The 57,415-nt window shown below is 73.8% G+C and carries 47 protein-coding genes; 27 read left to right on the top strand and 20 right to left on the bottom strand.

Translation table 11 applies throughout. The annotated features are described in order from the left end of the window. Positions 1–239 precede the first annotated feature (239 nt). On the top strand, positions 240–800 hold the full coding sequence (locus ACWCSU_RS49645) for a GNAT family N-acetyltransferase (RefSeq protein ID WP_357708615.1): 561 nt from the start codon (positions 240–242) through the stop codon (positions 798–800). Positions 801–824: 24 nt separating this feature from the next. Here the strand turns inward: ACWCSU_RS49645 and ACWCSU_RS49640 are convergent, their stop codons facing one another. The 4 genes from ACWCSU_RS49640 to ACWCSU_RS49625 form a co-directional block, all read right to left on the bottom strand. Next, positions 825–1,892 carry an MBL fold metallo-hydrolase gene (locus ACWCSU_RS49640; RefSeq protein WP_449943946.1) on the bottom strand — a complete coding sequence of 356 codons (1,068 nt, stop codon included), beginning with the start codon at positions 1,890–1,892 and terminating at the stop codon, positions 825–827. Between the two features lie 94 nt (positions 1,893–1,986). Beyond that, positions 1,987–2,814, bottom strand: coding sequence for an alpha/beta fold hydrolase (locus ACWCSU_RS49635; protein ID WP_449943943.1), 828 nt, complete (start codon positions 2,812–2,814; stop codon positions 1,987–1,989). 81 nt (positions 2,815–2,895) lie between these two features. Next, on the bottom strand, positions 2,896–3,369 hold the full coding sequence (locus tag ACWCSU_RS49630) for a cupin domain-containing protein (protein ID WP_449943940.1): 474 nt from the start codon (positions 3,367–3,369) through the stop codon (positions 2,896–2,898). Between the two features lie 25 nt (positions 3,370–3,394). Then, positions 3,395–4,435, bottom strand: coding sequence for an alpha/beta fold hydrolase (locus tag ACWCSU_RS49625; protein WP_357708606.1), 1,041 nt, complete (start codon positions 4,433–4,435; stop codon positions 3,395–3,397). Between the two features lie 182 nt (positions 4,436–4,617). Between ACWCSU_RS49625 and ACWCSU_RS49620 the strand changes: the two genes are divergently transcribed. The 7 genes from ACWCSU_RS49620 to ACWCSU_RS49590 all read left to right on the top strand — a co-directional run bounded on the left by ACWCSU_RS49620 (position 4,618) and on the right by ACWCSU_RS49590 (position 13,978). After that, positions 4,618–6,849, top strand: a complete 2,232-nt coding sequence (locus tag ACWCSU_RS49620) for an ATP-binding protein (protein ID WP_449943937.1) — start codon at positions 4,618–4,620, stop codon at positions 6,847–6,849. A 113-nt stretch (positions 6,850–6,962) separates the two neighbouring features. After that, complete coding sequence (locus ACWCSU_RS49615; RefSeq protein WP_449943934.1) at positions 6,963–7,643, top strand: alpha/beta fold hydrolase; 681 nt, start codon at positions 6,963–6,965, stop codon at positions 7,641–7,643. A 43-nt stretch (positions 7,644–7,686) separates the two neighbouring features. Then, the gene (locus tag ACWCSU_RS49610) at positions 7,687–10,578 is read left to right on the top strand and encodes an ATP-binding protein (protein WP_449943931.1); all 2,892 of its coding nucleotides are present in this window, start codon (positions 7,687–7,689) and stop codon (positions 10,576–10,578) included. Positions 10,579–10,683: 105 nt separating this feature from the next. Then, positions 10,684–11,463: an alpha/beta fold hydrolase gene (locus ACWCSU_RS49605; RefSeq protein ID WP_357708597.1), complete on the top strand. Its 780-nt coding sequence runs from the start codon at positions 10,684–10,686 to the stop codon at positions 11,461–11,463. Beyond that, on the top strand, positions 11,460–12,269 hold the full coding sequence (locus tag ACWCSU_RS49600) for an alpha/beta hydrolase (RefSeq protein WP_449943928.1): 810 nt from the start codon (positions 11,460–11,462) through the stop codon (positions 12,267–12,269). The genes ACWCSU_RS49605 and ACWCSU_RS49600 overlap by 4 nt, the downstream gene beginning before the upstream one ends. 94 nt (positions 12,270–12,363) lie before the next feature. Next, positions 12,364–13,173 carry an alpha/beta fold hydrolase gene (locus ACWCSU_RS49595; protein WP_449943925.1) on the top strand — a complete coding sequence of 270 codons (810 nt, stop codon included), beginning with the start codon at positions 12,364–12,366 and terminating at the stop codon, positions 13,171–13,173. A 22-nt stretch (positions 13,174–13,195) separates the two neighbouring features. Then, positions 13,196–13,978, top strand: coding sequence for a MerR family transcriptional regulator (locus tag ACWCSU_RS49590; protein WP_357708591.1), 783 nt, complete (start codon positions 13,196–13,198; stop codon positions 13,976–13,978). A gap of 15 nt (positions 13,979–13,993) precedes the next feature. On the opposite strand, the gene ACWCSU_RS49585 is transcribed toward ACWCSU_RS49590, so the two are convergent. From ACWCSU_RS49585 to ACWCSU_RS49575, 3 genes are read right to left on the bottom strand one after another with little or no spacing between them, the layout of a single operon-like run. Continuing rightward, the gene (locus tag ACWCSU_RS49585) at positions 13,994–15,013 is read right to left on the bottom strand and encodes an alpha/beta fold hydrolase (RefSeq protein WP_449943921.1); all 1,020 of its coding nucleotides are present in this window, start codon (positions 15,011–15,013) and stop codon (positions 13,994–13,996) included. Between the two features lie 26 nt (positions 15,014–15,039). Next, positions 15,040–15,519, bottom strand: coding sequence for a DinB family protein (locus tag ACWCSU_RS49580; protein WP_449943919.1), 480 nt, complete (start codon positions 15,517–15,519; stop codon positions 15,040–15,042). A 50-nt stretch (positions 15,520–15,569) separates the two neighbouring features. Beyond that, entirely contained in the window at positions 15,570–16,181 is a 612-nt protein-coding gene (locus tag ACWCSU_RS49575) for an SAM-dependent methyltransferase (protein ID WP_449943916.1), read from the bottom strand. An 87-nt stretch (positions 16,182–16,268) separates the two neighbouring features. Here ACWCSU_RS49575 and ACWCSU_RS49570 point away from each other — a divergent pair, with 87 nt between their 5' ends. From ACWCSU_RS49570 to ACWCSU_RS49550, 5 genes are all read left to right on the top strand, one after another. Further along, entirely contained in the window at positions 16,269–16,859 is a 591-nt protein-coding gene (locus ACWCSU_RS49570) for a helix-turn-helix domain-containing protein (protein ID WP_357708583.1), read from the top strand. Positions 16,860–17,010: 151 nt separating this feature from the next. Continuing rightward, the gene (locus ACWCSU_RS49565) at positions 17,011–18,129 is read left to right on the top strand and encodes a carboxylate-amine ligase (RefSeq protein WP_449943913.1); all 1,119 of its coding nucleotides are present in this window, start codon (positions 17,011–17,013) and stop codon (positions 18,127–18,129) included. Positions 18,130–18,162: 33 nt separating this feature from the next. Then, positions 18,163–19,950 (top strand): N-acetylglutaminylglutamine amidotransferase, encoded by a 1,788-nt coding sequence (locus tag ACWCSU_RS49560; protein ID WP_449943910.1) that lies wholly within the window; start codon positions 18,163–18,165, stop codon positions 19,948–19,950. Next, positions 19,950–21,770, top strand: coding sequence for a S9 family peptidase (locus ACWCSU_RS49555; protein ID WP_449943908.1), 1,821 nt, complete (start codon positions 19,950–19,952; stop codon positions 21,768–21,770). The genes ACWCSU_RS49560 and ACWCSU_RS49555 overlap by 1 nt, the downstream gene beginning before the upstream one ends. Positions 21,771–21,874: 104 nt before the next feature. Continuing rightward, a complete protein-coding gene (locus tag ACWCSU_RS49550; protein ID WP_449943905.1) occupies positions 21,875–23,053 on the top strand; it encodes an amidohydrolase in 1,179 nt (392 codons plus the stop codon). A gap of 70 nt (positions 23,054–23,123) precedes the next feature. Here the strand turns inward: ACWCSU_RS49550 and ACWCSU_RS49545 are convergent, their stop codons facing one another. From ACWCSU_RS49545 to ACWCSU_RS49535, 3 genes are read right to left on the bottom strand one after another with little or no spacing between them, the layout of a single operon-like run. Continuing rightward, positions 23,124–23,615, bottom strand: coding sequence for a hypothetical protein (locus tag ACWCSU_RS49545; RefSeq protein ID WP_449943902.1), 492 nt, complete (start codon positions 23,613–23,615; stop codon positions 23,124–23,126). Positions 23,616–23,673: 58 nt separating this feature from the next. Beyond that, positions 23,674–24,552 (bottom strand): alpha/beta fold hydrolase, encoded by an 879-nt coding sequence (locus ACWCSU_RS49540; protein ID WP_449943899.1) that lies wholly within the window; start codon positions 24,550–24,552, stop codon positions 23,674–23,676. A gap of 3 nt (positions 24,553–24,555) precedes the next feature. Beyond that, positions 24,556–27,252, bottom strand: coding sequence for an AAA family ATPase (locus ACWCSU_RS49535; protein ID WP_449943896.1), 2,697 nt, complete (start codon positions 27,250–27,252; stop codon positions 24,556–24,558). A gap of 84 nt (positions 27,253–27,336) precedes the next feature. Here ACWCSU_RS49535 and ACWCSU_RS49530 point away from each other — a divergent pair, with 84 nt between their 5' ends. The 7 genes from ACWCSU_RS49530 (at position 27,337) to ACWCSU_RS49500 (ending at position 34,681) form a co-directional block, all read left to right on the top strand. Beyond that, the gene (locus ACWCSU_RS49530; protein WP_449943893.1) at positions 27,337–28,179 is read left to right on the top strand and encodes a DUF6597 domain-containing transcriptional factor; all 843 of its coding nucleotides are present in this window, start codon (positions 27,337–27,339) and stop codon (positions 28,177–28,179) included. Positions 28,180–28,253: 74 nt separating this feature from the next. Next, positions 28,254–28,865, top strand: a complete 612-nt coding sequence (locus ACWCSU_RS49525) for a dihydrofolate reductase family protein (protein WP_357708564.1) — start codon at positions 28,254–28,256, stop codon at positions 28,863–28,865. A gap of 142 nt (positions 28,866–29,007) precedes the next feature. After that, a complete protein-coding gene (locus ACWCSU_RS49520; RefSeq protein WP_449943890.1) occupies positions 29,008–30,918 on the top strand; it encodes a sensor histidine kinase in 1,911 nt (636 codons plus the stop codon). Continuing rightward, positions 30,915–31,568: a response regulator transcription factor gene (locus ACWCSU_RS49515; RefSeq protein ID WP_357708560.1), complete on the top strand. Its 654-nt coding sequence runs from the start codon at positions 30,915–30,917 to the stop codon at positions 31,566–31,568. The genes ACWCSU_RS49520 and ACWCSU_RS49515 overlap by 4 nt, the downstream gene beginning before the upstream one ends. A 78-nt stretch (positions 31,569–31,646) precedes the next feature. Further along, positions 31,647–32,906, top strand: a complete 1,260-nt coding sequence (locus tag ACWCSU_RS49510; protein WP_449943886.1) for an alpha/beta hydrolase — start codon at positions 31,647–31,649, stop codon at positions 32,904–32,906. Between the two features lie 109 nt (positions 32,907–33,015). Then, positions 33,016–33,843: a class I SAM-dependent methyltransferase gene (locus ACWCSU_RS49505; protein WP_449943884.1), complete on the top strand. Its 828-nt coding sequence runs from the start codon at positions 33,016–33,018 to the stop codon at positions 33,841–33,843. 91 nt (positions 33,844–33,934) lie between these two features. Next, positions 33,935–34,681, top strand: coding sequence for a class I SAM-dependent methyltransferase (locus ACWCSU_RS49500; RefSeq protein ID WP_357708554.1), 747 nt, complete (start codon positions 33,935–33,937; stop codon positions 34,679–34,681). Positions 34,682–34,734: 53 nt separating this feature from the next. On the opposite strand, the gene ACWCSU_RS49495 is transcribed toward ACWCSU_RS49500, so the two are convergent. Beyond that, positions 34,735–35,676: a quinone oxidoreductase family protein gene (locus tag ACWCSU_RS49495; RefSeq protein WP_449943881.1), complete on the bottom strand. Its 942-nt coding sequence runs from the start codon at positions 35,674–35,676 to the stop codon at positions 34,735–34,737. 95 nt (positions 35,677–35,771) lie between these two features. On the opposite strand from ACWCSU_RS49495, the gene ACWCSU_RS49490 reads away from it, so the two are divergent. The 4 genes from ACWCSU_RS49490 to ACWCSU_RS49475 all read left to right on the top strand — a co-directional run bounded on the left by ACWCSU_RS49490 (position 35,772) and on the right by ACWCSU_RS49475 (position 40,503). Continuing rightward, entirely contained in the window at positions 35,772–36,662 is an 891-nt protein-coding gene (locus tag ACWCSU_RS49490) for a LysR family transcriptional regulator (RefSeq protein ID WP_449943878.1), read from the top strand. 57 nt (positions 36,663–36,719) lie between these two features. After that, positions 36,720–37,193 carry an ester cyclase gene (locus ACWCSU_RS49485; RefSeq protein ID WP_449943875.1) on the top strand — a complete coding sequence of 158 codons (474 nt, stop codon included), beginning with the start codon at positions 36,720–36,722 and terminating at the stop codon, positions 37,191–37,193. A gap of 89 nt (positions 37,194–37,282) precedes the next feature. Then, positions 37,283–39,550: a catalase gene (locus ACWCSU_RS49480; protein ID WP_449943873.1), complete on the top strand. Its 2,268-nt coding sequence runs from the start codon at positions 37,283–37,285 to the stop codon at positions 39,548–39,550. An 83-nt stretch (positions 39,551–39,633) separates the two neighbouring features. Further along, entirely contained in the window at positions 39,634–40,503 is an 870-nt protein-coding gene (locus ACWCSU_RS49475) for a GNAT family N-acetyltransferase (protein WP_449943870.1), read from the top strand. Positions 40,504–40,532: 29 nt separating this feature from the next. On the opposite strand, the gene ACWCSU_RS49470 is transcribed toward ACWCSU_RS49475, so the two are convergent. Then, positions 40,533–41,645 carry an ABC transporter substrate-binding protein gene (locus ACWCSU_RS49470; RefSeq protein WP_449943867.1) on the bottom strand — a complete coding sequence of 371 codons (1,113 nt, stop codon included), beginning with the start codon at positions 41,643–41,645 and terminating at the stop codon, positions 40,533–40,535. 168 nt (positions 41,646–41,813) lie between these two features. Between ACWCSU_RS49470 and ACWCSU_RS49465 the strand changes: the two genes are divergently transcribed. After that, complete coding sequence (locus ACWCSU_RS49465; protein WP_357708536.1) at positions 41,814–43,259, top strand: multicopper oxidase family protein; 1,446 nt, start codon at positions 41,814–41,816, stop codon at positions 43,257–43,259. On the opposite strand, the gene ACWCSU_RS49460 is transcribed toward ACWCSU_RS49465, so the two are convergent. From ACWCSU_RS49460 to ACWCSU_RS49425, 8 genes are all read right to left on the bottom strand, one after another. Beyond that, positions 43,246–44,007, bottom strand: coding sequence for a hypothetical protein (locus ACWCSU_RS49460; protein ID WP_449943864.1), 762 nt, complete (start codon positions 44,005–44,007; stop codon positions 43,246–43,248). The genes ACWCSU_RS49465 and ACWCSU_RS49460 overlap by 14 nt on opposite strands. Positions 44,008–44,159: 152 nt before the next feature. Further along, on the bottom strand, positions 44,160–45,566 hold the full coding sequence (locus ACWCSU_RS49455) for a beta-N-acetylhexosaminidase (protein WP_449943861.1): 1,407 nt from the start codon (positions 45,564–45,566) through the stop codon (positions 44,160–44,162). Further along, positions 45,559–47,259, bottom strand: a complete 1,701-nt coding sequence (locus tag ACWCSU_RS49450; protein WP_449943858.1) for a glycoside hydrolase family 35 protein — start codon at positions 47,257–47,259, stop codon at positions 45,559–45,561. The genes ACWCSU_RS49455 and ACWCSU_RS49450 overlap by 8 nt, the downstream gene beginning before the upstream one ends. A gap of 24 nt (positions 47,260–47,283) precedes the next feature. Beyond that, positions 47,284–49,629 (bottom strand): discoidin domain-containing protein, encoded by a 2,346-nt coding sequence (locus tag ACWCSU_RS49445; RefSeq protein ID WP_449943856.1) that lies wholly within the window; start codon positions 49,627–49,629, stop codon positions 47,284–47,286. Positions 49,630–49,649: 20 nt separating this feature from the next. Then, positions 49,650–50,546, bottom strand: a complete 897-nt coding sequence (locus tag ACWCSU_RS49440) for a carbohydrate ABC transporter permease (protein WP_364103922.1) — start codon at positions 50,544–50,546, stop codon at positions 49,650–49,652. Further along, the gene (locus ACWCSU_RS49435) at positions 50,543–51,493 is read right to left on the bottom strand and encodes a carbohydrate ABC transporter permease (RefSeq protein WP_357708524.1); all 951 of its coding nucleotides are present in this window, start codon (positions 51,491–51,493) and stop codon (positions 50,543–50,545) included. Before ACWCSU_RS49435 ends, ACWCSU_RS49440 begins: the two co-directional genes overlap by 4 nt. A gap of 1 nt (position 51,494) precedes the next feature. Continuing rightward, positions 51,495–52,793, bottom strand: coding sequence for an ABC transporter substrate-binding protein (locus tag ACWCSU_RS49430; protein WP_449943852.1), 1,299 nt, complete (start codon positions 52,791–52,793; stop codon positions 51,495–51,497). 5 nt (positions 52,794–52,798) lie between these two features. Further along, positions 52,799–54,076 (bottom strand): Gfo/Idh/MocA family protein, encoded by a 1,278-nt coding sequence (locus ACWCSU_RS49425; RefSeq protein ID WP_449943849.1) that lies wholly within the window; start codon positions 54,074–54,076, stop codon positions 52,799–52,801. A 93-nt stretch (positions 54,077–54,169) separates the two neighbouring features. Between ACWCSU_RS49425 and ACWCSU_RS49420 the strand changes: the two genes are divergently transcribed. Together ACWCSU_RS49420 and ACWCSU_RS49415 are read left to right on the top strand one after the other, a co-directional pair. Then, on the top strand, positions 54,170–55,339 hold the full coding sequence (locus tag ACWCSU_RS49420; RefSeq protein WP_357708517.1) for an ROK family transcriptional regulator: 1,170 nt from the start codon (positions 54,170–54,172) through the stop codon (positions 55,337–55,339). Positions 55,340–55,386: 47 nt separating this feature from the next. Then, on the top strand, positions 55,387–57,372 hold the full coding sequence (locus tag ACWCSU_RS49415; protein ID WP_449943847.1) for a right-handed parallel beta-helix repeat-containing protein: 1,986 nt from the start codon (positions 55,387–55,389) through the stop codon (positions 57,370–57,372). The last annotated feature ends 43 nt before the right edge of the window (positions 57,373–57,415 follow it).

Genomic DNA, 57,415 nt, shown 5'->3' with positions numbered 1-57,415 from the left:
ACCGACGTGCTGTGATCCGCGCCTTCAGTGAAGGCGGAAGCCTGTTGCCGTGGCGTATGCGTTTTTCGATACACCGGCGAGATGTCGCGCCGCCAGGACGATCTCTCGGTCGTTGCTCGTTCCCGCACCTCACCAAGGGTGTCGAGGAGCTGCCGCATCCCGTCGACCAGGCCGCTCCACTCGGCTCACCCCCGTGAGAAGATCTCGCAGAACGGGTGAAGCATGGACGGAAGGCAGCGATGTTCGCGATTTCCCTGGGTGACGACGGCGCCGAGCTGCGTCCGCTGGAGCCCTGGCGGGCCGAGGAGTTCCTGAGCCACGTGGACCGGGGACGCGAGTTCATCGGACGGTTCATCTCCCTGCCCGACCTCGTCACCGACCTGGAATCGGCCAGGGCGGTGCTCCAGGAGTACGCGGACAAGGCGGCGGCCGACATCGGGCGCATCTACGGCATCTGGGCCGACGGCGAACTGGCCGGCGGCGTGCTGTTCCGGACGATGGACGTCCGGCACGGCACCGCCGAGGCGGGCTGCTGGCTGGAACCGTCGGCGGCGGGCAAGGGCCTGGTGACCCGGGCCCTCCGCGTGATCATCGACTGGGCCGTCGAGGAACGCGGCATCCACCGCGTGGAGTGGCAGGCCGCGGCGGGGAACACGGCCAGCATCGCCGTGGCCCGGCGGCTCGGGATGACCAGGGACGGCGTACTGCGCGAAAGCCACCTGCACCGGGGCGAACGGCACGATGCCGAGCTCTGGTCGGTGCTCGCCCCGGAATGGCGGGCCAGCCGCCGACGGCCCTGAACCACCGGACGCCGGGCCCGCCGGTCAGGGGTGGATGCCGAAGGGGCCGAGCAGGCCGGTGTCGATCCGCATGGACTCCAGCAGGCCGTACGCGTTGTCCTCGGTGAACACGTCGGCGGCGGCCAGCCTGCCGAGGTAGCCGGCGACGACCGGGGCGGCGGCCTGCCGGGCGACCGCGTCCAGGTAGCCGGCGAAGATCGCCCACGCGTTGCCCGCCTGGCCGTACTTGTCGAAGAACGGCGCCGGGTCGAGCCTGGCGACCGTGTCCCGGACGCTGGTCCGCAGGTCGGCCAGGTACCGCTGTTGCAGGTGCCCGTCGGCGCGGGTGCCGAGACGGCCGAGATGGCCGCCGACGAGCGTGCGCCACGGATATCTCATGGCGATGTCGTGGGCCCGCAGCCAGCCTGGGACGTCCTGGGAGACGGCGAGGTTCTTGAACGGCACCCAGCCGGGATAGAGCACGTCGACCACCATCAGGGTCTCCTGCTCGGGGGCGTGGACGAAGATGTTGTCCGGTGAGTGGTTGGGGCCGTGGTGGGCCAGTTCGAGACGCTCGCCGCCGACCCGCAGCACGTGGTGGTCGTCGAAGGTGACCGTGGGCGCCGGCCGGTTCGGGTCCGCGTCCCGGCGCAGGAACCTCGCGGTCTCGGTGTGGGCGATGCGGACGACGTCCTTGCCGAAGATCGAGGCGGCTCCGATGTGGTCGGCGTGCGAGTGGGAGTAGACGAGGTGGGTCACCTGCCGGGGGCGGCCGTTGGCCCGGGTCACCTCCTCGACGGCGCGCAGCAGGTTGTGCCCGATGGTGGGCGGCGCGTCGACGAGGACGACGCCCTCCCGGGTGGTCAGGAACATGGCCTGGTAGGAGGAGTCGGTGACCCAGTACAGGTCGCCGTTGATCTGGCCGACGAAGTAGCCCTTGTCGTTGAGCGCCGGGCCCTTCGACGCCTCGGGGATGGGTGCGTAGTCGGGCAGGGTTCCGGAGGCCGCCGCTTCGCCGGTGCCGAGCAGGCCGGCGGCCAGGGACAGCGCCGACGCGGCGGTCGCCCGGCCGAGGAAGGTTCGCCTGCTGGAGCGGGCGGTGGTGTGGATCATGGGGATCGTCTCCGTTCGGAAGGTGTGCGCGGGACGGGCGTCCGGGCCGGGGCCGCGCCTGCCGCGGCTCCGGCCCGGTGGATCTCGCGCGGGATCAGCGGACGGTGCGGGCCGCCGCGGTGATGACGGCGGCGGTGGCGTCGGGGCGGGAGATCATGATCACGTGTGAGGCGTCCTTGACCTCGCTGGTGTGCGCGCCGGCGCGCTTGGCCATGAACCGCTGGGCCGCGGGCGGGATGGCCTGGTCGGCGCCGGCGACCAGGTACCAGGAGGGGATGGCCTGCCAGGCGGGCGGCCCGCTCGGGGAGCCGAGCGCGGCCAGGGAGGCCGGGCGCTGGGTGGCGGCCATCAGGGCGGTGTCGCGAGCGGGCAGGTCGGCGGCGAAGGCGGCGCGGAACGCCTCGCCGTCGATGTAGGCGTCGGTGCCGGTGCCGCCGCCGGGCAGCGGGTACTGGCGGGTGACCAGGCTGGTGGGCAACCGGCTGCCGGGGAACCGGCCGGTCAGGTCGAGCGCCGACTCGGCCTGCTCGGGGGCGAACGCGGCGACGAAGACCAGCGCCTTGACGTTGGGGTGGCCGGTGGCGGCGTTGGAGATGACCGCCCCGCCGTAGGAGTGGCCGACCAGGACGACCGGCCCGTCGACGGAGGAGACGACGCTCGACAGGTAGGCCGAGTCGCCCGCCAGGTCGCGCAGGGGATTGGCGGGGGCGATCACCGGGTAGCCGGCCCCCTGGAGCCGGGCCACCACCTTGTTCCAGCTCGACGCGTCCGCGAACGCGCCGTGGACCAGCACCACGGTGGGCTTGGCCGTACGCCGGGCCGCCGCGGTGGCCGGCGATGAGAAGGCCGTGACCAGGACGGCCAGGACGGCCAGCGCCAGCGGCAGCAGGATCCGGATTCCCGGCCGGGTGTGTGGGGACATTGCGGAGCTCCTTGGTAGCGGGGAAGTCGTCGGGTGGGGCGGGAACGTCGGGTGGGGCGGGAACGTCGGGTGGGGCGGGAACTAGGCCACCGGGGGAGGACCGGCCACGCGCAGCCGGTACGCCATGGCCGAGGCGACGACGGCGTCGAGGTCGAAGGCGGCCGGCACGTCGTTCATGCCGGAGCCGGGCGAGCCGTTGGCGGCGAACCAGTCCTCGATGCCGGCGGGGCCGAAGGCGACGACCATGCGGGCGTCCGGTGAGCGGACCAGGTAACTGTGCGGGACGCCGCGCGGGCCGTGCGCGACGGAACCGGCGTGCAGGTCGTGGCGGTCGTCCCCGACGAAGAAGGTGATCTCGCCGTCGAGCACGATCCAGATCTCGTCCTCCGCCTCGTGGACGTGCAGGGGTGGCGCGTGGCCCTCGGGGTCGGTGAACTCCATCACGCTGAGGGCGCCGCCGGTCGCCGCGCCCGGCACCAGGACGCGGGCCCGGCCGCCGAGGAACCAGAAGGGGTCGCGCGGGTCGCCGGTGCGGGACGGACGTGGTCTGTGCATGGGGGCTCCTGTTCCGGGCGCCGGGTCAGCTCTTGGCGAGGAAGCGCAGGAGGGTGCGGGTGAGCTGCCGGGGCTGTTCCTCGAAGATCCAGTGACCGGAGTTCTCGACGACGATCCCGGTCACGTCCTTGGCGTACCGGCGGACCTGGGCCGGGACGAAGTCGCCGAGGCTGCCGCGGGCGCCGATGGCGAGCACGGGCATGGTGAGCTTCTTCGCGCCGTACACGCGGTTGTCGGCGACGTCCTCGGGGAGGGCGCGGAACCAGTCGAAACTCGCCCGCAGGTGGGCGTCGTCGCGCAGGTAGCGGGCGTACTCGCGGACCTGTTCGTCGCCGACGCCGTTCTTCTTCACCTCGAGGGAGTCGGCGAAGCTCTCCACCCACTGCTCCTCCCTGCCCTTCACCATGCGCTCGGGCAGGCCGTTGGTGAGGCTGAAGTAGCCGAAGTTCCAGAAGCCCGGCCCCTTGGCGGTCAGGGACGGGAAGGTGAACAGGCTCTTGTCGGGGATGGGCGCCTCGCTGAGGACCAGCCTGGTGACGTCGCGGGGGTGGGCGGCGGCGTAGGCGTAGGCGACCATCGTGCCGATGTCGTGCCCGACGAGCCTGATCTTCCGGTTGAGGCCGAGCTCGGTCAGCAGCCCGTGCACGTCGGCGGCGAGGGTCTTCTTGTCATAGCCTCCGGCGGGTGCGTCGCTCCTGCCCGCGCCGCGCAGGTCCGGCGCGATGACCGTGTAGTGCTCGGCGAGTTCGGGCAGGACCTCGCGCCAGGTGTACCAGGTCTGCGGGTAGCCGTGCAGCAGCACCAGTGTCGGGCCGCGTCCGCCGCGCACGTAGTTGATCGCGACGTCGCCGACGCGGACCTTCTTCTCCTGGAAACCCGCGGGGAGGCGCGGCTCCCGGCCGGTCTCCGACGGCGTCCCGGAGACGACGGCCGTGACGGGCGCCCGCGCGGCCTGGGCGGAGGCGGCGGGTGCGAGGGAGGCGAGCAGGCCGATCACCGCGATCGGGACGACGACGCCGGGGCGTCGCAGGCGGTTCGCCGGGGGCTTGGGCAGTGCTGTGGTCATGGCCAAACCGTAGGAACCGGCCCGGCCGCCGGGCGAGCGTCACCTGACTGCGTCACCCAGCGCGACGTGGCCGCGGCACCGGGAGGCGGCCCGAGGTGGCCGCCGAGCTCGCCGTAAGCTTTGGGTGATCTCCACCGGACGCGGCGAAGGAGCACTCGATCACCACACCCGGCTTCGCGGAGGTGCTGCGCCGCCACCGGCACGCGGCACGTCTGACACTGGAGCAACTCGCCGCGGCCTCAGGGGTCAGCGACCGGACGCTGTCCGACATGGAACGCGGACGCAGCAAGGGCCCCCAGCACCGGACCGTCACCGCCCTGGCCGACGCCCTCGGCCTCGGCGACGCCGACCGCAGGCACCTGGTCGAGCTGGCGCGGGAGGGCCGCCTGCGCGATCACTGGGCCCGCCCGACCGGGCTGTGCGAGCTGCCGCGCTCCGTCGACGACTTCACCGGCCGCGTCGCGGGACTGGCCTGGACCAGCGAGCTCCTGCGCGCCGGGGACGCGCCGGGCGCCGCGGGCGTCGGGCTCATCACCGGCTCCGCCGGGCTGGGCAAGACCACCTTGACCATCCGCGCCGCCCACACCCTGCGGCCCGACTTCCCCGACGGGGTGTTCTTCCTCGACCTGTTCGGCATGTCCCCGCAGCCCCTGCCCGTCGAGGAGGCCCTGGGCCTGCTGCTTCGCGCCCTCGGCGTCGCCGACCAGCAGATCCCGGCCGACGTCACCGGGCGGGCGTCCATGTACCGGTCCCTGCTGCGCGACCGGCGCGTGCTGATCGTGCTCGACAACGCCGCCTCCGAGGAGCAGGTCCGGCCGCTGCTGCCGGGCGGCGGCGCGGGGAGGGCCCTGGTGACCAGCCGCCGCCTGCTGGCCGGTCTGGAAGGGGTGCGCAGGCTCGCCCTCGGGCCCCTGCCCCCGCAGGAGGCCACCGAGCTGCTGACCGGGATACTCAAGGACCGCGGCGCCGCCGACGACGGATCGGCCGTCGGGCGGCTCGCGCAGCTGTGCGGCGGTCTGCCCCTCGCGCTGCGGATCGCCGGAAATCGGCTGGTCAGCCGGCCCGGCTGGAACGCCGCCGACCTAGCCGCCCGGCTGACGAACGAGGAGCGCCGCCTGGACCAGCTCAGCGCCGGCGATCTCAAGATCGCCACCGCGTTCGGGCTGTCCTACGAGCAGCTGGCCAACGCGACGCGACGGCTCTTCCGCCGGCTCGCCCTGGTGCCGGGCCGCGACTTCGACGCCGCTCTGGCCGCCGTGGTGGGCGGCACGTCGATCGAGGAGGCATGGGACGCCCTCGACGAACTCGTCGACCTCGGTCTGCTGCAGGACAACGCGTCGGGACGCTACCGCTTCCACGACCTGGTCCGGCTGTTCGCCCGCGACCGGCTCCAGCAGGAGGAATCCACGGCCGAGCGCGACGCGTTCACCGCGGCGATGATGTCGTGGCTGCTGCGGACGGCCACGATCGCCGGGCGGTGGTTCGATCCCGGGTACGGCGATCCCGGCCGAGCCGACCCCGATGCCGCTGAGCTGTCCTCCTTGGAGGAGGCCGACCATTGGCTGCGCGTGAATGCGGACAACTGGCTGGGCGCGTTACGTCACGGGGCCGGCATCGGCCGGTTCGCCGCCGTCCTCGACTGCGCCGAGGCGATGGACTGGTTCTCCGACCGGTGGATGCACGCGCCGCACTGGCACGAGGTCTTCACCCTCGGCGCCGAGGCCGCCGCCGCCCTGGGCGATCAGGCCCGGCAGGCCACGCAGCTGAACATGCTGGCCTGGGTCCATCTGCTGCCGCGAGACGATCCGGAGACCACGCTGCGGTACACGGCCCAGGCGACGGACCTGGCCACCCGCAGTGGTGCCACGATCCAGGTCGCCCTGGCCCACCACCATGCGGGGGGCGCGCTCCGACGGCTCGGGCGGCTCGACGAGGCCATCGCGTCGGAAACCCGGGCGGCGGAGATCTACCAGGCCAACGGCGACATCGATCGGTACTGCCACTCTCTCGGCGGCCTCGGCACCTGCCTTCGCGATGCCGGACACTACGCCGAGGCACTGGAGCAGTACCTCGGCTTGCTGGACCTGCTGAACGACGACCGCTCGGGGACGACTCCGAGCGTCGCGGCGCTCCTCCGGCCGATCGTGCTGGCCCGTGTCGGCGAATGTCTGGCACTGCTCGGCCATCGGGCTGAGGCGATCAGCAAGCTCACCGAGGCGATCAGCCTCATGGAGCAGGGCCGGTTGGCCTTCCCGCAGGCCCGCACTCTGGAGACGCTGGCGGCCCTGCTGGCCGAGGAGGACCGGACCGGCGAGAGCCACCAGGCCTATGCGCGGGCGGCCGAGGTGTACCAGGCCATCGGCGATGCCGAGGCGAGCAGCCGCTGCCGTGATCTGGCGATCGCCGCATCCTGACCGTTCCGCGCTACTTCTGCGTCCTGTTCTGCGTGGCCGGACGACGAGCGCGCGACTTGGATGGAGGGCACCAGGACAGGCGCCGGGCCTGTCCGTCCGGCTCAGGAGCGACCATGACCGCCATCAGGAACGTCGTGCTCGTGCACGGCGGTTTCGTGGGCGGATCCGGCTGGCAGGGCGTCTATGACGAGCTGACCAGGGACGGCTTCCGTGTCCACGTCGTGCAGCATCCGGCGCTGTCGCCGGCGGACGACGCCGCGCTGACCCGCCGGGTCCTGGACTCCCTCGACGGCCCGGCCGTCCTGGCCGGCCACTCCTACGGCGGGGTCGTCATCGGCGAGGCCGGCGCCCACCCCAACGTCACGTCGCTGGTCTACGTCGCCGCGTTCGTCGCCGACGAGGGGGAATCGGTCGGCGCCCTCAGCGCCGCGTCGCCTCCGGGCGCTCCGGCGCCGCCCCTCCTCCCGCCGCGGGAGGGCCTGCTCTTCCTCGACCGTGACAGGTTCGCCGCCTCCTTCGCCGCCGACCTGCCCGGCCAGGTGGCCGCTTTCATGGCCGACTCCCAGGTCCCGTGGGGCGTGGACGCCCTGGACGGGCCGGTCGGCGAACCGGCCTGGCGGCACAGGCCCAGCTGGTACCTCGTCGCGACCGAGGACCGGATGATCCCGCCGCCGGCTCAGCGCTGGATGGCCGGGCGCGCCGGGGCGAAGGTCGTCGAGGTCATCGGCGGCCACGCCGTGCACGTCTCCCAGCCCGTCGTCGTCGCCGACCTCATCCGCGAGGCCACGGCCTGACGGCTTAGGAACTGAACCCATCAGTGAAAGGCCGGAACCCCTCATGACCCGCGTTCCCGAAGAAGGCGCGACCTCCGACCGCTGGGACGCCACCCCGGCGGACGCCGTCACCGTGATGGTGCGATCCGCCGGCCGCAGTGACGGCGGGTTCGATGGACGGGAGCCCTGGGGCAAGCGATCATGGCTGTATATGCCAGTAAATCAGCCAGTAAGGGCACTTTTCGGGCGAGAGTGCGAACAGCGGCGGCTCGGCGAGTTCGTGGACGGCGTCCGCCAGGGCGGCGGGGCGATGCTGGTGCGAGGCGAGGCGGGGATCGGGAAGTCCGCCCTGCTGCTGGACACCGCGAAGGTCGCCGCCGCGCGGGGCATGCGGATCCTGCGGACGGCGGGGGTGGAGTCGGAGACGCACATGCCCTTCGCCGGCCTCCACCAGGTGCTGCTTCCGCTGCGCACCGAGATCGGGCACCTGCCCGCCCCGCAGCGAGACGCGCTGGGAGCGGCGTTCGGGCTGACGGACGCCCGGGTGCCGGACCCGTTCCTCATCGCCCTGGCGGCGCTGAACCTCCTGGGCGAGGCCGCCGCGCGCTCGCCCGTCCTGCTCCTCGTCGAGGACGCCCACTGGCTGGACCGCGCCAGCGCGGACGTGCTCGCGTTCGTCGCGCGCCGGCTGGACTCCGAACCCATCGTGCTGCTGGCCGCGATCCGCGACGGCTTCCCGAGTTCCCTCGACGGGGCAGGGCTGCCGGAACTGCTCCTCGACCGGCTCGACGACACCGCCGCGACCGCCCTGCTGGACGTCCACAGCCCCGCCCTGACGCCGACCGTGCGCACCCGATTGCTGCGCGAGGCGGCGGGAAACCCGCTGGCCCTGGTCGAGCTGCCGATCGCCGCGGAGACGCAGGACGGGAAGGGCCCCCTGCCGCCGGGCTGGCTCCCGCTGACCACCCGGCTGGAACAGACCTTCACCGCCCGCATGTCGGGACTGCCGCCGGTCCTGCGGACCATGCTGCTGGTGGCCGCGCTCAACGACAGCCCCGCACTCCCGGAGATCCTCGACGCCACCGCGCTGATCACCGGCGCGCCGGTCACGGCCGACGACCTGAATCCCGCCGTGGCTGTACGGCTGGTGGACGTGCACGAGGCCGGACTGTCGTTCCGGCACCCGCTCATGCGCTCGGCGATCTACCAGGGCGCGAGCATCTCCCAGAGGCGCGCCGCGCACGCCGCCCTGGCCGAGGTCCTGCACGACCGGCCGGACCGTCGCCTCTGGCACCGGGCGGCCTCCACCCCCAGGCCGGACGAGAGCATCGCCGCCGAGCTGGAGACCGCGGCCGCGAGCGTGCGGCGCCGGGGCGACCTGCTGTCGGCCGTCGCGGCGCTGGAGCACGCGGTCAGGCTCAGCGAGGACCCCGCCCACCGGTGCGAACGCCTGGTGCGGGCCGCCGAGTACGCGGCCGAGATGGGACGCCGCGACGTCGTCACGCGCCTGCTCGGCGAAGGCGAGCTGCTGCGGCTGTCGGCCCGGCAGCGGGCCCGCATCACGTGGATCCGCGAGACCTTCGAGGACGGCATCCGTGACGACAGCGCGGCCGCCCATTCGCTGGCCGACCTCGCCGAGAGCATGGCGGCCCAGGGAGACGTCGATCTCGCGCTGAAACTCCTGTCCAGCGCGTCCTTGCGGTGCTTCTGGGCCCATGCCGACGAGCGGTCGCGGCAACGCGTCGTCACCGTGGCCGAGAGCATGCCCGTCGACGAACTGGACGGGCGGTTGCTGACGGTCCTGGCGTTCGCGGCCCCCGTCGAGCGCGGCGAGGTCGTCATCGAGCGGCTTCGCCACCTGGCCGCCCACCCGGCCGGCGGCCCGGCTGCTCGGCTGCTCGGCAGTTCGGCGTTGATGGTGGGGGCGTTCGACCTGTCGGAGGAGTTCTGCGCCGCGTCGCTGCCCGTCCTGCGCTCGCAGGGCCGGCTCAGCCTCCTGGCGCGGGACCTCGGGGCGCAGGCGTGGAGCGCGGCCCGGCTGGCCGACCTGAGCGTGGCCATCCCCGCCGCCGAGGAGGCGGCCCGCCTGGCGTACGAGACGTCCCAGCCGCTGATGCACGCCATCGCCCAGGCGTCGGGCGCGATGCTCGCCGCGCTGCGCGGCGAGCAGGATCGCGTGGAGAGCCTCGCGGTGGCGGCCGAGCAGGTGGCGCTGCCCGTCGGAGCCCGTCCGGTGCTGGCCACGGTGCAGCTCGCGCGCGGCCTGGCCGCGCTGGGCGAGGGACGGTACGGCGACGCCTTCGACCACCTGCGACGGATGCACGACCCCGCCGACCCGGCCTTCCACCTGGCGCTGCGCTGCTTCTCCCTGGCCGAGCTCGCGGACGCCGCGGTGCACAGCGGTCAAGGTCACGCGGTGGCGGGCATCGTCGAGGAACTGGAGGCGGTCGCGCTCACCACGCCGTCGTCGTCCTTGCACGCCGACCTGCGCTACGCCCGGGCCGTCCTGGCCGACGAGGCGGCGGCGGAACCCTACTTCGACGCCGCGCTCGCCGCCGACCTGCGACGATGGCCCTTCGTCCGGGCCCGGGTGCAGCTGGCGTACGGGGAGTGGCTGCGGCGCCAGCGGCGGACGGCCGAGTCGCGGGCGCCCCTGCGCATGGCCCGCGAGACGTTCGACGCCTTGGGGGTGATCCCCTGGAGCGAGCGGGCACGTCAGGAGCTGCGGGCCTCCGGCGAGAGCAGCCGCACCCGCACCAGTGAGCCGCGCGACGTCCTGACCGCGCAGGAGCTCCAGATCGCCCAGATGGCGGCCGACGGTCTGACGAACCGGGAGATCGGCGAGAAGCTGTATCTGTCCCGCCGGACCGTCAGCTCCCACCTCTACCGGATCTTCCCCAAACTGGGCGTCACCTCGCGGTCGGCGCTGAACTCGGCCCTGCGCGCGTCCCTCTGACCTCACCGCCGCGCTGCGGTTGACGCCGAGTGACGCTGGGTGGCGCTGGGTGACGCAGTCATGTGACGCTCGCCGGGCCCGCGGAGGGCTTCCTACGGTGAGGCCATGACCACAGGCACATCGTTCAAGAACGGCAGCACGCCGACCGTCGTCCTGGTCCACGGCGCCTTCACGGACGCGTCGAGCTGGGCGGGCGTGATCGCCGAGCTCCAGGAGTCCGGCATCCCCGTCACCGCGGTGGCCAACCCGCTGCGCGGAGCGGCCACCGACGCCGCCTACCTGGCCGGCGTCGTGGCCGCGATCGACGGTCCGGTCCTGCTGGTGGGGCACTCCTACGGCGGTGTGGTCATCACCGTGGCCGCGGCCGAGCTGGACAACGTCGTCGGGCTGGTCTACGTGGCCGCCTTCGCCCTGGAGGAGGGGGAGAGCGTGCTGGACGTCACGGGCCGTTTCCCCGACAGCCTGCTGGGCCCGGCGCTGCGGCCGGCCGTCCTCCGCACGCCCGACCGGGCGGAGGCCGTGGAGCTGTACCTCAGGGAGGACCGGTTCCCCGTCGTGTTCGCCGCCGACCTGCCCGAGCGCCTCACCTCGGTGGCGGCCGCCGCGCAACGCCCGATCGCGGCCGTGGCGTTCGAGGAGAGCTCTCCGGACGCGAGCTGGAAGACCCTGCCGTCCTGGTACGTCGTGGCCACCGCCGACCAGGCGATCCACCCCGACGCACAACGTTTCATGGCCCGGCGCGCCGGGGCCGACACCGTCGAGGTCGAGGCGTCGCACGCGATCGCGCTGTCACGACCGGCAGCCGTGGCCGGCCACATCCGCACCGCCGCGACCGCGCCCCACGCGGTCGGGCACACCCGTCCGGCACAGAGGAGCAACCGATGAGCGCATCGACCATCCCCGTCATCTTCATCCACGGCCTGTGGCTGCACGCCACCTCCTGGTCCTCCTGGATCGAGCTGTTCACGGCCGCCGGGTACGACGCCACGGCCCCCGGCTGGCCGGGCGACGGCGACAGCGTCGAACTGTCCAGGAAGGACCCCGACAGCATCGCCGACCACGGCATCGACGACGTCGTCGCCCACTACACGGAGATCATCAACGCCCTGGACGTCAAGCCGATCCTCATCGGCCACTCCTTCGGCGGCATGATTGCCGAGAAGCTGCTCGGGCAGGACCTGGCCAGGGCCGCGATCGCGATCGACGCCGCCCAGATCAAGGGCGTGCTGCCGCTGCCGCTGTCGGCGCTGCGCTCGACGCTGCCGGTGTTCCGGAACCCGGCCAACAAGCACCGGGCCGTCTCCCTCACCCTCGACCAGTTCACCTACGCGTTCGGCAACGCCGTCCCGCCGCAGGAGGCCGCCGAGCTGTACGAACGCTGGACCATCCCCGCGCCGGGCAAGCCGCTGTTCGAGGCCGCCGCCGCCAACTTCTCCCCCCACTCGCCCGCCAAGGTCGACACCGGCAACAACGTCCGGGGGCCGCTGCTTCTGATCGCCGGCGGCAGGGACCACACCGTCCCGGAGACCGTCACCAAGGCGACACTCAAGCAGTACCGGGACTCCACCGCGATCACCGACTTCCAGGAGTTCCCCGATCGCGGCCACTCGCTGACCATCGACCACGGCTGGCGCGAGGTCGCCGACGCCTGCCTGACCTGGCTCGTCAGAAACGGCCTGCGGACGAGCTGAGCACGCCCCGCGGCGTTGACCACCTTCCCCGGCCAACGCCGCGGTCGCGCGGCCGCTTGACCCTGACGCAGGGTCAATGTCCCAGCATGGCGGCATGACCACGACAACCCGTACGAACCGCACCCCGTCCGGCGACCTGACGGTCCACCACGACGGCGTCACGATCCCGCTGTCCCGCGGCGGACGGGGACGCCCGCTGGTGTTGTGCCCCGGACTGAACTCCACCCAGGACGGCCTGCGCGAGCTGATCGAGCTGCTGCGGCGCGACCACGAGGTGGTGACCTTCGACCTGCGGGGCCACGGCCTCACCTCGGCCGCCGACCGGTACTCCTTCGAGTCGTTCCTCGGTGACCTGGACGCCGTGATGGCGCGGGTGGGACGGCTCGGCCTCGACCAGGCCCCCGTGCTCGTGGGCTACTCGCTGGGGGCGGACCTGGCCGTGCACCACGCCGCCGCCCATCCCGGGAGCGTCGCCGGGCTCGTCCTGATCGACGGGGCGAACCCGGTGCCCGAGCCGTTCCTCACCGAGGACGCCCTGCCGGAGTTCCGCGCGATGTGGACGGAGCTGGCCGCCCGGCAGCGGGCCGAGCACGGCACCCCGCGCCAGGTGCTGCTCACCGCCGAGCAGATCCTCGACCTGAACGTCGAGATCGACGCGGTCCGCTCCGGCATCCTGTCCCGGTACGAGAGCATCGACCGGCCGATCACCATGATCATGTCGACCTCGATGGCGGGCGGCGGCGACGAGCGGGCGGCGCGGTTCGACCGGAACTGGCGGGCCGGGGTCGAACGGCTGGTCCGGCGGCGGCCGCACATCGCCACGTCCTGGGTCGACGCCGGGCACGGGCTGGTCTTCACGCACGCCGCGCAGGTCGCCCGGATCGTCGGCCGGGCGGCCTCCTGACCACTTCTGGGAGGCTGGTGCGGTGCTGACCATCGGGGAGCTGGCGTCGTACGCGGGGGTGACCGTGCGGGCGGTGCGGCACTACCACGCCAAGGGGCTGCTGCCCGAGCCGGAGCGGGACCGCTCCGGCTACCGCAGGTACGACGCCGCCGCCGTGGTCGAGCTGATCAGGATCCGCACCCTGGCCGAGGCCGGGGTGCCGCTCGCGCGGGTGCGGGAGCTGCTGGGGGCCGGGGAGGAGGAGTTCGCCGCCGCGCTCGCCGACATCGACCGGCGGCTGCTCGCCGAGATCCGGCAGCGGCGGCGTCACCGGGAGCGGATCGCCCGGCTGGCCGCCGGGGACAGCCTGGCGCTGCCGCCGGAGGTGGTCGGGTACCTCGACCGGCTGCGGGCCCTCGGCGTGGACGAACGGATCGTCCGGGCCGAACGCGACGGCTGGATCCTGCTGGCCGCGCACTCGCCCGGCCGCGTGCCGGAATGGATGGCCCGCAAGCGGGAGCAGCTCGCCGACCCGGACTTCACCGGCTTCTTCCGCATCCTGAGCCGGGCCCTCTCGCGCTCCGCCGACGACCCGCGGCTGGCCGGGATGGCCGACGAACTGGCCGCCTACCTCACCCGGCTGGCCGCGGAGCGGGGCGCGGGCTACGTGGACGACCTCGACGTCGAGCCGTCGTTCGTCCAGCTGATGGACGGCCTGGCGTTCGACGCCGTCCCACCCGCGCGCCGGCTGATCGAACTGCTGCGGCGGCGCGGCTGGACCGGCTGGACCAGGCTGGAACGCGTGGACCCGCCGCCCGGCTCGTGAGGCCCGGCGGCCGGCTCAGCCGTCGAGGAAGCGTTCCAGCTCCGCGGTGACGAAGCGGGGGTTCTCCTCGACCAGCCAGTGCCCGGCGCGCGGCACGTCCACCGCGCGGACGATCTTCGTCAGCCGCGCGGACACCGTGGCCCGGATCGCGTCGAGCTGCCCTTGGGCGGTCATGAGCAGGGCCGGGACGCCCACCGGCGCCGCCGCCTTCGTGTCGCGGACGTCCTGGTCGAGAGCGCGGTAGAGCTCGAAGCCGCCCGACAGGGCCGCCGGTCGGCTGTAGGTCCTGGCGTACTCGGTGATCTCGGCCTCGGTGAACGGCGACCTGTCGGAGGTGCCGCCGAACGCCGTCCCGCCGTAGGAGACCTGGGGGTAGAACAGCGCCAGGTACTCGCGGACGTCGTCGCCCACCACCGCCTCGGGCACCCGCCGCTGGGAGTGGAAGGCGATGTGCCAGCTCAGCGACCGGTACGTGGCCGCGTCGACGGCCGGGCCGGGCAGCGGCAGGTCCAGGTAGCCGAGGCGGGCGGTGTCGCCGGGGAACTGCGCGGCGTACTGGAACGCCACCGCGGCGCCGAAGTCGTGGCCGACGACGGCGGCGTCCCGGACGCCGAGCCGGTCGGCGATCAGTTTGTGCACGTACCGGGCCAGGGTGGCCTTGTCGTAGCCGGTCGGCGCGCCGGTGCTGTCGCCCAGCCCCGGCAGGTCCACGGCGTAGACGGTGTGGTGCCTGGCGAGCTCCGGCATGATCGGCCACCAGCCGTACCAGGTCTGGGGCCAGCCGTGCAGCAGCACCACCGGCGAGCCGCCGCCGCCCTTCACGTAGTGCATGCGCACGCCGTCGACGTCGGCGAACCCGTGCCGGAACGTGCTCCCGAACCGCGGATCGTCCTGGGTGGCGGCGGCGTACGAAGGCGCGCCGGCGGCGGTCGGCGTCGAGCAGGCGGCGGTGATCGAGAGCAGGAGGGCGAGCGCGACGGCCGCCACCCTGGAACGGGCCGGGCGGCCCGGCGCCCGCCGCAATACGGTGATCATGTGGTCCTGTCCTGAGAGTGGCGGCGTCAACGGCCGGTCGTGCCGTCGATCAGTTCGCGGAGGATGTCGGCGTGCCCCGCGTGGCGGCCGGTCTCCTCGATCATGTGGGCGAGCGCCCACCGCACGCTGGGCGCGGGACGGCCCGGCCGTGGGCGGGGGAGCGGCGCGCCGAGGTCGGCGCACGTGTCGAGCACGGCGTTCGCCTGTTCGACCGCCTCCCGGTAGCGGGCGACGACGTCGGCCGCACTGTCGTCCGGCGCGGCCCGGAACGTCGCGGGCCAGGAGGTGACCTCCGCGCCGAGGAAGATGGCGCGTTCGACGTGGGTCAGGTGGTGCAGCAGGCCGAGCAGGTTCGTGCCCGAGGGCACGGCGGCGGTCCTCGCCCGCGGTTCCGGGGCGCCCTCGACCTTCGCGGCGATCGAGGCGCGCAGGTAGTCGAGGAAGCCGCGCAGGGTCTCCGTCTCGCTGCTCCCGGTGCGGGGCGGCGGGGTGTCGCGACGGCGCACGGGTCTCTCCCTTCCTGGTTCTGTACGAGGGTCCTGGTTCTGTACGAGGGTCAGCCGGTCCGGCGGACGAGCAGGACGTGGTCGGTCACCTCGGCAGTGCGCCCGTCCGGTCCGGTGGCCAGGCGGCGGGGCGCGTCGGCCCGCTCGGTCGTCCAGGTCGCCGCGTCCAGGGCGAGGCCGGCGGCGACCTCCTGGGGGCTCGGGTGGCGTACGCCGGGGTCCTGGTTCCACGACCAGGGCGCGGTCGAGCCGTGGTCGACGACCAGCAGGCGCCCGCCGGGACGCAGGGCGCGCGCGGCCGAGCGCAGGACGGCGGTGCGGTCCAGGTCGTCCGGCGTGTGCAGGTAGTGGGCGCAGATCAGGTCGAACGCGCCGGAGGGGAAGGAAGTGCCCAGGTCATGACGTACGGGGGTGAGCCGGTCGTCCAGGCCGTGCCCGCGCGCCAGGGCGGCCAGCCGATCGACCGCCACGGCCGAGACGTCGGCGGCGGTGACCCGCCAGCCCCGGCCGGCCAGCCACAGGGCGTCGCCGCCCTCCCCGCATCCCAGGTCCAGCGCGTCGCCGGGCGGCAGGCCCGCGACCAGTTCGGTGAGGCGGGCGTTCGGCCGCGGATCGGTCGCGGCGGGACGTGCCGCGTACACGTCGTCCCAGAACTCGCTCATCGAGACTCCTTCCGTCGGTGTGTGCTCCATCCGACCAGGGGGCCGCCGATCTGGCACGAAAACTTGCGGTTATGGCAAGATGCCTGCATGCAGGACGACATGGACGAGGTGCTGGGCGCGGTCGGGCCGCGCCTTCGCGCGCTGCGCCGTCATCGGGGCATCACCCTCGCCGACCTGGCGACGACGACCGGGGTCTCGGAGAGCACGCTGTCCCGGCTGGAGAGCGGGCAGCGCCGGGCGACGCTGGAGCTGCTGCTCCCGCTGGCCCGCGTCTACGACGTCCCGCTGGACGACCTGGTCGGCGCCCCGCGCACCGGCGACCCCCGGATCCACCTCAAGCCGATCACCCGGTTCGGCATGACGTTCGTGCCCCTGTCCCGGCGGCCGGGCGGGATCCACGCGTTCAAGATGATCATTCCGCCGCGGGCCGAGCCGCTCGAACCGACCCCGCAGACCCACGACGGTTTCGAGTGGCTCTACGTCCTCACCGGCAGCCTGCGGCTCGTCCTCGGCGACCGCGACCTGACGCTGCCGGCCGGCGAGGCGGCCGAGTTCGACACGTCCATGCCCCACTGGCTGGGCAGCGCCGACGGCGGCCCGGTGGAGCTGCTCATCCTGTTCGACCCGCAGGGGATGCGCACGCACATCCACGCCGACCCGCACCGGCCCGCCCACTGACGCGTCCGGCGGCCCATCCACGGCCTGACCTTCACTTTGTTGCGGACAACAGGTGCCGAAGCCCGTTTTCGGGGGAGAAGGGAGTGGCTTCGAGTGCCTAGTGATGGGAGTGGTGACCGTGAAGGGGTCCGGGGGAGCGATTCGGGTCGGTGTGGAGGAGGAGTTCCACATCATCGACGCGAACACACGCCGGGTGACCGCGCGGGCGGGGGTGCTGCTGAGCGCGCTGCCAGAGGAGAGCTTCACGCACGAGCTGCAGCGGTCGATGGTCGAGGCCAACAGCGCGCCTTTCCTGGACCTGGACGACCTGGCCCGCGACCTGTGCCGGCTGCGGCGCAGGCTGATCGGCACCGCCGACGAGCTGGGGCTGGGGATCGCGGCGGTCGGCACGCCGCAGCTCGCCGACCCGGACGAGGTGAAGGTCTCCCCTGACCAGCGTTACGAGAAGATGCTCAGCGACTTCCAGGTGCTGACCCGTGAGCAGCTCATCTGCGGCACGCACGTGCACGCCGAGGTGCCCGACCCCGATCTGGCGGTCGTGGTGGCGCACCGGCTGACGCCCTGGCTGCCGCCGCTGCTCGCGCTCAGCGCCAGCTCGCCGTTCTGGGACGGGGCCGACACCGGCTACGCCAGCTATCGCACGCTGGTGTGGCAGCGGTGGCCGACGGCGGGGCCCATGGGCAGGTTCGACTCGGCGGCCGACTACCAGGAGATGGTGCGAGGACTGATCCGGTCAGGGGTGATCACCGATCCGGGGATGATCTACTTCGACGTCCGGCCCTCGCAGCACGTGCCGACCGTGGAGCTGCGGATCTGCGACGCGTGTCCCCGGGTGGAGGACGTCGTGCTGATCGCCGGGCTGTTCCGGGCGCTGGTGGCCAGGGAGCTGGCGGCCGCGCGCCGCGGTCACGGGCCGGAGGTGCAGCTGGAGGCGGCGCGCGCGGCGACCTGGCAGGCCGCCCGGTGGGGGCTGGAGGGTGAGCTGGTCGATCCGGTGCACGGGGTGCCGCGCCCGGCGGGGGAGGTGGTCGAGGGCCTGGTGGCGGGCCTGCGTCCGCAGCTGGAGGCGGCCGGGGACTGGGAGCTGGTGACGGGGCTGACCCGGCAGATCCTGGGGACGGGCACGTCCGCGGCCCGGCAGCGGTCGGCGTTCGCGAGGCGGGGCAGCCTGGTGGACGTGGTCGACCTGGTGCTCAGCGAGACCCGCGTGTGCGAGTGGGACCGGCCGACGGGGGACCACGACCTCCCTTCGTGCCGGCCGGCGGCTTGATGACGGACGTTCGGCGAGGCGGGGGGCTGAGGCATGTGCGGGTTGAGCGGCGAGTTCAGGTTCGACGGCGAGGAGGCCGACGTCGGCGCGGTGGGCCGGATGACCGACGCGATGCACGATCGCGGGCCGGACGGCTCCGGCCTGTGGGCGCAGGGGCCCGTCGCGATGGGCCACCGGCGGCTCAAGATCATCGACCTGTCGGAGAAGGCCGCCCAGCCGATGGTGGACGCCGGGCTCGGCCTGGCGGTGGTGTTCAACGGCTGCCTGTACAACTACCGTGAGCTGCGCGAGGAGCTGCGCGGCGCGGGCTACCGGTTCTACTCCACCTCCGACACCGAGGTGCTGCTGAAGGCGTACCACCGGTGGGGGGTCGCCTGCGTCGACCGGTTCAAGGGCATGTTCGCCTTCGCCGTCCACGAACGCGACAGCGGCCGGCTGGTCCTCGGCCGCGACCGGCTCGGGATCAAACCCATGTACGTGACCCGCGACGCCCGCCGCCTGCGCTTCGCCTCGACCCTGCCCGCGCTGGTCGCCGGCGGCGGCACGGACACCGGGATCGACCGGGTGGCGCTGCACCACTACATGACCTTCCACTCGCTCGTGCCCGGCGAGCGCACGATCCTCGCCGGGGTGCGCAGGCTGCCGGCGGCCACCGTCCGGGTCGTCGAGGCGGACGGCACGAGCGCCGATCACCGCTACTGGAACCCGTCCTACACCCGCTCGGCCCTGCCCGAGCAGGCCGGGCTGAGCGACGAGGAGTGGCGGCGGGCCACCCTGGAGGCCCTGCGCACGGCGGTGCGCCGGCGGATGGTCGCCGACGTGCCGGTGGGCGTGCTGCTCTCCGGTGGCCTGGACTCCAGCCTCATCGTGGCGCTGCTGGCCGAGGAGGGGCAGAGCGGCCTGACCACCTTCAGCATCGGCTTCGAGCCGGCCGGCGGCGAGCAGGGCGACGAGTTCGCCTACTCCGACCTGGTGGCCGACCGGTTCGGCACCGACCATCACCGCATCAGGATCCCCGACGCCCGCCTGCCGGCGGGGCTGGAACGGGCGGTGGGCGCCATGAGCGAGCCGATGGCCAGCCACGACTGCGTCGCCTTCTACCTGCTGTCGGAGGAGGTCGCCCGGCACGTGAAGGTCGTCCAGTCGGGCCAGGGCGCCGACGAGGTGTTCGCGGGCTACAGCTGGTTCCCGCCGCTGGCGGACGTGCCGCGCGAGCAGGCGGCCGACGTCTACCACCGGGAGTTCGCCGACCGTCCGCACCACGAGCTGTCCGGCGTCCTGACGCCCGGCTACCTGGTGGAGCAGGACGTCAGCGGCGACTTCATCAGGGACCACGTGGCGCGTCCGGGCGCCGACACCGCGCTCGACGCCGTCCTCCGCCTGGAGACCACGGCCATGCTCATCGACGATCCGGTCAAACGGGTCGACAACATGACCATGGCCCACGGACTGGAGGCCCGCACGCCGTTCCTCGACCACGAGCTGGTCGAGCTGGCCGCCGCCTGCCCCGACGGGCTCAAGCTGGCCCACGGCGGCAAGGGCGTGCTCAAGGACGCCGCCCGCCGGCTGCTGCCCGCGCAGATCATCGACCGGCCCAAGGGCTACTTCCCGGTGCCCGCCGTCCGGCACGTCGAAGGGGACCTCCTGGAGCTCGTCCGGGAGGCGCTCACCAGTCAGGCCGCCCGCTCGCGCGGCCTGTTCCGGCCGGAGTTCGTCCGGCGGCTGCTGGCCGACCCCGAGGCCGACAGGGCGACGACGGGCGTCAGCACGCTCTGGCAGCTCGGCCTGCTCGAACTGTGGCTCCAGGCCCACCACGTGTGATGCCGGACATCCTCGGCGGCCTGTCGCACCTGCCGTCACCCGCCGCACTGGACGCCTGGAGCTGCCGACGGCCGACCCTGGCGCCGGACAACAGCGCCGTGGCCTTCGTCAGCGACCGGGACGGCACACCCCGGCTGTGGGTCCAGCCGCTCGGCAAGGGGCTGGACGCCTGGGAGATCGACACCGGCCCCCAGCCGGTCGTGGACGTGAGCTGGGGGCCGACGGGCGAGCGGCTGGCCGTCCTGCTGGCCCCCGGCGGCGGCGAGCACACGCAGGTGTGGACCGTGCGGCCGCACGGCGGCGAGCTGCGGCCGCTCGCCCTCCCGCACGGGTCCGCCGCGCTCGTCCGATGGACCGGCCGGGGCGAGTCGGTCCTGCTGGCCGAGACGTCCGCCACCGGCCTGACCCGGGCCGAGCTGGCCGACGCCGCCACCGGCGCGCGCCAGGTCATCGCCGTGGGCGAGCTGCTGTGGCCGGCCGCCGTCAGCCGCGACCACGCGCGCATGCTGCTGCGGCGCGGGCCGCGCGGCCTGCGCCGGATGCACGCCGCCGACGCCCTGCCCGGCCATCCGCCGGGCGGCGAGCGCGACCTGCTGCCCGGCCTGCGCGGCTCGACCGACCAGGGGGCCCTGTCGCCCGACGGCGAGATCGCCTACCTGGTGTCGGACGCCGGCCGCGACCGGGCCGCGCTGCTGGCGGTGCGGCGCAACGCCTACCCCGTCGTGCTGGCCGAGCGGCCGGACGCCGAGCTGGACCAATTCGCGCTCAGCGCCGACGGCCGCCGCGCCGTCCTGGTGTGGAACGAGCACGGCCGCTCGGCGCTGGACGTCGTCGAGCTGCCCGCCGCGCACGTCCGGCCGCTCCCGCCGCCGCCCGCCGACGTGGTCACCTCGGTCCGCGTCGCCTGGGACGGCGGCACGGCGGTGCTCGCCGCCGAGAGCCCCGAGGAGCCCTCGCACGTGCTGCTGTGCGACCTGTCCGCCGGGACGTACCGGTACGCCGCCGGGGCCGGCCGGCTTCACGAGGCGACCGGCGCCGAGCTGCTGCGCTTCCCGGCCCGCGACGGGCTGGAGCTGGCCGCCTGGCTCTACCGTCCCGTGCACGCGCAGGGGCCCGCGCCGTTCGTCGTGTCGCTGCACGGAGGGCCGGAGGACCAGGAACGTCCCACCTTCAACCCGCTCTACCAGAACCTCCTGGCGGCCGGGATCGGCGTGCTGGCGCCCAACGTACGCGGTTCGGGCGGGTACGGGCGGGCCTTCCGCCAGGCCGACGACCTGGCGCTGCGCTTCCGCGCCGTCGAGGACGTCGCCGACTGCGCCGCGGCGCTGGTGCGGACGGGCGCGGCCGACCCGTCCAGGCTGGCCTGCATGGGCTGGTCGTACGGCGGCTACCTGACCCTGGCCGCCCTCGTCACCCATCCCCGGCTCTTCCGCGCGGGTGTGGACATGAGCGGCATCGCCGACTTCGAGACCTTCTACGCCCGTACGGAACCGTGGATCGCCGCCGCGGCGGTGTCGGAGTACGGGCACCCGGAGACCGACCGGGACCTGCTGCGCGCCCTGTCCCCGCTGCGCGCCTTCGACCGGCTGACCGCCCCCCTCCTGGTCGTGCACGGGGCGCAGGACACCAACGTGCCGGTCCACGAGGCCCGGCAGGCGTTCGAGGCGGCCCGCGCCCGCGGGGTGCCGAGCGACCTGCTGATCTTCGAGGACGAGGGCCACGACATCCGCAACCGGTCCAACCGGATCAGCCTCGTCTCCAAGGTCCTGGACTGGCTCGACCACTACCTGTGGGCCTCCCCGTCCGCGCCTCGACCTTGATCGGGCGTCCGGAGGCGGCCATCATGGTGGCGGTCCCGTCGTGGTGGAGGCACGGCGCGACTCCGCGGCCCCGTCCTCCGCCCACCGGCCCGGAAGGACCGCGCGTGACCGACCTCGACACCCGCCTGCGCGCCTGGCGGCACGACCTGCACCAGTGCCCCGAACCGGCCTTCGCGGAGCACGCGACGAGCGCCTACGTCGCCGGGACGCTGGAGGCGGCGGGCCTCGACGTCGTCCGGGGCGTCGGCGGCACCGGGGTCGTGGCCTCCCTGACCAGGGGTGGCGGCGACCGCGCCATCGGGCTGCGGGCCGACATGGACTGCCTGCCGCTCGACGAGCCGGGCACCCGCGCCCACGCCTCCCGCAACCCCGGTTTCATGCACGCCTGCGGCCACGACGGGCACATGGCGATGCTCCTCGGCGCCGCCGCCGTCCTCGCCGCCGAGGGCGGCTTCGACGGGACCGTACGGTTCGTCTTCCAGCCCGCGGAGGAGCCCGGCCGCGGCGCGCGGGCCATGCTCGACGACGACCTGCTCGTACGCTTCCCCGTCCAGGCCATGTACGGCCTGCACAACCTGCCCGGCGTCCCCGCGGGCCACCTCCTGACCCGCGCCGGGGCCATCATGGCCGGGGAGGACAACTTCGAGATCCGTATCCGGGGACGCGGCGGCCACGCCGCCCGTCCGCACATGGTCGTCGACCCCATCGTCGTGGGCGCCGAGATCGTCCTGGCCCTGCAGACCGTCGTCGCCCGCAACGTCGACCCCGCGCTGCCCGCCGTCGTCTCCTGCACCGACTTCAGCACGGACGGCGTGCGCAACGCCATCCCCGGCGAGGTCGTCATCACGGGCGACACGCGCAGCTTCGACCCCGCCGTCGGCGAGCTCATCGAGGACCGGATCCGCCGGCTCTGCGAAGGCATCGGCGCGGCCCACGGCGCGACGTGCGCCGTCACCTACACCCGCGAGTTCGCCACCACCGTCAACGATCCCGCCTGCGTCGCCGAGGCGGTCGGGGCGGCCGTCGCGGTCGCCGGCGAGGAACGCGTAGACCCGGACTGCGCGCCCGTCATGCCCAGCGAGGACTTCGGCGTCTTCGCCGAGGCCGTGCCGGCCTGCTTCGCCTTCCTCGGCAACGGCACCGAACCCGGCCGGGGCGGCGACCCGCTGCACAGCAGGCAGTACGACTTCAACGACGCCGTCCTGCGGACCGGGACGGACTTCTACGTGACGCTGGCCCGCCGCGTCCTGAGGGGCGACGCCGCCCCGATGACCCCGGGCTGACCGCCCGGTTCCTCCGGCGTCCGCAGGTCGACGGGGCCGACGGGGCCGACGGGGTCGATGGGGCCGGTCGTCAGCCGGCGTCCCGGCGCGGGCCGGTCCACGTCTGCGTGACCGGGCCGTCCGGGAGCGTGACGTCCAGCTCGCGGCACCACGGTCCCGGCGGCGTCCAGCCCTCGGCCGGCCTGAAGGTCACGCGCAGCCGGCGGGCCGAGGGCGGGACCACCCCGCCCAGGTGGCGGCTTCCGTGCGCGGCCCGCCCGCCCCTCGAGTCGTAGGCGCCGTTGTTGTCGCCGCTGTAGTCGGTGCCGAGGTCGTCCTCGGTGGACAACATCCAGTACCAGAAGAACGGCCCCTTGCTGTCCGTCTCGTCCTCCCGCACCCCTGGGACGAACTCGTAGTGCAGCAGCCCGCCGCCGTCCGACAGCTCCAGCCCGCGGGCGACCACGTGGTGGCCTTCCAGCAGCTCCCCGAGGTCGAGGTCGAAGGCGAGGTCGAGACGCCTCGACCCGTCCCACCTGGCGAAGTAGGCGTCGGTGGCCGTACGCGGCGGAATGCTGATCATGACCCCCATCTTGGGACATGAGGGAGAACCCGGCCAACCGGTATTCCGCGGCGCGCGCTCACCCGGCCGTGTGCGCGAGGACGGCGGCGGCCAGCTCCTCGTGCACCTCCGGCGGCAGCGTGTGCCCCATGCCCGCCACGATCATCAACCGCGCCCCCGGCACCTGCTCGGCGATCAGCGCGCCATGGCCCGGCTTGGCCGGCTCGTGGCTGCCCTCGATCACCAGCGTCGGCGCCTTGACCTGGCCCAGCACGCCCACCGGCTCGAAATCGGGCTTGGCGCCCGCCGCCAGCCGATGGTTGACCGTCGCCGACAGGTCCCGGGCCCGGTCGTAGATCCGCTCCTGCGCCCGGCGCGCCGCGTCCTCGTCGAACGGCAGCCCGGTGCCGTGCAGCAGCCGCTGCTCGGCGATCATGCCGTCGATCGCCGCCCGCCGGTCCGCCGGCGGCGGGGACGCGATCAGCGCCTGGTAGAAGGCCACGAACTCCGGCGCCGGCTCCGGCAGGCTCCCCTCCGGCTGCGGCTGCCCGAGCAGCGCCCGCATGATCACCTGGCCCTCGCCGCCGCCCAGCGGCGAGGACCCGATCACCGTCAGCGAACGCACCCGCTCCGGCCGCTCCACCGCCACGAACTGCGCCAGCAGCCCACCGGCCGAATGACCGACCAGGTGCGCGCTGTCCAGGCCGTGCGCGTCCATCACCCGGTAGACGTCGTCCTTGATGGCCTCCCACGTGTACGGATCGGCCTCGAAGTCGACGGTGTCCGACATGCCGGTGTCGCGGTGGTCGTACCGGATGACCCGGCGGCCGCCGGCGGTCAGGCGGCCGACGAACTCGTCCGGCCACAGGACGCCCTGCGACATCGAACCCATGATCAGCAGAATCGGCTCGTCGTTCTCGGCGCCGAACTCTTCGCTCCAGATGTTCACGTTTTGCATGACTCAGATCCTGCCGTCGCCGGTTACCGGCGCCTTCTGTAGAACTACCAGTCGCGCCAGATCAGTACGGGAGCCGATGCCCAGCTTCGGATAGATCTTGTACAGGTGGTACTCGACCGTACGCGGGCTCAGGAAGAGCTGGGCGGCGATCTGCTTGCTGGACAACCCGTCGGCGACCAGGCCCGCGATGCGCAACTCCTGCGGGGTCAGCGCGTCGAGCACGGCCACCGGCGGCGCCTGCCCGCTCTCGCCCGCCGCCCGCAGCTCCTCCTGCGCGCGCCGCGCCCACGGCCGCGCGCCCGCCCGCTCGAACGTCTCCCACGCCATCCGCAGATGCGCCCGCGCCTCGCCGGGACGCTGCCCCCGGCGCAGCCGCTCACCCAGCAGCAGAGCCGTCCTGGCCGCCTCGAAGGGGTTGGTGTGCAGGCGCAGCGCCTCCTCGAAGGCGTCCTCGCGGCCGTCGGCCAGACCCCGGCAGCGCGCCAGCAAGGCCCGCGACTCCGGCGTCGCCGCGTGCCGCGACCACCGCTCGTACGCCTCCAGCGCCGCCCGCGCGGCCGCCTCGTCACCCGCCCCGACGGCGGCCTCGACCCGGTCGGGGGTCGTCCGCCAGACCACGGCCGGATGCCCGGCGCCCGGTCCGGCCGCGGCGATGGCCGCGAACCGGTCGCGCGCCGCCGCGTGCCGGCCCAGGCACAGGTCGAGCAGCGCCGGCGCGTACGCCGCCACCCCCACCCGCAGCCCCACCCGATGCGGGACGGCGATGGCCAGCGCCTCGCGGGCCTGCCGCTCGCAGGCCTCCTCCTCGCCGCGCAGCGCCGCCACCACCGCCAGGTTGGCCAGGTGCGCGGCCACCGTGTTCTCGTAGCCGGCCTCGCGGGCCAGCTCCAGCCCCTCCTCCGAGAGAGCCTGGCTGCGCGCCAGCCGTCCGGCCAGGCGTTCGGCGGTCGCCACGAACTCCAGCACGACCGGCAACTGCCCCGCCATGCCCGACACCCTGGCCACCTGCCCGGCCCGGCCGGTCAGCTCGGCGGCCAGGTCCGTCTCGCCGAGCTGGCTGGCCGCGGCCGCCGCCCACAGGTGCGCGGCCGCGTCCTCCAGCTCGCCGGCCCGCGCCAGCGCCCGCCGCAGCAGGCCGGGGCCGGTGGCGTCGCCGTCGAGGGTGAGGCCGATCCCGGCCACCGCGTCCCGCAGGAAACCCTCGGGGTGCGCCGCCGCCCGCCGGCCGAGCTCGACGATCATCGGGGTGTCGCCGACGTACGCGGCCGCCTCGGAGGCGTCGGCCAGCATGTCCAGGCTCTCGCCCGCCGCCAGGATGCGTACGGCCTCGGCGGCGTTGCCCGAGTTCAGCTCGAACCGGCCGCGGAGCTGGGCGATCTCCATGGTGACGGCGGCGTTCCCGGCGGCCCGTTCGCGCGCCTCGGCCAGCAGCGACTGCGCCTGGCCAGGACGGCCGCCGAGCCAGGCCGCGACCGCGGCGTCCTTCAGGCGGACGGCACGGGTGTCCGACTCCGGGGTCAGCTCGGCGGCTCTGGCCAGGGCGGTGGCGGCGGCGCCGTACCCGCCGCGGTCGCGCGCCCGCCCGGCGGCGGCCACCAGCGCGGCCGCGACCTCCTCGTCCTGGCCCAGGGCGGCCCCGGCCAGGTGCCAGGCGCGGCGGTCGTCGGCGGTCAGCTCCGCCAGGACGGCGTGCACCCGGCGCACCTCGGCCGGGGCGGCCGCCTCGTGCACCGCGGACCGGATCAGCGGATGGCAGAAGCGCACACTCGTGCCCGACACCTCCGCCAGCTCCCCCTCCTCCAACTCGGCCAACGCCGCCCGCCCGGCCCCGGCCTTCCCGGGAACCGGCGCCGCCCGCTCGGCGAGCAGCCGGTCGGCGGCGCGCAGGACCACGTCGAGGTCGCCCTCGACGGCGGCGACCAGGGCGGTCAGCCGGGCGGGGGCCGACAACGCGGCCACCCGGTCGCCGAACAGCCGGGCGCCGCCGGGCAGCGGGTCGGGCAGCGGTTCGCGTCCGGCGAGCTGCGCGGGCGTCAGGCGGGCGGCGATCTCGCCCAGGGCCAGCGGGTTGGCGCCGGTCAGCGTGACTAGCTCGCGCCGCACCTGGACGGGCAGCACGCCATGGCGGGACTCCAGCAGCTCGTCCGCGGCGGCCTCGGCCAGCCCGCGCACCTCCACCGTCAGCGGCACGCCCTTGACCGGCGCGTCCCCGCGCACGGCGAGCAGCAGCGCGATGCGTTCGGTGGCCAGCCGCCTGGCGGCGAACAGCAGCGCGTCGGCCGAGGCCCGGTCGACCCACTGGAAGTCGTCCACCACGCAGACCAGCCCGTCCGGCGCGGCCGCCTCGACCAGCAGCGAGAGCACGCCGGCCGCCAGCAGGAACCGGTCACCGTCCCCTCCGGCGGCCAGCCCCAGGGCCGCGCGGACGGCCACCCGCTGCGGCTCGGGCAACGCGTCGAGCGAGCCGGTCACCGGCCACAGAAGCTGGTGCAGCGAGGCGAACGCCAGGTCGGACTCGGACTCCACACCGGTGATCCGCAACACCCGCATCGCGCCGCCGCGCGCGGCCGCCGCGTCGAGCAGGGCCGTCTTGCCCGCCCCCGCCTCCCCGCGCAACACCACCGCGCCGCCGGAGCCCTCGCCGGCCCGCGCGATCACCTCGTCAAGGGCGCTGATTTCCGCAGATCTGCCGTAAAGCACAACCCCTTACTGTAAACGCGCCGCTCAGGCCGCCGAGACAGGGCGAGGCACGCGGCCCGGAACCCCGTCCGCCACACTGGACCCATGCGATACGTCGGACGGGCGCCCGCGCCGCCGCTCGACCGGTTCATCGACGACATCTACTGCCTGACCGGAGTGCCGCGGCACCGCCGGATGAGCGTCCCGCCGATGCCGTCGGGACACCTGTTCATCAACCTGGGCGGCCCCACGCGCCTGTGGGACTCCGACCCTTCCGTGCCGCCGGCGGTGCTCGCCGACGGATGGTTCATGGGGATGTGGACCAGGCGGTTCCAATACGAGTACCCCGCGCGGGTGCGGCTCGTCGGGGTGCACTTCAAGCCCTGGGGGCTGTCGCCGTTCGTCGGGGTGCCGGCGTCCGAGCTACGCGACCGGTGGGTGCCGGTGGACGCCGTCTGGCAGCGGTTCGTGGACCGGATCCGCGAGCGGGCGGGCGACGTCGTCCCGGCGGCCGAGATCCTGCGGGTGGTGGAGGAGGAGCTGCGGTCGCGGTTCGCCGGGGCGGGGTCGCGCAACCTCGACCTCGTCCGGCACGCGGGCGACCGGCTGGAGACCTCGCACGGCGTCGTCCCGGTCGGCGCGCTGGCCGACGCCGCCGGGGTGAGCGGCAACCACCTGGCCGCGCAGTTCAGGTCCCATGTCGGCGTCACCCCGAAGCGGGTGGCGCGGATCTACCGATTCGCCCGGCTGATCCTGTCCGTGGACGCGCCGCGTCCGGTGGACTGGCCGGGGCTCGCCCACGCGGCGGGCTACTTCGACCAGGCCCACTTCGGCAGGGAGTTCAAGGACTTCACCGGACACACCCCGACGGAGTACCTGGCGCTGCGCCGCCGGTTCCCCGCCGAGCCGGGGTTCCCGCCGGACAACGGCCCGATGCCCGCCGATTGATTTTCTACAAGCCCGGCCGCCCCCGGGGGCGACAGGATCGGAGGCGAACGCGCGACGAGCACCGAGGAGACCCCGTGGGCACAGTGATCATGCACAACGTGATGTCGGTGGACGGCTTCATCGCCGACGACCACGACGCCGTCGGGCCCCTCCACGACTGGTACTGGAACGGCGACACCCCGATCACCCCGGACGACGACCAGGACTACGACCACTCCGGCACCGGCGGCCGCTTCCGGATGTCCAAGGCGTCGGCGGAGTACGTCGGGCCGATCTGGGCCTCGATCGGCGTGATCGTCATGGGCCGCACCCTGTTCGACCTGGTGAACGGCTGGGAAGGGCGGCCGCCCGCGGGTGACCACGTGGTCGTGGTGTCCCACCGGCCCAAGCCCGAGGGCTGGCACCCCGAGGCGTCGTACCACTTCGCCGGCGACGTGACGGCCGCGGTCGCCAAGGCCCAGGAGCTCGCCGGCGACCGGGTCGTCAGCGTGAACGCCGGCGACGTCGGCGGCCAGATCCTCGCGGCCGGCCTGGTGGACGAGGTGGCGATGGACGTGGTGCCGGTGGTGTTCGGGTCGGGCAAGCGCTACTTCGGCCGCCTCGACGGGCGGCACCTGCTGGCCGGCCCGCACGTCGTCGTCCAGGGCGAGGGCGTGCTGCACCTGCGGTACAAGGTGCGCCGCTGACCCTGGTCGATGATCCGCGCCAGGTCCCTGCGGAACGCCGACCCGTCCAGCGAGGGGGGCTAATCCTCCTGCCGGCCAGGATCTGCCCGATGTGGTCGAAGCGGAGGGGGCGCTGTCGATCCGCGGAAGCTAGCCTGACGCCGTGACCTCCGTTCTGCTGTGGTGCGTGCTCCTCGGCGTCGCCCTTCTGTACGGCGCCGCCGTCCGGAGCACGGCCGGGATCACGGTCGCGGTCGCGGCGGGCCTGGTGGCGGCGGCGACGGTCGTCGCGGCGGTCCGCGGATGGCCGCCGGAGGCGTCGGCGGGCGTGGCGTTGTCGGCGGGCGGGGTGGGCGCGGTCGTCTGGGCGCTCGGGCGGGCGCACCGGCGGCGCCGGACCCGGCGGGAGGCGCTGGCCGCGCACCGGGCGGCGCGGGCGCGGGCCGGCGAGGCGGTGGCGGACGCCGTACGCCTCAGGATGGCCGCCGAGCTGCACGACACCGCCGCGCACCGGCTCACCGGCATCGCGGTGGCGGCGGCGTCCGCGCTGCACGTGGCCGATCCGGCGCTGCGGGAGTCCGCCCTGCGCCACGCCGGGGAGGCCGCCGGCCTGGCCCGCGCGGAACTGGCCGGTTCGCGGGCCGCCGCCCCCGGCCTGGCGGCGATCGACACCCTGGTCGAGGACTGGGCCGTGCCCGGCGGAGTGCGCTACCGCAGGACGGCCGCCGCCGCGTCCCCCGAGATCGCGGCGGCCGCCTACCGGGTGGTGCGCGAGGCGCTCACCAACGCCGCCCGGTACGCGACCGGCGCCCGGCTGGAGATCGCCGTCCTGGCCGGACCCGGCCGCCTGACCGTCGAGGTGAGCGACACCGGAGGCGAGGGGAAGCACGGCGACCTCGGCACCGGCCACGGCCTGTCAGGGCTGGCCACCACCGTGGCGGCCTGCGGCGGCACGCTCACCGCCGGCCCGGACACCGGCGGCTGGACGGTCCGAGCGGCCTTCCCGGCCCCCACCGGACCGGCCCCCACCGGACCGGCCCCGCTCCGCGGGGCGTGGTGGCGCGGGCGGCGGGCGTGGGACGCGGCGCTGGCCGGGCTGGCCGTCGCGTTGACGATGGGGGCGAGCCTGCTGCCGGGAGGCACTCCGGCGCCGCGGGACTTCCTCGTGCTCGGCCCGCTCTTCGTCCTGCACGCCCTGCCCCTGTGGTGGCGGGTGCGGCGGCCCGGGTGGAGCCTGGCCGCGATGTTGTCGATCTATCCGGTGGCGATGGCGGGCTGGACCCCGACCCCCGCGGGCGACCTGTTCCTCTGGGCGTGGTGGGTGGAACTGGCCCAGCTCTACGCCTTCGGCGCCCACCACCCCAGGCGCAAGGGCGTGCTCGCGATCGTCGCCGTCGGTCTGGTGGGCGGCCTCGCGCTGGCGCTGGGCCCGGGCATCTCCGGGAACCGGACGGCCGTGTGGGCGGTGCTCGCGGCGGCCGTGGCGCTGCTGTCGGCCCCGGCGTGGGCGGCCGGCGTCCTGGTCGGCGGGGCGAGGGCGCGGCGGCGGGCGGCGGAGACGGCCGAGCGCGACCTGCTCCGAGGCCGGCTGGCGGACGTGGCCCGCGGCGAACGCGAGCGGATCGCCGAGGGCCTGCGCGGCACGGCGGTCCGGCACGCGGACGCCGTCGTCGCGGCGGCCGGGAAGGGCGACCTCCAGGCGGTCCTCGACGCCGCCCGCGCCGGGATCGACACCCTCCGGCGGCTGCTGGACGAGCTGCGCCGCCCCGCCGGGGCCGACGGCCCGCCGCCGACGCTCGCCGGGCTGGAGGTGCTGGCCGCGCGGCGGCAGGCGGGCGTGCGCCACGTCGGCGACTTCGGCGGGCTGGCCCCCGAGCTGGAGGTTGGCGTCTTCAGGGCCGTCGAGGAACTGGCCGGGGAGCGGATCACCGTGTCCTACCTCCCCGAGGGCGTCCTGGTCGAGGGGACGGCGGCCCGCCGCGCCCGGCGGCGGCTGCACGCCCTGGCCGACGGGTACGGCGGCGCGCTGGCCACCGGCGGCCGCGACGACGTGCGGGTATGGTTGCCCAGATGATCAGGGTGATCGTCGTGGACGACCAGGCGGTGGTCCGGGCCGGGATCGCCGCCGTGCTGGCCGCCGAACCCGACCTCGACGTGGTCGGGCAGGCCGCCGACGGGGAGTCCGCCGTGGCGCTCGCCGCCGAGCTGCGGCCGGACGTGGTGCTCATGGACGTCCGGATGCCCGGCCTCGACGGGCTCGCCGCCACCGCCCGCATCACCGCCGGCACCCCCGGCGCCAGGATCGTCGTGCTGACGACGTTCGGGCTGGAGGAGTACGTGTTCGGGGCGCTGCGCGCGGGCGCGTCCGGGTTCCTGCTCAAGGACGCCGAGCCCGCCCGGGTCGTCGACGCGGTGCGGGTGATCGCGCGCGGCGACGCGCTGCTCGACCCGGTGATCACCCGGCGGCTGCTCGAACGTTTCGCCGCGGCGGCCGACCCCGGCCCGCCCGCGCGGGCCGACGGGCTCACCTCCCGCGAGCGCGAGGTGCTGGGGCACGTCGCGCGCGGGCTGTCCAACGCCGAGATCGCCGCCGTCCTGGCGCTCAGCCCGGCCACGGTCAAGGATCACGTGGCGGCGATCCTGGCCAAGCTCGGGGTGCGCGACCGGCTGCACGCGACCATCCACGCCTACGAGTCGGGCCTGATCCGTCCCGGGGCCGGCTGACCCCCGCCGCCGGGCGGGGGTCAGGTTCGATCGCGGGCAGGAGGAGAGGCGGCGCCCGCCTTCCTAACGTTGTGCCGTATGAAACGTGTGTCAGGCGCGATCCTGCTGGTGGGCGCCGAGATCGCCGCGGTCGCCGCCGGGGCTCTGGCCTTCCTGCTCGTGGCGGCCGTGACGGCCGCCGTGCCGCTGTTCGCGGGGGCGGGGGTGCTCGCCGTCGCCGCCGTCAGCGGGCTGCTCGGACGTCCCGCGCTGCGGATGCTCGGGCTGCCCCGGCTGGTCCTTCCCTACGTGGTGGTCAACACCGTGGCCCTCGCCGCCCTCGCCGGGCTGGCGGCCTTCCGTCCCTTTCCCGTCCCGCCGCCCGCCGCGACGCCTCCCGGGGTCGCGTTCTGGCAGCTCCCGACGGGCTCCCGCCTCGCCTACGTCAAGCTCGCCGGGTCCGGTACGGCGGGCCGCCCACCCGTGATCTTCCTGCACGGCGGGCCGGGAACGCCCGGCGAGGGGCTGCCGGAGGGCAGCGAGGACCTGGCCGCCGCCGGGTTCGACGTCTACGCCTACGACCAGCTCGGCGCGGGCCGCTCGACCCGGCTGGCCGACCCGGCCGGTTACACGGTCGCCCGGCACGTCGCCGACCTGGAGGCCGTCCGCCAGGCGCTCGGCGTCCCGAAACTCATCCTGGTCGGCAGGTCGTGGGGCGGTACCCTGTCGGCCGCCTACCTCGCCGCCCACCCCGACCGGGTCGCCAAGGCCGTGCTCACCTCGCCGGGCGCCATCTGGGAGCCCGCCTTCCCCGGCGGCGTCGGCAGCCCGTGGGACGGCCTGCCCGCCCCCCTCCAGGCCAGGGCCGACGCGCTGACGAGCTCCCCGCGGATGCTGGTCCAGTCGCTGCTCCTGGGGGTGAACCCGGCCGCGGCGCGGGCGCTGGTCCCCGACGCCGAGGCCGACGCCCGGATGCGCGCGCTGCTGCTCGTGGCCAAGGACGCCACCGGCTGCGCGGGCGCCGAACCCGCCCCCGTGCACGGGAACCCGCCCGGCTTCTACAGCAACCAGGTCACCGCCGAGGACGCCGCCGCCCTCCCCGACCCGCGGCCCCGGTTGCGCCGGGTACGGGTGCCGGTGCTCATCATGCGCGGGCAGTGCGACTACCTGAAGTGGGAGGTCACCTACGACTACCGGCGCACCCTGCCGGACTCGACCCTGGTGTACGTCCCCGGCGCCGGCCACTCGATCGCCAACGGCCGTCCCGACCTCTACGGCGGCCTGATCGGCGCCTTCCTCCTCGACCGCCCGCTGCCCGTCCCGGCCTACACCGGCACCACCGACCCCGCGGGGTCCTAGATCTGTCCTGGATCCGCCGCCGCGCACGCGCTCGCGGAGACGGCGGCGATCTTAGGATGCGGGTGACCCACGGCCCGGTCCGGCCGGGCGGGGCGGGAGGAGAGATCGCGTGCAGCAGGACGAACGGCTACGTCACAGCTCGTCATTCGGAGCCGCGGCGGCCGCGTACGCCGAGCACCGCCCCGACTACGCGCACGCCGCGGCGGCCTGGGCGCTGGAGGGCGCGCCGGGGCGGCGGGTGCTCGACCTCGGCGCCGGCACCGGCAAGCTGACGGCGACACTGACCGGGATGCTGACCGGGCCCCTGACCGGGCCCCTGACCGGGACACCGGCCGGGACGGGCGTCGAGGTCGTCGCGGTCGAGCCCGACCCGGAGATGCTGGCCGAGCTGCGCCGCGCGCTGCCGGACGTCCGCGCCCTGCCGGGCAGCGCCGAGGCGATACCGCTGCCGGACGCCTCCGTCGACGTGGTGCTGGCCGGCAACGCGATGCACTGGTTCGACATGGCCGTCGCGGGCCCCGAGATCGCCCGGGTCCTCGCGCCGGGCGGCGTCCTGGCCGGCCTGTGGAACGTCCTCGACGACGGGATCGACTGGGTCGCCGGGCTCGCCCGGGTCAGCGGGGACGAGGCCGTCGGCCCGCGGGACACGCCCGCCCGCTGGCGCGCCGAGACGGCCGGGATGCATTTGCCCAGGACGGGGGCGCCCGCCCGGTTCGGGTCGCCGGAGCAGGCGGAGTTCCCGCACGGGCAGCGCCGCACCGCCGACTCCCTCGTCGAGACGCTCGCCACCAGGGCGGGGATGCTGGTCATGCCCGAACAGGAACGAACGGCGCGCCTCGCTCGCATCCGCGCCTACCTCGCGAGCCGTCCCGAGACCGCCGAGGGCGAGTTCACCCTTCCCATGCTGACCGCCGTGCTGCGCGTCCGGCGGTTGTGACCGTCACGGCCACGAAGGGGCCTTCACACGCCGCTCGATCCGGGCAACAGTGATCACAAGGCCGGGGACGACGGCCAGAAGGGAAGTGCCGATGTCCGGCGCGCCGCTGTACGACACCATCGGAACCGCCTACACCGCGACGCGGCGCACCGATCCGCGCATCGCCGAACGGATCTGGGCCGCGCTCGGCGACGCCCGGACCGTGCTGAACGTCGGCGCGGGCACCGGCTCCTACGAGCCGCCCGGCCGGTACGTCCTCGCGGTGGAGCCGTCGGCGCTCATGCGTTCGCAGCGCCCTCCCGGGGCGGCGCCGTGCCTGGCGGGGGCCGCCGAGCGCCTGCCGTTCGACGACCTGGCCTTCGACGCGGCGATGGCCGTCTCGTCCGTCCACCACTGGCCGGACGTGATCGCGGGGCTGCGCGAGATGCGGCGGGTCGCCCGCCGCGTGGTGGTGTTCACGCACGACACCAGTGCCGCCGGCTGGCGCGACCGGTTCTGGCTCTCGCGCGACTACCTGCCCGAGGTCATGGACCTCGTGGCCGGCCGGCCGCTGGTGACCGAGCTGGCCGACGCCGTCGGAGCCCGCCTGGAACCGGTGCCCATACCGTGGGACTGCGCCGACGGCTTCTTCGAGGCCTTCTGGCGGCGGCCGGAGGCGTACCTGGAGGAGAACGTCCGGCGCGGGATGTCGGTCTGGTCCAGGCTCGGCGCGGACACCGAGCGGCGCGTGGTGCGCGACCTGGGTGACGACCTCGCCTCCGGCCGGTGGGCCGAACGCAACCGGGACCTGGCCGGCCTCGACGAGGCCGAGCTCGGCCTGCGCCTGCTGATCGCCTAGGTGAAACCGACCTGCCCGGCCCCGGCCCCGGCCCCCGCCGGGGCCGGGCCGTCTCAGCGGTTGCGCAGGATGACCTTCCCGACGGTACGGCGGGCCGCGAGGTCCGCCAGGGCCTGGCCGGCCTGCGCGAGGTCGTACTCGCCGCCGGTCATGGGACGCAGGCGTCCGGCGGCGGTGAGCTCGATCAGGTCGGTCAAGGGCGCGGCGGCGGTGCTGCCGGGCAGGCGCAGGTGCGCGCCCAGCCAGTAGCCGCCCACCGCGATGTTGCGCTCGCCGAGCAGCCCCGGGTCGATCGGCCGGGGATCGAGGCCGCCCGAGGCCCCGTACGTGATCAGGCGTCCGAAGGGGGCCAGGGCGTGCAGCGCCGCCTCCAGCAGCGGCTCGCCCACCGCGTCGAGCACCACGTCCACCGGGGCGCCGCGGTTGGCCTCGACCAGGCGGCCGGTGTAGCCGTCCGGGGCGCTGTCGACGACGGCGTCCGCGCCGAGGCTCAGCACCAGCTCCCGCTTGTCCGCCGTGGACGCCGCGCCGATCACCCGCCCGGCCCCGGCCTCCTTCGCCAGCTGCACCGCCAGGTGACCCACCCCGCCCGCGGCGGCGTTGACCACCACGCTCTCCCCGGGCGCGACCCGCGCCGCCGTACGGACGAGATGCCACGCGGTCAGGCCCTGCACCAGCAGCGCCAGCGCGGCGCCGGCGGGCAGCTCCTCGGGGATCTCCACCGCCTCCGTCACCAGCGCCTTCGTGGCGTAGGCCCGCTCGGCGAAGGCGAGCACCCGGCGGCCCTCCGCCGTCCGGCCCACCACCTCGCCGCCCGGCACGAACGGCAGCTCCGGCGGCAGGTACGACCCGCGCAGCCGCTCGATGTCGGCGAAGTTGAGCCCGGCGGCCTCGACCTCCACCAGGGTCTGGCCGGGGCCCGGCACCGGATCGGGCACCTCGGCCAGGGTCAGCACGTCGGGTCCGCCAAGTCGTTCCGCACGCATCACTCTCATGCCCCAGACGCTAGGGGGATCGCGAAAGCCCAGCCAGGAGGTGCCGTTTCTGGTTGACGCGGAATGCATGAAGACCCTTCATACGTTGCCGTGCCGTGGACGATCTCACCGCGGCGGAGCTCCGCGTCCTGGTCGCCGTCGACGGCGAAGGCAGTGTGTCGGCGGCCGGCGTACGGCTGGGGCTGACCCAGTCGGCGGTCTCGCACGCCCTGCGCGCCGCCGAACGGAAGATGGGAGCCGTCCTGTTCCAGCGGGGACGGGCCGGCGCCCGGGCCACCGCGGCGGGGGAGGCCGCGGTCGGGCACGCGCGGCACATCCTGCGGCTCATGGAGGTCATGCGGGCCGACACGCGCACCGCCGGCCTCGGCGAGGCCACCGGGACGATCCGGCTGGCCGCCTTCCGCAGCGCCGCCTTCCACCTGCTGCCGCGCGTGCTGGTCCGCTTCGGGCAACGGCACCCCAAGGTCACCGTCGACGTGCGCATCGTGCCGGACCTGGGCCGGGGCATCGCGGGCGAGGTTGCCGACGGCCGGGCCGACGTGGGCGTCGTCTCCCTGCCGGTGTACGTGGACGGCCTGGTCTGCGAGGAGCTGTACGAGGAGCCGTACGTGCTGGCCCACCCGCTGGGGCATCCGGACCCGCGGTCGCTTCCCATGATCGACTGGCACGAGAACTGCTCCGGCGAGACCCGGCGCTGGCTGGCCGCGCAGGAGTGGATCCCGCCCGGCGACATCACGGTCGAGGACGACGGGGTCGTCATGTCGATGGTCGGCCACGGGCTCGGCGCCGCGATCGTGCCCCGGCTGTCCACGGTGGACGCCCCGGCCAGGGTCGCCATGGCCGAACTCGGCGAGGGCGCCCCGAGCCGCCGGGTGGGCTACGTGACCACCCGCGAGCTGACCGGCTCCGCGCTCATCCGCGACCTTCTCAGCGAACTGGGCGCCCTCCGGCCGCCCGCGGCCGTGCGAGCGGCCACCCATCCATGAGCCGCCGCTGACGACCGTTTGGCCGTGCGCTGGCTCGCCATGGGTACGGTCCCTGTCATGGAAGAGGTGCCGCCGGCGACGAATGACATCGTGGACCGGCTGCTCGGCGCCGCCAACGTCCACGACGTCGAGGCGGTGCTGCGGTGTTACGCGCCGGACGCGGTCGTGGTGAGCCCCGAGATGGAGGCGGGCAATCCCGAGGAGATCGCCTCCTACTTCACCCAGATCTGGGACGGCTTCCCCGACCTGCGCTTCACCCTGTGGGACACCGTCGCCATGGGGGACACGATCGCCACCGAGCTGACGGCCACCGGGACGCACACCGGCCCGTACCTGACGGTCGGGGGAGAGGTGCTCGCCGCCACCGGCCGCCAGATCACCGTACGGGCCTGCTGGTTCTGGGACCTGCGCGACGGGCTCGTCTCCAGCCAGCGCCTCTACTACGACCAGCTGGAGATCTACGCACAGGTCGGCCTGCGCCTGCCGCTGCCCTTCGAGGGCCCCGGGAACGGCAGTCCTGAATCGTCCTGAAGTGCGGTTATTCGCGTGATACGTCCGAGCATGGGTAGGGAGGCGCCACACCAGGTCAATTTGTCGTGGCCCTTTCTAAGGAATCAAGCATGAACGACTCGCACCCTTTCAGGTCCGCCGTGGACAAGGTCGTCGACGCCGTCACCGACCGTGACGTCCCGAAGCCGGCCGAGATCCCGGGGGTGCCCGGCAGCGTGCCGCCCACGCTTGAGGAGCCGACCGAACCACGTGGCCCGCTGCCGCCCAAGCCCGACCAGCGCGGGCCCGACACCGTCTCGCCCACCGGGCAGCCCACCGGCGCGTCGCCGGACCAGGTGGCGCAGGGCGGCGAGTACCTGACCACCGCCCAGGGGGTGCGGCTGCGCGACACCGACCACTCGCTGAAGGCGGGGCCGCGCGGCCCGGTGCTGCTGCAGGACCACCACCTGCGCGAGAAGGTCATGCACTTCGACCACGAGCGCATCCCCGAGCGGGTGGTGCACGCCCGCGGCGCCGCCGCCCACGGTGTCTTCCAGGCGTACGGCACCGCCTCGAACATCACCAAGGCGGCCTTCCTCGCCGAGGACGCCAGGACCGACGTCTTCGTACGCTTCTCCACCGTGCTCGGCTCGCGCGGCTCGGCCGACACCGTACGCGACACCCGCGGCTTCGCCACCAAGTTCTACACCGCCGAGGGCGTGTTCGACCTGGTCGGCAACAACATCCCGGTCTTCTTCATCCAGGACGGCATCAAGTTCCCCGACGTCATCCACGCCGGCAAGCCGCACCCGGACCGGGAGATCCCGCAGGCGCAGAGCGCGCACGACACGTTCTGGGACTTCGTCTCCCTGCACACCGAGGCCACCTTCCACACGATGTGGAACATGTCCGACCGGGGCATCCCGCGCTCGTTCCGGATGATGGAAGGCTTCGGCGTGCACACCTTCCGCCTGGTCAACGCGGCGGGGGAGACGACGCTGGCCAAGTTCCACTGGAAGCCCAAGCTCGGCGTGCACTCCCTGACCTGGGAGGAGGCCCAGATCGCGGGCGGCGTCGATCCCGACTTCCACCGGCGCGACCTCGCCGACGCGATCGAGGCCGGCGCGCACCCGCAGTGGGAGCTGGGCATCCAGGTCTTCCCGGACACGCCGGAGCAGATGTTCGAGGGCATCGACCTGCTGGACCCGACCAAGATCGTGCCCGAGGAGCTGGCCCCCGTCCACCCGGTCGGCCTGATGACGCTCAACGCCAACCCGTCGAACTTCTTCGCCGAGACCGAGCAGGTCGCCTTCCACGTCGGGCACCTCGTGCCGGGCGTCGACATCACCGACGACCCGCTGCTGGCGGCGCGGCTGTTCTCCTACCTCGACACGCAGATCACCCGGCTGGGCGGGCCCAACTTCGCGCAGATCCCCATCAACCGGCCGCACGCGCCGGTCAACGACATGCTGCGCGACGGGTTCCACCAGACGGCGGTCCACCGGGGGGTGGCGCCGTACCGGCCCAACTCCCTGGACGGCGGCTGCCCGTTCCAGGCCGGGGCCGGGCAGGGCGCCTTCGTCGAGGTGCCGCTGGAGGTGGCCGGACGCAAGGTGCGCGAGGCGCCCGCGACGTTCTCCGACCACTACAGCCAGCCGCGGCTGTTCTGGCTGAGCCTGTCGCCGATCGAGCGCGAGCACCTCATCAGCGCCTACACCTTCGAGCTGGGCAAGTGTTACGAGCAGGCGGTCAAGGAGCGCCAGCTGCGGGTGCTGGCCAACATCGACCCGGTCCTGTGCCGGCAGGTCGCCGACGGCCTCGGACTGCCCGCGCCCGAGCCCACCGTGGCGCTCGCCGACCCGCCGCCGAGCCCGGCGCTGTCGCAGGTCGGCCGCCAGTGGCCGCTGGACGGCCGGGTCATCGGCATCGTGGCGGACGAGACCAGCGACCTGGGCGTGGTGGACGCCGTCCGCCAGGCCGTGCTCGACGGCGGCATGACCCCGCTCGTCATCGCGCCCAAGGGCGGCATGCTGGGCGGCACGCTGGCCGTCCAGCGCACCTTCGCCACGGCCCGTTCCGTCGAGTTCGACGCGGTGCTGCTGGCCGGGGCGCCGGCGCCGGGCGACGACGCGTACGGAGCCCGCGACGCCAAGGCCGGCGACGGCGGGACCCCGGTGGACCCGCGCGTGCTGCTCCTGGTCGGCGAGGCGTACCGGCACGCCAAGGCGCTGGGCGGCTGGGGCACGGCCGAGCAGGCGCTGCAGGCGGCGGGCGTCCACGCGCAGGCGCCGGGCGTCGTCACCGGGCAGGACGGCGAGGGGGTGCTGCGCGACGTGCTGGCCCTGCTCGCCCTGCACCGGGTCTGGGACCGCTTCCGCATCCACCCCGACGTCGCCTGACGCGTCACCGCCGCTCGCGCCCCGCCGCCCGGGCGGCGGAAATTCGGATGCGGCGGACCGGCGGGGTGGTGTGTGATCGGGGGATGACGATCGAGATGGGCCGGCCCGGGATCGACGGCCTCGGTGACGTGGCGCGGACGCTGGGGGAGTGGCAGCACGACGCGGAGCCCATGCAGCTGCATCCGGGCGACCTGGGGTGGTTCTGGCGGTTCGGCGCGGACCGGACGGCGGCGGCCACCCGCACCTGGAGCCGCGCAGGGAAGGTCGTGGCGGTCGGGCTGCTGGACGGCGCGGACCTGCTGCGGCTGGCGTTCGCCCCGCACGCGTCACGGGACGAGGAGCTGGCCCGGCGGATGGCCGGGGACGTGTCGGCGCCCGATCGCGGCGTGCTGCCCGAGGGCCGGGTGTACATCGAGGCCCCGGAGGGCGCGCTGGTCCAGGACCTGTTGCTCAAGGACGGCTGGGCGATCGGCGAGCCGTGGACGCTGCTCCGGCGCGACCTCGGCGCCCCCGTGCCGGATCCGGGCGTCCATGTCGAGGCGGCCGGGCCGGAGCAGGCGCACGAGTGGGCCGAGGTGCTGCGGGCGTCGTTCGACGGCTCGACCTTCACCGAGGAGCGCTGGCACGCGATGGCGGCGGGTGCGCCGTACGCGGGCGCGCGATGCCTGCTCGTCCGCGACGAGCGGGGCACGGCGGTGGCGGCCGTGGCGGTGTGGCAGGCGGGCGAGGGCAGGCCGGGGCTGATCGAGCCGATGGGCGTGCACCGGGCGCACCGCGGGCACGGATACGGCCGGGCCGTCACGGTCGCCGCGGCCCGCGCGCTCCAGGAGTCGGGGGCCTCCAGCGTGATCGTGGGCTGCCCGAGCTCCAACACCGGCGGCGTCGCCACCTACCGGTCGGCCGGTTTCGAGCGGCTGTCGGAGAGACGGGACGTGTTCCGCGACGCCTCCTGAGCTCTCGGGCGAACGCCGGACCCGCGGATTCAGCCGGTGTGCAGGGTACGGAAGCGGCCGGGGTCGGCCGGGTCCCGGTCGGCGACCTGGATCGGCGGCCAGGCCCACTGCCGGACGCCGATGCCCGGCACACGGGAGAACCGGATCGGCCCCCGCGTGCCCTCGACGGCGACGTCCGGCCACGCCCCGGCGACGCGCGCCCGCTCCACGCCGTGGGACCGCAGCACCTCGGCCAGGACGGCGACCGTGTCGTAGCCCTCGAAGGCCACGAAGGACGGCTCCCCGGCCAGCCGCTCGCGAAGCGCCGTCCCGACCCGCACGCCGAGGGGGCCCAGACGCTCGGGCAGGTAGCGCAGGAACGGGATCCCGGCGCCGTCGCCGCCCAGCGAGCCGGCCCACCCGGCGAACTCCGGTTGCCCGGCCGGCGCGCCGATCAGCATCCCGGCCAGCCGCCGGTCGCGGCGGACGGCCCTGACGATCGGCACCGCCGGCTCGGGCTGTCCGACCAGGAGAAGCAGGGCCGTCGCGCCGCTGCCGGCGAGTTCGTCGCAGAGGGCCGCGGGGGTGAGCGCGGTCATGTCGAGCTCGACGACCGTGCCGCCGCGGGCGGCGAGGCGGTCGCGCAGGATGCCGGTCCCCGACGCCCAGTAGACGCTCGGCTGGGTCGCCACCGCGACGCGGCCGTGGCCCGCGCCGAGGAGGAAGTCCGCGTAGATCCGCCAGCCGCGCGACTGCGCGGGGGCCAGGCGCGCGACCCACTCCGTCGGCTGGTCGGTGAGCGCGTCGAGAACCGCCGACGAGCAGAGGAACGGCAGGCCGAGCGCGTCGGCCCGGGTGGCGGCGGCGCGGGCGACCACGCTGTGGTACTCGCCGGCCAGCGCGGCCACGCCCAGGCCGGCCAGTTCCTCCACGGCCGCCGCGGCCCTGTGCGGGTCGGCCGCGGTGTCCCGGACCACCAGCTCCAGCGGCCGTCCGCCGATCCCGCCGGCCTCGTTGACCTCGTGGACGGCCAGCTCCAGCCCGGCGAGCAGGTGACGGCCCGCCTCGACCCAGCCGGGCGGGGTGAGCGGGACGAGCGCGCCGATCCGGACGGGTGATCCGTCGGCCCGCCCGGCCCCCGGCTGCGATGGTGGCGTGTCCATGTGCGTGACGTCTCCCGTCTGATGATCCGGTGGCCAGTATGCCGGGGGCGCGGCGTCGCGAGGGCCCCGGGGGGCAGTACGACGATCTTGCACGGGCCGCCAGCGCGTGGCGTCCACCTCTTGTCGTGACTCTCCGTTATTTTTCGAGGTGGATGAGGGGGATCCGTAGTGACTGATTCACGTGGGACCGTGTCCCGCAGGCTGTTCGTCAGCGGCATGTTCGCCGCCCTGGGCACCGTTCCGGCGGCCGCCGCCGCGGCTTCGGAAGGGACCGCCGCCGTGGCGCCCGCCAGGAGGGTGCTGCGGGCCGCGCCCGCCACCGTGTCGCTGGGCGGACAGGAGGTGTCCACCTGGGCTTACGACGGCGTGCTGCCCGGCCCGACCATCCGGGCCACGGCCGGCGGCACCGTACGGGCCAGGCTGGTCAACGACCTGCCCGCGCCGACCACCGTGCACTGGCACGGCATCCGGATCGTCCCGGAGATGGACGGCGCCCCCGGCTTCTCGCAGCGGCCGACCAAGCCCGGCGGGACGTTCGACTACGTGTTCACCGTCCCCGACCCCGGCACGTACTTCTACCACTCCCACGTGGGCATGCAGAGCGACCGCGGCCTGTACGGCCCGCTCATCGTGGAGGACCCGCACGAGCCGCTGAGGTACGACCAGGAGTTCACGGTCCTCCTCGACGACTGGCAGGACGGCGTCAAGGGCACTCCCGACGACACGCTGAGCGCCTTGAGCACCACCCCGCACGACGACACCCTGAGCAGCCACGTCCTCGGCGGCACGTCCGGCCATGTGCGCTACCCGTACTACCTGGTCAACGGCCGCACCGCGGACGAGCCGACCGTCTTCCTGAGCCGTCCCCGCGTCCGCGCCAGGTTCCGGGTGATCAACGCGGCCGCCGACACGGCCTTCCGGGTCGCGCTCGGCGGCCACCGCCTGACCATCACCCACACCGACGGTTTCCCGTGCAAACCGGTCACCGTGGACACGGTCGTGGTCGGCATGGGGGAGCGCTACGACTTCGTCGTGACGCTCGACGCGGGGGCGTTCCCGCTGATCGCGATGGCCGAGGGCAAGAGCGGGCGGGCGTTCGCGGTGGTGCGGACCACGCCCGTCGCGCGGACGCCGTCGCCGGACGGCGAGGTGCCGGAGCTCCAGCGGAAGCAGCTCAGCTACGACGACCTCCAGGCGCGCCGCTCCCACCAGCTGCGCCCGCCGTCCAGGACCGTCACCGTCACGCTCGGCTGGCGCCAGCGCGCCGACGGCGGCAGCGAGTGGCCGCTCAACGGCCGCCTCGCCGACGACCCGCTGCGCCTGCGGGTCGAGCGGGGCGAGACGATCAGGATCGTCCTGCACAACGACACGCACATGTGGCATCCGATGCACCTGCACGGCCACACCTTCCAGGTCCGGGCGACCGAGCGCGGCGGGCCGCGGAAGGACACCGTGAACGTGATGCCGTACAAGCGGATCAGCATCGACGTGCACGCCGACAACCCCGGCGAGTGGATGTTCCACTGCCACAACCTCTACCACCAGGAGCAGGGCATGATGGGCGTGCTCGGCTACGGCAAGCCCCCGCGCCGCAAGCACGTCATGACCCACTGAGCGGCGCCCGCGCGGTCGTGTGGAGGTAACCGGCGGCGGCGGCGAGCAGAGACGTCCCCCAGAGCAGGAAGACCGGGTACGTCCCGGCGAACCCCCAGCTCCCGTCGAGGACCTCCGCGCCGCCGCCGGGCGCGCACGCGCGGGTGACGCCGAACGTCAGGCAGCTCGTCATCATCGCGCCGTACTGGCCGACCAGCAGGCCGACGGCCGCCGCCGGGACCACCGCGAGCCCGCGCGGCACCCGCCGCCCACCCGCGACGGGCACCCACCGCGGGAAGATCTGCCCCCATCGGGCGATCAGCCCCAACGTGAGCAGGCCCCCGGCCACCGGCCCGGCGACGAGCAGCGCCCAGAACACCGCCGAGCCGCCCAGCTCCGCCAGCCCCGCGCGGGAGCCCTCCGCCACGCCGAGCGGCAGGCCCAGCCCCCACAGCAGGTGCGGGACCGAGAAGCCCAGCACCGGCAGGCCGGCCGCCGTCCAGGTCGCCGCCCTGGCCCAGAGCGCGGGACGGACCGTCCCGTCGGCCCGGCGTTCGTGCGGTCGCGCGGCGGTACGCGTGCCGAACCGGACGGTCGCCAGCGCCACCAGCACCCCCAGCGCGGCGAACAGCGCCTGCCGGACGAGCAAGGGGTCGTCGAGCTTGCCGAACGCCAGCCGCATGACCAGGTTCCCGGGCGCGACCAGCGCGAGCGCGGCCGCGGCGGCCCAGCCCGCGGCCAGCAGCGCCGGCCGAGTGGTTGATCTCATGGCCGTCCACGGTAGGCCGGGCGGCCCGCCCGCGGTCTCCCTCCCGAGGGGGAACCGGCTCCCCCGCCAGGGGCAGGGCCAGGCGAGGTCGAGCGGCCGGCCGGACGATCCGCGACTCCTGCGGCGACCACGCCGTCAGCCGCCCGGTGGCCTCAGCCGGGGACCGGGCCGCCGGCCCGCCGTACGGCTTCGGTGAAGGCGTCGTACGGCAGGCCGCCCGCGCCGCTCCACATCTTCTGGGCCAGGACGGCGAAGGTCGGCTCGATCAGGTCGCGCACGTCGTCCTCGGTGTAGGGCGCCGCGGTGATGTCGTTCCACACCGCCGACATGGCGCCGAGCAGCCGCGGATCGCCGGGGGCGACGCTCTGGCCGTCGGGGAAGACGTGCGGCGCCCAGTGCTCGTACAGGTGCTCGCCGTCCAGGCCGTCGGGGTGGTAGTAGGTGGCGGCCGGGACGACGTACAGCAGGGAGTCGCTGGTGTTGATGAAGGAGTGGCCGTCCCGCCCGGCCTCGTGCGGCCCGTACCAGACGGTGGCCCAGCAGTTGACCACCACGTCCCGGTCGTAGCCGTCGGGGACGCCGCCCGCCATCCTCGTCAGGCTGCCCCAGGCGCGCGGGCGTTTGCCCAGCGCCCGCAGATGGGCCGCCATCGCGTTGAAGAACTCCTTGTAGCGCGGCTCGTCGGCCAGGTACTCGTCGGCGCCGAAATGCGCGTGGGGGCCGCGGAACCAGGGGGCGAACTCGGTGAACAGGTCCTTGACGAGCTGCGTGGCCGCCGGCTTCGACAGGTCCAGGTGGTCGTCGCCCAGCCCGAGCGAGGGACGGAACCGGACGAGCGCCAGCGCGTGGGCGGGCGCGTCGATCTCGGGGACGACGGTGACGCCGTTGGCCGCCGCCGTGTCCTCGAAGGAGTCCCAGTCCGCCCGGTCGTAGGCGCCGTCGGCCGAGGCGAGCCCGGCCAGCGCGGGGTCGCCGGGCACCAGGCGAAAGCCCGCCTGTACGTCGTCCCAGGTGCCGCCGGGGTCCAGGAAACCGTTGTCGTTGAGGTGCAGCTGCAGCTCGTTGAGCTTGAACCAGCCCATGACGGCCAGCCGCTCGCGGATGAAGCCGGGGGTGAAGAATCGGCGGCCCACGTCCAGCACGAAACCGCGCACCGGGTAGTCGGGCCAGTCGGCGGCGCCGCCCACCGGCAGCTCGGCGGTGGTGCGCAGGATCTGCAGCAGGCTGCGCGTGCCGTAGAACAGGCCGGTGGGCGTGGGCGCCGAGATCCGGACCTGCTCGCCGGTGACGTCGAGCAGGTAGCCCTCCTCGGCGAAGCGGTCGCCGCCCGCCTCGCACGACAGCGCGGGGTCGAGGGTCAGGACGACGTCCCCGGCGCGCGCCGGGCCCCCGGCCGCGGCGAGGGTCAGGCCGGTGACGTGCCCGATCTCCCGGACGAGCCGCTCGCGCAGGGCGGGCTCGTCGCCCACGACCCTGGCCAGCCGGCCGTGCGGGAGGGAACCGGTGCCGCCGTCCCAGTGCTGGAGGCGGGGGACGACGACCGGACGCGGGTTACCCAAGGTCGGCCTCCTCCCGGATCTCCACGACCGGCTCCTGGCAGCCGTCCAGCTCCAGGACGACGATCTCGTTGGCGCCCTCGCGCAGCAGCGGCCAGGGCAGGTAGAGGGTGCGCTGGGGTCCCCGGTCCCAGTAGCGGCCCAGGCAGAACCCGTTGATCCAGACGTAGCCCTTGGTCCAGCCGGGCAGGGCGAGGTAGGCGTCGCGCGGCTCGGCCACGGTGAGCGTGCCGCGGTGGAAGACCGGCCCGGTCGTCGCGCCCGTACGGCCCCACGGCAGCCCCGACACGTCGTCCAGCGGGATCGGCACCGCCTCCCAGTCGTGGACGTACTGGCGTTCGTGCCGCACGCCGCCGACGATGCCCTTGCGGTCGCCCAGCCGCGGCCCGTAGTTGACCCGGCCCATCGACTCGACCAGCAGCTCGACGACCGCCGACGGTCCGGGCACCGCGACGGGCACACCGGTCAGCCGGTCCCGTTCGAGCACCGCCACCGGCTCGCCGTCCACGAACAGGTGCGCCCGGTCGGCCAGGCCGTCCACGTGCAGCTCGTACGGCCGCCGCGGCCCGTGGACGGTGGCCCGGTAGAGCACCAGCCCGTGGGCCAGCCCGAGCTCCTCGAACGTCGGCGGCCGCGCCGAGCGGACCACGTCCTGGGGGAGCGCGTCGAACAGCCGCAGCGACTGCGTCAGCTCGACGGCGCCGGGCGGGAGGGTCGGCGGCAGCGGCTCCGGCTCGGGCACCGGGCCCCGGGAGTGGGCGGCCAGCACCTTCCTGAAGGCCCAGAACTTCTCGGTCGGCGCGCCGCGCTCGTCGATCGGCGCGTCGTAGTCGTAGGAGGTGACGGTCGGCTGGTACTCCCGGTCCTGGAGGTCGCCTCCCAGGTTGGCGCCGGCCCAGGTGCCGAAGTTGCTGCCGCCGTGCGCCATGTAGAGGTTGACCGACGCGCCCGCGGCGAGCATGCGTTCCAGGATGCCGGCCACCTCGGCGGCGTCCCTGGAGGTGTGGGTGTCGCCCCAGTGGTCGAACCAGCCGTTCCAGAACTCCATGCACGCCGGCGGGTCGTCGGGCCGGAAGCGGGCCAGCTCGGCGAAGGAGCCCTCGGGGTCGGAGCCGAAGTTCACCGTCGCCCGCACGCCCGGCAGGGTGCCGCCGGTCAGCATGTGGTCGATCGCGCCGTCGGAGGTGAACAGGGGCACGTCCAGGCCCCGCTCCCGCAGCCCGTCGGCCAGCCAGGCCAGGTAGCGGCGGTCGGAGCCGTAGGAGCCGTACTCGTTCTCGACCTGGATCATGGACACGTTGCCGCCGCGGGTGACCTGCCGGGCGGCGACGATCGGGATCACCTCGTCGAAGAAGCGCCCGACGTGGCCGAGGAAGGTCTCGTCGTGGCAGCGCAGCCGCGCGTCCCGGTCGGCGAGCAGCCACCAGGGCAGGCCGCCGTTGTCCCATTCGGCGCAGATGTAGGGCCCCGGCCGCACGATCGCCCGCAGCCCCTGCTCGGCCGCCAGGTCCAGGAAGCGGCCCAGGTCGGCCCGGCCGGTGGAGTCGAAGTGGCCGGGCCGGGGTTCGTGCAGGTTCCAGGCGACGTACGTCTCGACGGTGTCCAGGCCCATGGCCCGCAGCATGGCCAGGCGCTGCCGCCACTGCTCCGGAAGGACCCGGAAGTAATGCATCGCTCCCGACAGCACCTGAGTCATGCCTTCTTCTCTCTTCTGGTCCGGTCAGCGGGTGACGATCTCGTAGAGGGCGAGGTTGCCCCATTCGAGATTCGCCTTGTGGACGATCAGCCGGATCTTCTGGGTGGTCACCGGCGCGGGCAGCCGCATCGTGCTGGTCTCGACGGTGGCGCTGCTGGACGGCCAGTCGATCAGGTGGTGGTCGACCTGGGTGACCCAGGAGCCGCCGTCCCAGGTCTGCAGCGACACGTCGGTGATGCCCTGCCCCTTGGCCCAGGCGGTGTGCAGGGTGACCTCGGAGACGGCGCGCGGCGCGCGGTAGTCCACGGTGATGTCGCCGGGCAACGTCACCCCGGTCGAGGCCGAGGCCCACGGCGTGCCGGGGTCGCCGTCGATCAGGTTCTCCAGCGCGGACGCCGACGGGAACGACGAGGTCGCCACCGGGACGCCGCCGGGCGGCAGGTACGGCTCGGTGGCGGCGGGCACGCTCAGCCGCACCTCGCCGATCCGGAAGCGCCCCTCGCCCGTGACGACCAGCCGAACCCGGCGGGTGGTCACCTCGGCGGGGAGCGTGACGGCCTGCTTCGCGCCGGTCGCCCTGGTCTGCCAGGTACGGCCGTCCTCGGAGGTCTGGACGTCGAACGCGAGGTCCGGCGCGCCGGTCACCTCGACCCGGCTGAAGGTTCGGGGCAGGGCGTAGGTCAGGTCGACGTTGCCGGGGAAGGCCGGCTTGGGCCCGCTCTGCCAGAACGTGGCCGGGTCGCGGTCGGCCAGCCGCTCCAGGTGGCCCTTGGGCGTGAACGTGCTGCTCACCCGGGGGAGCGGGACGGCCCGCTGGTAGGCGCCGAGATCGGGGGCCGCGTCGGGGACCGGCGTGCCGGCCAGGTCGGCGACGGCGGGCAGGCTCACGCCCGCGTCGGACACCGGCGAGCCGTCCAGCGGCCGGTAGCCGGCCAGGCCGCCGGAGCCGGGCGAGGCCAGCTTCGGGTCGGCCACGATCGCCCGGTGGTCGGGCCCCGTCGGCGGTTGCGGCGTGCCCCAGTAGAGGTTGTGGTCGTAGACCGCGCCGTTCTTGCCGTCGAACCCGGCGCCGGCCGCGTTGAGGAAGACGTTGTCGCGTACCTTGACGCCCGCGGCGTCGTTGTAGATCCGCACGACCTTGCCCAGCGGATATTTGCCGGCCCCGGCCAGCGGCGGCTTGACCTCGACCACCCGGCCGTCGGCGTAGACGGTGTTGTTGTGCAGGTCGGTGCCCTGGGTGGCGGTCGACAGCCCGAACACCTCGTAGCCGTCGCTCTCGCTGACGTTGTAGCGGACCACGGTGTCGCGGGTGGGCGCGCCGGCGAAGGAGACGGCGATGAAGAACCCGCCGTCGTTGTGGTGGCTGTAGTTGTACTGCACGAGGCTGCGGTTGTTGTCGGCGTCGGCGTCGAAGCCGTGCCCGTCGGAGCCCGGCCCGTTGAACCCGGTGCCGCTGACCTCGTTGCGCTGGACGACGAGATCGTCGTTGCCCTGCCACCAGATGCCGACGTTGCCACCGGTCGGCTTGGTCCGGCCGGTCACCGCCCGCTCGACCTTGTTGCCCTCGACGAGCGCGCCCTTGGTGTGCATCGGGGTGATGCCGCCGCCGGTCACGTCATGGACGCGGTTGCCGCGGACGACGACGCCCGTGCTCGGCGTCCAGGTGTTCACCTCGCTGTCGGGGATGCCGGTCTCGGCCGGGTAGAGGCTGGTCATGCCGTTGCGGCGGGACCAGGTGGACCACATGATGAACCCGTAGGAGCCGATCTTCGAGATCTCGTTGTCCTCGATGACCAGCCGGTCGAAGAAGGTCGGGACGCTGTTGCCCCTGATCGAGACCAGCAGTCCGGCGGTGGCGACGCTGTGGCCGCCGGCGCCGTCCACGTCGTGGATGTCGAGGTTGCGCAGGGTGACGTCGGCCAGCCTGCCGGCGTCCCTGGCGTACAGGTTGACGCCGGTGCGGTAGACGGGCCGGCCGTCGCTGTTGGTCACCTGGAGGCCGTCCACGACGAAGTCGTGCACGTCGCTGATGGTGACCGCGGCGCCGTCCAGCCCGCCGCCCTCGATCAGCGGCTTGGCGCCCTGGCCGTAGGAGCCGACGGTCGCCGGGCGGCCGGGCGCGCCGGCGCCCCTGATCGTGAGCCGGCCGGTCCAGCGCTGCCCGGCCCTGAACAGCAGCCGGTCGCCGGGGCCGAGCGTCAGTTCGCTCGCCTTGTCCAGGCTCCGCCAGGCGGTGGCCGGGCTCGATCCGTCGGCCGAGTCGTTCCCGGCCGAGGCGTCGACGTAGTAGGTGGTGCCGTTCGCGGCCTGGGCCGGGGTGGCGGCCAGGAGTCCGGCGAACAGGGTCAGCGCGGTGACGATGACGCGCAAGAGGGGGCGTCCTTTCCAGGTCATTTGCCGATCCCGGCGGTCATGCCTTCGACGACGCGCCGGCCGAGCCAGATGTAGAGGATGACCATCGGATAGATGAGGATCACGATCCCGGCGAACAGGCCGCCCCAGTCGGAGCTGTACTGCATGGTCGAGTACAGGTTGAGCAGGGCCGCCGGCAGCGTGCGTTCCTCGGGCAGCGGGGTGATGATCAGGACCAGCAGGGTGGAGTTCCACAGGCCGATCACGTTGAGCACGAGCACGGTCGTCAGCCCGGGCCGGGCCAGCGGCGCGATGACCCGCACGAACGAGGTCAGCGGCCCGGCGCCGTCCAGTTCGGCGGCCTCCTCGACCTCCTTGGGCAGCGACCGGAAGTACCCGGTCAGGACGAACACCGCGAACGGCAGCGACAGGACGACCTCGAACACCAGCAGCGTGATGCGGTTGTCCCACCAGCCGGTGACCCAGTCCTCCATGAACGTGTAGACCGACAGCTTGGCCACCACGATCGGGATCGCCATGGTCTGCAGCGGGATGCTCAGCCCCATGGCGAAGAACCCGGTGATCGGGCCGGCGATCCGCCGCGACGAACGTGACAGCGCGTAGGCGGCGGGCGCCGCGATCGCGACGATGAGGAACGAGCCGAGCGCGGTCAGGACGACGCTGTTGAGCGCCGCGGCCGAGAACTGGCCGGCCTGCCAGGCCGAGTCGTAGTTCTCCCAGGCGGGGGAGGCCGGCAGCGCGAACGGGTGCAGCCACACCTCGCCCGAGGACTTCAGCGACTGCAGGCCGACCCAGGCGACCAGGGCCAGGTTGAAGGCCACCCACGCCCACAGGGCGACGGCCGTCAGGCGGGGCAGCAGGAGGTCGCCCACCAGCCGGGCCAGGGGACGCCTCACCGGGGGGACGGTCGTCATGACAGCTCCACGCTCTCTCGGCGGGTGATGCGGCGGACCAGGACGATGAGCACGATGGTGATCAGGGTCACCACCACGCCCATCGCGGCGCCGGACCCCAGCTCGGGCACGCCGCCCCCGGTGATCACCGTGTACTGCTGCACGGCCACGGTCCTGGCCTGCAGCGGCGGGGCGCCGGGCGTGCCGCCGGTGGTGAAGGCGATCACGATCTCGAACACCTTGAGGCTGTTGACCACCCACAACACGGCGGCGACGGCGAACACGTCCCAGGTGAGCGGCAGGGTGATGTGGCGGAACTGCTCCCACTTGGTCGCGCCGCCGAGCACCGCGTCCTCGTACAGGTGGGGCGGGATGCCGTCCACGGCCGACATCATCAGCGCGATGTAGAAGCCGGTGGAGGACCACACCAGGCCGCCGATGACGCACCTGAACACCAGGTCGGGGCCGAGCCAGGGCAGCCCGTCGATGCCCGCCCAGCCCAGGACCTGGTTGACCACGCCGCCGGGGTTGAGCAGGAACCCGACCGCGGCGCCGACCGCGATCGCCGAGATGATCATCGGCAGGAAGACGACGGACCGGATGAAGGCCCGTCCCTTCAGGTGGCGCAGCGCCATCATCGACAGGAACGTGATCCCGAAGACCAGGGCGCCGCCCGCGACCGCCAGCAGGAAGGTGTTGGCGAACGACTGCAGGAACGCGTCGCTGCGCAGCAGCGCCTGGTAGTTGCGCAGGCCGCGCCACTCCATCTCGGCGCCGGGCCCGGCCCACCGGTAGAGGCTGACCCACACCCCGTAGAAGGAGGGCAGCACGAACAGCAGCGTGTAGAGCGCGAGCGCGGGCAGCAGGAAGGGCCAGAAGGCCCGTTCCCGCGCCGGCCGCAGGACCTTGCCGCGGTACGGATCCCGCGACGGGAGCGCCGTCTCCGCAACGAGGGAGCCGTATGCCATGTCAGCCCTTGTTCGCGAGGTAGTCGGCGGTCTTCTTCTTGCCCTGCGCGACGAACTCGGCGGCGTCGATCTTGCCCGCCATGAGCTGGTCGTCCAGGGGCAGCAGCAGGTCGACCCAGTAGGACTTGTCGGCGGCCAGGGTGTCGTAGGTCTTGTGCACCGCGGGCGCCTCGGAGATCGCCTTCTGGACGTCGGCCAGGAAGTCGGGGGCCGGGATGTCGGGACGCGAGGGGATGTTGAGCGCCTCGGTGGAGATGCGGCCCAGGTACTTGCTCTGCAGCGCGAAGGCCAGGAACTCCTTGGCCGTCTCGACGTTCTTGCCCTTGACGTTGACACCCCAGCCGAGCGCGCCGACCTCGACGGAGTTCTTGCCGCCCGCCGGGAGCTGGAAGGAGCGGATCTTGGCGCCGGCCGGGGTCTTCGTCTTGACCTCGCTGGCCAGCCAGGTGCCGTTGATGTTCAGGCTGGAGTTGCCCTGCGCCCAGTCGTCCTGCGCGGCCGGGTACTTGGTGGCCATGTGGTCCTTCTGGAAGTAGCCGCCCTTGGTGAGCTGCTCGACCTGCTTGGCGGCGGCGAGCACCTCGGGCTTGTCCCAGGCCGCGGCGTCCTTGGACAGGGCCAGCAGGCTGCCGGCGCCGTTGGCGCGGACCAGGGCCGAGTAGAACCAGTAGACGTTGTAGAACGGGATGGTGCCGTCCTGGCCGATGCCGGTCCTGCCGTCGGCCTTCTCCTTGTCGAGGAAGGCGATCAGGTCCTCCCAGCTGCGCGGCGGGGTGGCGGCCAGGTCGGGGTGCTTGGCGGCGTCGTACCAGACGGCGGTGGAGATCACCGTGTGCGGGAGGAAGCCCATCCCCTTGTCGTCGGAGGCGGCCTGCCGGACCGAGTCGGGCAGCACGTCGCCGACGGTCTTGCCCTCGCCGGGCACCTGCTTGGTGAGCAGGTCGTCCAGCGGGGCGTTCAGGTTCTGGGCCCGCCAGCCGGGCAGGTTGTCGGTCGCGACGTCGAACAGGTCGGGGCCCTGGCCGGCGGCCATCTCGGTGGGCAGGTTCTCGGTGCCCTTGCGGCCGACGAACTTCGCGTCCACCTTGACGTTGTTCTGCTTGGCGAAGTCGTCCAGAATCGCCTTGAAGATCTTGGCCTGCGGCTCCTGCTCACCCCAGGAGGAGCGGTAGACGAGGGACTTCTGCTCGGTCTGCCCGGCAGCCGGGGCGCCGCTGTTCTTGTTGCCGCACGCGGCCACGCCGAACGCCAGCGCGCCGACCGCCACCAGCGCGGCCGTCCGGGAGAGGACGTTGGTCATGGTTGTCACCTTTCAAGGGGGGAGGGCTCGGCGAGAGTGATCACCGTGCCGGACAGGCGGGCGCGTTCGGCCGCCCACACCACGCGGTGCGTGGCCAAACTCTCGTGACCGCTGGAACGGATCATCGCCGGGTCGCCGGCGGCCACGGCGTCGAGGAAGGCGTCCATCAGGCCGTCGTCGCCGCCTCCGTGGCCGCCGGCCATCGAGGCCCCGTCGCCGCTCTGCGTGTCGATCACCGTGATCTCGTCGGTGAGGAAGTCGTGCAGGCGCAGGCGCACGCCGTCGCCCTCGATGGAGCCGTGCGTGCCGAAGATCCGGGTCTTGCGGTGCTCCAGGGCGGCGAAGGCGGTGACCGTGAGCGAGGCGGTGGTGCCGTCGGCGAACTGCAGGTTCACCACCTGGCTGTCGACCACGTCGTTGTCGCAGGCGAACACGCACCGGCCGTAGGGGCCCTCGCGCAGCGCGGTCAGCACGCCCTGCTCGGTGTGGTCGGCGGTGACCGCCGACAGCGGCCACCACTCCTTGTCCGGATCGCCCAGGCAGCCCAGGTACAGCCGCTTGGCCGAGTACGGGCAGGTGGCCTCCACCGGGCAGTCGAGGCAGTTGGCCGTGGCGCCGGCCGGGGCCTGCTCCTCGCGGAAATAGACGAGATCGCCGAAGGAGGACACCCGTTGCGGCAGACTGCCCTTGATGTAGGCCATCCAGTCGAGGTCGTGGCAGGCCTTGGCCAGCAGCAGCGGAGCAGACTCGGCCTCGTTGCGCCAGTTCCCGCGGACGAAGGAGTGCGCCTGGTGCCACCAGCCGACCTGCTCCAGGTGCTGGATGTTCATGATCTGGCCGACGGCGCCCTCGTCGACGAGCGACTTGAGCGCGCGGGTGTAGTGCGTGTACCGCATGACGTGGCAGACCGCCAGGATGACCCCTTTGCGCTCGGCGGCCTCGGTGATGCGCCCGGCCTCCTCCTCGGTGGGGGCCATCGGCTTCTCCAGCAGGATGTGGTAGCCGAGGTCGGCCGCGGCGACCGCGGGCTCGACGTGCATGCGGTCCTGGGTGCCGATGATCATGGCGTCGGCCAGCCTGCCCGCAGCCAGGAGGTCGGTCCAGTCGGCGAAGACGTTGCCGGGCGCGATGCCGTGCTCGGCGGCGAAGGCGGCGCGGCGGCGCGGATCAGGTTCGGCGACGGCCACGACCCTCGCGCGGCCGGTCGCCAGGGCCCGGCGGGCGTACAGGGTGCTCCGCAGCCCAGCGCCCGCGACGGCGAGCGTGACGTCGGGTTCCGACATCGATGTCCTTCCGGTTTGCCACATAGTAATTAAAGCTGTTTTTATTAGTCCCTGTTTGTATTGGTCGCCAGGCAGCACTGTCAAGGGGGGTCCATGCGGAAGGTCGCGCTCCAGGGAAGCGACGCACATCGCTTGCGGCGGATCAACATGATCGCGACGCTGCGGGCGATCCGCGCGGCGGGCGTCGTCCCGCTCACCGACCTGGCCCGTCGTGCCGGGCTGTCCAGACCGACCGTGGAGGGCCTGGTCGAGGAGCTGCACACGCACGGCTGGCTGGAGGAGGTCGCGCCCGAGGCCGGCCAGATGGGCAGGCCGGCCCGCCTCTACCGGTTCCGGGCCGCGACCGGCTACGTCGTCGGCGTCGACATCGGCTCCTCCAGCGTCCGCGCGCAGGTGACCGACCTGGAGGGCCACGCCGTCGGCCTCGGCTTCACCCGCGTCCAGGCCGATTACGGCAGGGCCGAGCGGCTGGCGGCCGTACGCGCGACGATGGCGGCCGCGCTGCGGGAGGCCGGCGTCACCGCGGACCAGGTGCTGTCGGTGGCGGTGGGCACCACCGGCGTGGTGAGCCCGTCCGGGACGGTCCGCCTGTGCGTGGGGCTGCCCGAGTGGACGGGCCTGGACCTGGCGGCGGAGGTGGGCCGCGACTACCCCTGCCGGATCCTGGTGGAGAACGACTGCAACCTCGCGGCCCTGGCCGAACGGTGGGCCGGGGTGGCCCGCGAGGTGGACGACGTGGTGTTCGTGCTGTCCGGCGTGCGCACCGGCGCGGGCATGCTGGTGCGCGGCGAGCTGCACCGCGGCGGGCGCGGCATGGCAGGGGAGATCGGCGCGCTGCACCTGGTCGGCTGGCACCGCGCCCCCGACCACCTGGCGCGCTTCGCCCCCGAGGCCGCGCCGGAGGAGGTGGCCGGGCTGGTCTTCGCCGCGGCCAGGGAGGGCGACCCCGCCGCCCGGTGGGCCGTCGAGCAGTACGCGCACGACCTGGCCGAGGGCATCGCCGCCATCGTCCTGACCGTGGACCCCGACCTCGTGGTGGTGGGCGGCGGCGTCTCGCGCTCCGGCGACGTGCTCATGGAGCCGCTGCGGCGGCACCTGGACCCGCTCTGCCTCGAACCGCCCGCCCTGGCCATCTCCACGCTCGCCGACCAGGCCGTCGTGCTCGGCGCCGTCCGGCACGCGCTCAACCACGTGGACGAGCTTCTCTACGACGTGGATCTCCCTCTTGACCTGACCCTCTTCAGGCAAGATATTAAAGCTTGATTAATTAGTAACTCGGGCGCCCGACCGTCATCTCCCAAGGAGTTGCCGTGTTCCGAGTTCTCTTACCGTGCGCCGCACTGGTCCTGACCTTCGTGGCCGCGCCCACCCCCGCCTATGCCGCCACCTCCTACTACGTCGACCCCGTCGGCGACGACTCCGCCGACGGGCGCTCCCCGTCCACCGCCTGGCGCACCCTGGACAAGGTCAACGCCCAGACGTTCCAGCCCGGCGACACCGTCCGCTTCAAGGCCGGCGGCCAGTGGACCGGCCGTCTCGCGCCGCGCGGCTCGGGCACGGCCGGCAGCCCGGTCACCTTCACCTCCTACGGCGCCGGATCCCGGCCGTCCATCGCGGGCGGCGGCGCCGTGGACGCGGCCGTCAAGCTCGCCGACCTGCACGACGTCGTCCTCGACGGGTTCGAGGTGACCAACACCGGATCGGGGAGCACGCCGCGCATCGGCATCGCGGTCACCGCGACCGACCTCGGCGCCGTCCCCCGGATCACCGTGCGAGGCAACTACGTGCACGCGATCCAGGGCGCCGCCTCCGGCTCGCAGTCCTCCAACCCGTCCGCGGGCGGCATCATCGTCAGCGCCCTGGGCAAGAACACCGCCACCTACTACCAGGACCTGCTCATCGAGGGCAACGAGGTCGCCGACTCCCGCTCGTACGGGATCGTCACCTGGTCGCAGTGGATGCAGCGCGAAGGCTGGACGTCCCTGTGGAGCGACCTCATGGGCATCCCCGCCGCCGACTACCGGCCCTGGACGCCCAGCACGGGCGTGGTCGTCCGCGGCAACGACGTGCACGACATCTCGGCGGGCGGCATCACCGTCATGCAGGTCCAGGGCGCACTCATCGAGCGCAACCGGGTCGCCAGGACCGCGCAGAACCACGGAAACGTCGGCATCTGGTGGGCCGGGGCCGACGACACCGTGGTCCAGTTCAACGAGGTGTCCGGGACGAAGTACTGGGGCCTGTCCAGCGACGGCAACGCCTTCGACGCCGACGCCTCCGTCCACCGCAGCCTGGTCCAGTACAACTTCAGCCACGACAACGAGGGCGGCTTCTTCATCGCCGTCTCGACCGGCACCGGACCGGCCGAGGCGACCATCCGCTACAACGTCAGCCAGAACGACGCCAACCAGGTCTTCGCCTTCTCCACCAACACCAGGAACATCGACGCCTACAACAACACCATCTGGGTGCCGCTGACGCCGTTCATCCAGAACCACCCGGACCGGGCGTCGTTCAGCCTGGTCAAGGTGTGGAGCAGCTCGGTGAGCAACATCCGGCTGCGCAACAACGTCATCCACAACGGCGCCAACCTCCCCTACAACGACAGCGGCGTCGTGCAGTACGACCGCAACCTCTACCACTCCGGCCCGGTCCCCGGCGGCGATAAGGCCGCCCTGTCCGGCAACCCGCAGCTGACCGCCCCCGGCACCGCCGGCTCACTGTCCGACCTGTCCGGATACCTCCCGTCCGCGTCGTCCCCGGTCCTGCGGCAGGGCCTGGAGATCGCCTCCGACGGCGGCCGTGACGTCTCCGGCACGGCCCTGCCCTCGGGCATGCCCGACCTCGGCGCCGTCCAGCGGACGGCGGGCGCGGGCCTGTCGGAGCCGGCCGCCACCGCGACCACTTCCTTCGGCAACGGCCAGAGCACCACGCCCGCCGCCCTCACCGACGGCTGGGACTACACGACCTGGGCCAGCCCGTCCTCCGGCGTCACCTATCCGGGCACCATCACCCTCACCTTCCCCAACCCCAGAACGGTCGGCGAGGTCGTGCTGGCCACCCACTTCGGCCAGGGCCAGGGCATCACCTCCCTCGACGTCCAGACCTGGAACGGCTCGGCCTGGGTCACCCAGGCGGCCGGCGCGGCGATCACCTGGGCGAGCAACACCGCCACGGTCGAACGCCGCCCGGTGCCGCTGCCCGCCCCGGTCACGACCACCCAGGTGCGCCTGGTCGTCAAGGCCGCCAACCACACCTGGGGCAACCTGTCCGTCAGCGAGATCACGACCCGCTGAGCCCGCCGCTCACGAAGGTCGCGCCGGGAGCGGGCTCCCGGCG

This window comes from Nonomuraea sp. NPDC001699 (genome assembly GCF_053596455.1).
Note: the sequence above shows the minus strand (reverse complement) of the source record. Positions and strands in the feature narration are given on the sequence as shown.

What these genes read in the sequence shown, in the direction of transcription:
- ACWCSU_RS49645 (WP_357708615.1), top strand. Translation starts at nt 240, where the DNA reads ATGTTCGCGATTTCCCTGGGTGACGACGGCGCCGAGCTGCGTCCGCTG.
- ACWCSU_RS49640 (WP_449943946.1), bottom strand. Translation starts at nt 1,892, where the DNA reads ATGATCCACACCACCGCCCGCTCCAGCAGGCGAACCTTCCTCGGCCGG.
- ACWCSU_RS49635 (WP_449943943.1), bottom strand. Translation starts at nt 2,814, where the DNA reads ATGTCCCCACACACCCGGCCGGGAATCCGGATCCTGCTGCCGCTGGCG.
- ACWCSU_RS49630 (WP_449943940.1), bottom strand. Translation starts at nt 3,369, where the DNA reads ATGCACAGACCACGTCCGTCCCGCACCGGCGACCCGCGCGACCCCTTC.
- ACWCSU_RS49625 (WP_357708606.1), bottom strand. Translation starts at nt 4,435, where the DNA reads ATGACCACAGCACTGCCCAAGCCCCCGGCGAACCGCCTGCGACGCCCC.
- ACWCSU_RS49615 (WP_449943934.1), top strand. Translation starts at nt 6,963, where the DNA reads ATGACCGCCATCAGGAACGTCGTGCTCGTGCACGGCGGTTTCGTGGGC.
- ACWCSU_RS49610 (WP_449943931.1), top strand. Translation starts at nt 7,687, where the DNA reads ATGACCCGCGTTCCCGAAGAAGGCGCGACCTCCGACCGCTGGGACGCC.
- ACWCSU_RS49605 (WP_357708597.1), top strand. Translation starts at nt 10,684, where the DNA reads ATGACCACAGGCACATCGTTCAAGAACGGCAGCACGCCGACCGTCGTC.
- ACWCSU_RS49600 (WP_449943928.1), top strand. Translation starts at nt 11,460, where the DNA reads ATGAGCGCATCGACCATCCCCGTCATCTTCATCCACGGCCTGTGGCTG.
- ACWCSU_RS49595 (WP_449943925.1), top strand. Translation starts at nt 12,364, where the DNA reads ATGACCACGACAACCCGTACGAACCGCACCCCGTCCGGCGACCTGACG.
- ACWCSU_RS49585 (WP_449943921.1), bottom strand. Translation starts at nt 15,013, where the DNA reads ATGATCACCGTATTGCGGCGGGCGCCGGGCCGCCCGGCCCGTTCCAGG.
- ACWCSU_RS49575 (WP_449943916.1), bottom strand. Translation starts at nt 16,181, where the DNA reads ATGAGCGAGTTCTGGGACGACGTGTACGCGGCACGTCCCGCCGCGACC.
- ACWCSU_RS49570 (WP_357708583.1), top strand. Translation starts at nt 16,269, where the DNA reads ATGCAGGACGACATGGACGAGGTGCTGGGCGCGGTCGGGCCGCGCCTT.
- ACWCSU_RS49560 (WP_449943910.1), top strand. Translation starts at nt 18,163, where the DNA reads ATGTGCGGGTTGAGCGGCGAGTTCAGGTTCGACGGCGAGGAGGCCGAC.
- ACWCSU_RS49555 (WP_449943908.1), top strand. Translation starts at nt 19,950, where the DNA reads ATGCCGGACATCCTCGGCGGCCTGTCGCACCTGCCGTCACCCGCCGCA.
- ACWCSU_RS49545 (WP_449943902.1), bottom strand. Translation starts at nt 23,615, where the DNA reads ATGATCAGCATTCCGCCGCGTACGGCCACCGACGCCTACTTCGCCAGG.
- ACWCSU_RS49540 (WP_449943899.1), bottom strand. Translation starts at nt 24,552, where the DNA reads ATGCAAAACGTGAACATCTGGAGCGAAGAGTTCGGCGCCGAGAACGAC.
- ACWCSU_RS49530 (WP_449943893.1), top strand. Translation starts at nt 27,337, where the DNA reads ATGCGATACGTCGGACGGGCGCCCGCGCCGCCGCTCGACCGGTTCATC.
- ACWCSU_RS49515 (WP_357708560.1), top strand. Translation starts at nt 30,915, where the DNA reads ATGATCAGGGTGATCGTCGTGGACGACCAGGCGGTGGTCCGGGCCGGG.
- ACWCSU_RS49510 (WP_449943886.1), top strand. Translation starts at nt 31,647, where the DNA reads ATGAAACGTGTGTCAGGCGCGATCCTGCTGGTGGGCGCCGAGATCGCC.
- ACWCSU_RS49500 (WP_357708554.1), top strand. Translation starts at nt 33,935, where the DNA reads ATGTCCGGCGCGCCGCTGTACGACACCATCGGAACCGCCTACACCGCG.
- ACWCSU_RS49495 (WP_449943881.1), bottom strand. Translation starts at nt 35,676, where the DNA reads ATGAGAGTGATGCGTGCGGAACGACTTGGCGGACCCGACGTGCTGACC.
- ACWCSU_RS49485 (WP_449943875.1), top strand. Translation starts at nt 36,720, where the DNA reads ATGGAAGAGGTGCCGCCGGCGACGAATGACATCGTGGACCGGCTGCTC.
- ACWCSU_RS49480 (WP_449943873.1), top strand. Translation starts at nt 37,283, where the DNA reads ATGAACGACTCGCACCCTTTCAGGTCCGCCGTGGACAAGGTCGTCGAC.
- ACWCSU_RS49475 (WP_449943870.1), top strand. Translation starts at nt 39,634, where the DNA reads ATGACGATCGAGATGGGCCGGCCCGGGATCGACGGCCTCGGTGACGTG.
- ACWCSU_RS49470 (WP_449943867.1), bottom strand. Translation starts at nt 41,645, where the DNA reads ATGGACACGCCACCATCGCAGCCGGGGGCCGGGCGGGCCGACGGATCA.
- ACWCSU_RS49460 (WP_449943864.1), bottom strand. Translation starts at nt 44,007, where the DNA reads ATGAGATCAACCACTCGGCCGGCGCTGCTGGCCGCGGGCTGGGCCGCC.
- ACWCSU_RS49450 (WP_449943858.1), bottom strand. Translation starts at nt 47,259, where the DNA reads ATGACTCAGGTGCTGTCGGGAGCGATGCATTACTTCCGGGTCCTTCCG.
- ACWCSU_RS49440 (WP_364103922.1), bottom strand. Translation starts at nt 50,546, where the DNA reads ATGACGACCGTCCCCCCGGTGAGGCGTCCCCTGGCCCGGCTGGTGGGC.
- ACWCSU_RS49435 (WP_357708524.1), bottom strand. Translation starts at nt 51,493, where the DNA reads ATGGCATACGGCTCCCTCGTTGCGGAGACGGCGCTCCCGTCGCGGGAT.
- ACWCSU_RS49430 (WP_449943852.1), bottom strand. Translation starts at nt 52,793, where the DNA reads ATGACCAACGTCCTCTCCCGGACGGCCGCGCTGGTGGCGGTCGGCGCG.
- ACWCSU_RS49425 (WP_449943849.1), bottom strand. Translation starts at nt 54,076, where the DNA reads ATGTCGGAACCCGACGTCACGCTCGCCGTCGCGGGCGCTGGGCTGCGG.
- ACWCSU_RS49420 (WP_357708517.1), top strand. Translation starts at nt 54,170, where the DNA reads ATGCGGAAGGTCGCGCTCCAGGGAAGCGACGCACATCGCTTGCGGCGG.